Consider the following 54,825-nt stretch of genomic DNA (forward strand, 5'->3'; position numbering starts at 1 on the left):
CGGCAACCTGAACAACCACATCGGCGTGCCGTTGACCGTGCTGCGCCTGCGCGAACAGCACCGCGTGGCGGTGATCGAGCTGGGCATGAACCACCCGGGCGAGATCGCGCAGCTCGCCGCGGTGGCGCAGCCCACCGTCGCGCTGGTGAACAACGCGCAGCGCGAGCACCAGGAGTTCATGGCCAGCGTCGAGGCGGTGGCGCGCGAGAACGGCCAGGTGATCGAGGTGCTCGCGCCGGAGGGCATCGCCGTCTTCCCGGCCGACGACCCGCACGCGCCGCTGTGGCGGCAGCTCGCCGGGCGGCGCCGCGTGCTGCGCTTCGCGACCCGGGGCGAGGCCGAGATCACCGCGCTGGCGGCCTGGAGCGAGGACCACTGGTCGATGCTGCTCGACACCCCGATCGGCGCCGCGCCGGTGCGCCTGCGCGCGCCCGGCCAGCACAACCTGCACAACGCGCTGGCCGCCGCGGCCTGCGCACTCGGTGCCGGCTGCCCGCTGGAGGCGATCCGCGAGGGCCTGCAGGGCTTCGAGCCGGTCAAGGGCCGCTCGCAGCTGCGCCGCGTCGAGCGCGGCGGCCGCAGCGTCACGCTGGTGGATGACAGCTACAACGCCAACCCCGACTCGGTGCGCGCCGCCATCGACGTGCTGGCCGGCCTGCCGCGCCCGCGCTGGCTGGTGCTCGGCGACATGGGCGAGGTCGGCGAGCGCGGGCCGGAGTTCCATGCCGAGGTCGGCGCCTACGCGCAGCAGCGCGGCATCGAGAGCTTCTGGTGTGCCGGCGCGCTGATGCGCCATGCGGCCGAGGCCTTCGGCGCCGGTGCGCGCCACCACGAGGGCGTGGAGGCGCTGGTAGCCGCGCTGCCGCACGCGCCGGCCTTCGCCTCGGTGCTGGTCAAGGGCTCGCGCTTCATGAGGATGGAGCGTGTCGTCGCGGCGCTCACGCAGGGGAACGCGGATGCTCATTAGCCTCGCGCAGTACCTGCAGACGCTGTCGCCGGAGTTCGGCTTCTTCCGCGTCTTCCAGTACCTCACCTTCCGCGCGGTGATGGCGGCGATGACGGCGCTGCTGATCGGGCTGATGTTCGGCCCCTGGGTGATCCGCCGCCTCGCCGAGCTGAAGATCGGCCAGCCGATCCGCGAGTACGGCGTGCAGCAGCACCTGGCCAAGAGCGGCACGCCGACCATGGGCGGCGTGCTGATCCTGATCGGCATCGGCGTCTCGACGCTGCTGTGGTTCGACTGGAGCAACCGCTTCGTCTGGATCGTGATGCTGGTGACACTGGGCTTCGGCGCGGTCGGCTGGGTCGACGACTGGCGCAAGGTGGTGCACAAGAACCCCGAGGGCATGCGCTCGGGCGAGAAGTACTTCTGGCAGTCGGTGATCGGCCTGATCGCCGCGCTCTACCTCGCCTTCAGCGTCAGCGAGACCTCCAACGTGCGGGTGCTGGAGCTGTTCCTGCGCTGGGTGCAGAGCGGCTTCTCGAACGACCTGCCGCCCAAGGCCGACCTGATCGTGCCCTTCTTCAAGTCCGTCAGCTACCCGCTGGGCGTGTTCGGCTTCATCGCGCTGACCTACTTCGTCATCGTCGGCGCGAGCAACGCGGTCAACCTCACCGACGGCCTGGACGGGCTGGCGATCATGCCGGTGGTGATGGTCGGCTCGGCGCTGGGCGTGTTCGCCTACGTCACCGGCAACGTCAACTTCAGCCGCTACCTGCTGATCCCCTACATCCCCGGCGCCGGGGAGCTGCTCGTGTTCTGCGCCGCGATGGCCGGTGCCGGGCTCGCGTTCCTGTGGTTCAACACCCACCCGGCGCAGGTGTTCATGGGCGACGTCGGCGCGCTCGCGCTCGGCGGCGCGCTCGGCACGATCGCGGTGATCACGCGCCAGGAGATCGTGCTCGGGATCATGGGCGGCGTGTTCGTGCTGGAGGCGCTGTCGGTGATGGCGCAGGTCAGCTGGTTCAAGTACACGAAGAAGAAGTACGGCACCGGCCGGCGCATCCTGAAGATGGCGCCGCTGCACCACCACTTCGAGAAGTCCGGCTGGAAGGAGACGCAGGTCGTGGTGCGCTTCTGGATCATCACGATGCTGCTGTGCCTGGTCGGGCTCGCGAGCCTCAAGCTGCGATGAAACACCTCGCCGACCTCGACGTGCTGGTGCTGGGCCTGGGCGACTCGGGCCTGGCGATGGCGCGCTGGTGCGCCCGCCACGGCGCCCGCGTGCGGGTGTGGGACTCGCGCGAGAGCGCGCCGCACGACAGCGCGCTGGCCGAGCAGCTGCCCGCGGCGCAGCGCCTGCGCGGCGAGCTGTCCGACGCGGCCTTCGCCGGCGTGCGCCTGGTGCTCAAGAGCCCCGGCCTCGCGCCCGGCGACGCGCGCATTGCCGCGCCGCTGGCGCGCGCCGCCGAGACCGGCGTGCTGGTGCAAGGCGAGCTGGAACTGTTCGCGCGTGCGCTGGCCGACCTGAAGGCGGAGCGCGGCTACGCACCGAAGCTGCTCGCCATCACCGGCACCAACGGCAAGACCACCACCACCGCGATGACGAAGGGGCTGGTCGAGCGCGCGGGCCGCAGCGTCGCGATGGCCGGCAACATCGGCCCGACGATGCTGCAGACGCTGGCCGACCGCCTCGACGACGCCGGCAACGCGCTGCCGGAGGTGTGGGTGCTCGAACTGAGCAGCTTCCAGCTCGACGGCGCCCTGGGCTTCGAACCCGACGCCGCCACGGTGCTCAACCTCACCGAGGATCACCTCGACTGGCACGGCTCGATGGCCGCCTACGCCGCGGCCAAGGCGCGCGTGTTCGGCAAGAACGCGGTGATGGTGATCAACCGCGACGACCCGGCCGTCGAGAAGATGGTCCCCGCACCGGTGATTCCCAAGGGCCGGCACGCGAAGCCGATCGAACGCACCGTGGTGCGCTTCGGCCTCGACGCGCCGACACGCCCGGGCGACTTCGGCCTCGTCACCGAGAACGGCATGGCCTGGCTGGTGCGCGCCCACGCGGCCGACGAGACGCACAGGCGCGCCAAGGACGAGCCCGAGGAGCTCCACCTGCAGCGCCTGATGCCGGCCGACGCGCTGCGCGTGCGCGGCCGCCACAACGCCGCCAACGCGCTGGCCGCGCTGGCGCTGGCCACGGCCATCGGCTGCCCGCTCGCGCCGATGCTGCACGGCCTGCGCGAGTACGCCGGCGAGCCGCACCGGGTCGAATTCGTCGCCAGCGTCGACCAGGTCGAGGCCTACGACGACAGCAAGGGCACCAACGTCGGCGCGACGGTCGCCGCGCTGGACGGCCTGGGGGCCGACCGCGCGCCGGCCAAGTTGATCGTCATCCTCGGCGGTGACGGCAAGGGCCAGGACTTCGCGCCGCTGGCCGCGCCGATCGCGCGCCATGCGCGTGCGGTGGCCACGCTCGGGCGCGACGCCGGGCGCATCGAGCAGGCACTGGCCGCCACCGGCGTGCCGCTGCAGCGCCACGACACGCTCGAGGCCGCGGTGCGCTGGTGCTTCGCGCAGGCGCAGCCGGGCGACTCGGTGCTGCTCAGCCCGGCCTGCGCGAGCCTGGACATGTTCCGCAACTACGCGCACCGCGCCGAGGTGTTCGTCGCCGCGGTGCGCGCGCTGGCGGCCGAGCGCGGGGAGGTTGTCTGATGGCGCTGGCCTCCCGGCTCCCGATCCTCGGCTGGCGCGCCAAGCTCGCGGCCTGGCGCGCGCGCCGCGCCGACGAGCGCGGCACGACCATCCCGGTGCGCGACTGGATCCACGTCGGCAGCGCGAAGCCGGCGCGCCTGGCCGGCTTCGACCAGGCGCTGGTCTGGGTCGTGGTGGGCCTGCTCGCGCTGGGCATGGTGATGGTCTACAGCGCCTCGGTGGCGCTGCCGGACAGCCCGAAGTTCGAGAACTACCGCTCCACGCATTTCCTGCTGCGCCACGCGATCCAGATCGGCCTGGCCGTGCTGGCGGCGCTGGTGCTGGTGCAGGTGCCGGTCGCGTTCTGGGAGAAGGCCGCGCCGTACCTCTTCGTCGCCGCGCTGGTGCTGCTGGTGCTGGTGCTGCTGCCCTTCATCGGCAAGGTGGTGAACAACTCGCGGCGCTGGATCCCGCTGGGCGTGATGAACTTCCAGCCGAGCGAACTCGCCAAGCTCGCGATGGCGATGTACGCGGCCAGCTACATGACGCGCAAGATGGACGTGAAGGAGAACTTCTTCCGTGCCGTGTGGCCGATGGCGGTGGCGCTGGGCTTCACCGGCGTGCTGCTGCTGCGCGAGCCCGACATGGGCGCCTTCATGGTGGTGGCGCTCATCTCCATGGGCATCCTGTTCCTCGGCGGCGTGAACGGCAAGATGTTCTTCGCCAGCGGCCTGATGCTGGTGGGCGCCTTCGTCGCGGTGATCGCCTCGAGCCCCGAGAAGCGCATGCGCATCTTCGCCTACCTCGACCCCTGGGACCCGGAGTACGCGCTCGGCAAGGCCTACCAGCTGACCCATTCGCTGATCGCCTTCGGCCGCGGCGAGATCTTCGGCCAGGGCCTGGGCTCGAGTGTCGAGAAGCTGCACTACCTGCCCGAGGCGCACACCGACTTCCTGCTCGCGGTGATCGGCGAGGAACTGGGCTTCGTCGGCGTGGCCGCGGTGATCGTCGCGTTCTTCTGGCTGACGCGGCGCATCTTCCACATCGGCCGCCAGTCGATCGCGCTGGACCGCGTGTTCGCCGGCCTGTACGCGCAAGGCATCGGCATCTGGTTCGGCGGCCAGGCCTTCATCAACATGGGCGTGAACCTGGGTGTGCTGCCGACCAAGGGCCTGACCCTGCCGCTGATGAGCTACGGCGGCTCGGCGATCGTGATGAACCTCGTCGCGCTCGCCATCGTGGTCCGGATCGACGTCGAGAACCGCCAGATGATGCGGGGAGGGCGCCCGTGAGCCGCCATCTCGTCGTCATGGCTGCGGGCACCGGCGGGCATGTGATCCCGGGCCTCGCGGTCGCGCGCGAGATGCTCGCGCGCGGCTGGACGGTGAGCTGGCTCGGCACCACGCACGGGATGGAGAACCGGCTCGTCCCGCCCACGGGCATCCCGATGGACACCATCACCTTCAGCGGTCTGCGTGGCAAGGGACCGATGCACACCCTGACCGGCGGGTTGCGCCTGCTGGCGGCGTTCTGGTCCTGCCTGCGCATCCTGCGCGCGCGCCGCGCGAGTGCCGTGCTGGGCATGGGCGGCTACGTGTGCTTTCCTGGCGGCATGATGGCGTCGCTGCTCGGCAAGCCGCTGGTGCTGGTGAATGCCGACGCGGCGCTGCTGATGAGCAACCGCGCCTTGCTGCCGGTGGCCGACCGCGTGGCCTTCGGTTTCGAGGGCGACGCGGCGACGACGGTGAAGAACGCGGTCGTCACCGGCAACCCGGTGCGCGCCGAGATCGAGGCCCTGCCCGAGCCGGCGCAGCGATTCGCCGGCCGCGGCGGCCCGTTGCGCGTGCTGGTGGTGGGCGGCAGCCTGGGCGCGCGTGTGCTCAACGAGACCGTGCCGCAGGCCCTGGCGATGCTCGATGCCGCGCAGCGGCCGCAGGTGACGCACCAGACCGGCGCCGCGAACCTCGAAGCCGTGCAGGCGGCCTATGCGCAGCAGCAGGTACAGGCCGAGCTGCTGCCCTTCCTTGACGACATGGCGCAGCGCCTGGCCGACTGCGACCTGATGATCTGCCGCGCCGGCGCGGTGACGGTCAGCGAGCTGTGCGCCGCCGGCGTGGCCGCGGTGCTGGTGCCGCTGATCGTCAGCACGACTTCGCACCAGCGCGACAACGCGCAATGGCTGGCCGCGCATGGCGCCGGCATGCACCTGCCGCAGGGGGAGCTTTCTCCGCAGCGCCTGGCCGAGCTGCTGAAGGGCCTGACGCGGGACTCGCTGCTGGCGATGGCCACCAGGGCGCGCGCGCTCGCGAAGCCCAGGGCCGCGGCGCGTGTCGCTGATCAGATCGAAGGGCTGGTGCCGGCATGAAACACGCCGTCAAGCACATCCATTTCGTGGGCATCGGCGGCGCCGGCATGAGCGGCATCGCCGAGATCCTGCACAACCTGGGCTACACCGTGTCCGGCTCGGACCAGGCCGACGGCAGCGTCACGCGCCGCCTGGCCGCGCTGGGCATCCGCGTGGCGATCGGCCACGACGCGGCCCACATCGCCGGCGCCGAGGCCGTGGTCACCTCCACCGCGGTGAAGGGCGACAACCCCGAGGTGATCGCGGCGCGTGCGATGCGCATCCCGGTGGTGCCGCGCGCCGTGATGCTGGCCGAGCTGATGCGGCTGAGGAAGGGCATCGCGATCGCCGGCACGCACGGCAAGACCACCACCACCTCGCTGGTCACCAGCGTGCTGGCCGAGGCCGGCGTCGATCCGACCTTCGTGATCGGCGGCAAGCTGAACGCCGCCGGCGCCAACTCGCGCCTGGGATCGGGCGAGTACATCGTCGTCGAGGCCGACGAGTCGGACGCCTCGTTCCTGAACCTGATGCCCGTGATGGCCGTCGTCACCAACATCGACGCCGACCACATGGACACCTACGGCCACGACTTCGCGAAGCTGAAGCAGGCCTTCGTCGACTTCATCCACCGCATGCCGTTCTACGGCGCGGCCATCCTGTGTGCCGACGACGCCGGCGTGCGCTCGATCATGCCGATGATCTCGCGCCCGCTGGTCAGCTACGGCCTGGGCGCCGACGCGATGGTGCGCGCGGTGGACATCGAGGCGCGCGAGGGCGGCACGATGTGCTTCACCGTGCAGCGCCGCAACGGCGTGGCGATGCCGGACCTCTCGGTCACGCTGAACCTGCCGGGCACGCACAACGTGCTCAACGCGCTGGCGACGATCGCCGTGGCCACCGAGCTGGAGCTGCCCGACGCGCCGGTGGTCAAGGCGCTGGCCGAGTTCCGCGGCGTCGGCCGGCGCTTCCAGCACTACGGCGAGCAGCCCGCGGCCGACGGCGGGCGCTTCACGCTGATCGACGACTACGGCCACCACCCGGTGGAGATGGCCGCGGTGATCGCCGCCGCGCGCGGCGCCTACCCGGGCCGGCGCCTGGTGCTGGCCTTCCAGCCGCACCGCTACACCCGCACGCGCGACTGCTTCGAGGACTTCGTCAAGGTGATGGGCACGGCCGACGCGGTGCTGCTGGCCGAGGTCTACGCGGCCGGCGAGTCGCCCATCGTCGCCGCCGACGGCCGTTCGCTGGCGCGTGCCTTGCGCGTGGCCGGCAAGGTGGACCCGGTGTTCGTCGACGACATCGCCGCGATGCCGCAGACCATCGCCGAGCAGGCCAAGGGAGGCGACGTGGTGATCGCGATGGGCGCGGGGTCGATCGGCAACGTGCCGGCGCAGGTCGCCGAGCTGCTGAAGGATCGTTCATGAGCATCGATGTCAAGGCCCTGGGCAAGGTTGCCGTGCTGATGGGCGGCGATTCGGCCGAACGCGAGGTGTCGCTGATGTCCGGCGGCGGCGTGCTGGCCGCGCTGCAGTCGCAGGGCGTGGACGCACACGCCTTCGACCCGAGCCAGCGCGAACTGGTCGAGCTGAAGAAGGAGGGCTTCGCACGCTGCTTCATCGCGCTGCACGGCCGCCACGGCGAGGACGGCACGGTGCAGGGCGCGCTCGAGCTGCTGCGCATTCCCTACACCGGCTCGGGCGTGATGGCCTCGGCGATCGCCATGGACAAGGTGATGACCAAGCGTGTCTGGCTCGCCGAGGGGCTGCCGACGCCGCGTTACGTCACGCTGCGGCGCGACCAGCTGGTGCGCGAGCGCGTGGTGGCGATTCCCGACGAGCTCGGCCTGCCGCTGATCGTCAAGCCGCCGCACGAGGGCTCGTCGATCGGCGTCACCAAGGTGGCGGGTTACTCGCAGATGCAGGATGCCGTGGCGCTGGCCGCGCAGTACGACACCGAGGTGCTGTGCGAGGAGTTCATCGAAGGCGACGAGCTGACCTGCCCGGTGCTGGGCGAGGGCGACTCGGCGCGTGCGCTGCCGGTGATCAAGATCGTCGCGCCCGAGGGCGCCTACGACTACCAGAACAAGTACTTCACCGACGTCACCCAGTACCTCGTTCCCTCGGGCCTGCCGGCCGCGCTCGAGGCGCAGATCCAGGACCTGGTCGTGCGCGCCTACCGCACGCTGGGCTGCCGCGGCTGGGGCCGGGCCGACCTGATGCTGCGCGCCAGCGACGGCAAGCCCTTCCTGCTCGAGATGAACACCAGCCCCGGCATGACCGGCCACTCGCTGGTGCCGATGTCGGCCAGGGCGGCCGGCATGAGCTACGAGCAGCTGTGCCTGCACCTGCTGGCCCACGCGGCCCTCGATCATTGAGAAGCTGTGAAAGAACCCAACGCACCCGCGTGGGCCCCGGGAACGGGCCCAATGAAGGCGCAAAGCACAGACGTGCCGGGTGGCACGTCGAGCATTTGCAACGCGCAGTGGGCCCGTTCCCGGGGCTCACCCTTCGGGCCGGGGTACCCAAGGGCCTTGGGCCGCGTTGCGCCGCTGGCCCAGACGGCCAGTCTGGGCGGCGCGGCGCGCCTTGCCCAAGGCCCTTGGCCACCCCGGCGCGGGCGCGTTGGGTTCTTTCACAGCTTCTGAGCCCATGGCCGCCGACGCCCTTCAACCCACGCTGCCCGGCGACGTCCGGCTGATGAACGCGACCGCGCTGCTGCTCGCCTTCATCGGCTCGGCCGCGCTCGCTGCGGCACTGCTGCTGTGGGTGGCGAAGCAGCCGCCGTTCGCGCTCCAGTCGATCCGCATCGAGGGCGAGATCACGCGCAACAGCGTGTCGACCATCCGCGCCAACGCCGCGCCGCACCTGGCCGGCCATTTCTTCAGCCTGGACCTGGCGCGCGCGAAGCGGGCCTTCGAGGCCGTGCCCTGGGTGCGCCAGGCGGTGGTGCGGCGCGTCTGGCCGAACCGGCTGCACGTGCAGCTCGAGGAGCACCACGCCGCCGCCTTCTGGGAGACCGAGAACGGCGCCGAGAAGCTGGTCAACACCTTCGGCGAGGTGTTCCAGGCCAACCCGGGCGACGTGGAGGACGAGTCGCTGCCCACGCTGCAGGGCCCCGAGGGCAGCTCGGCGCGCCTGCTGATGCTGGTGCAGCGGCTGCAGCCGGTGGTCGCGCCGCTGGACATGCGCATCGAGCGGCTCGAGATGTCCGGGCGTGCCTCGCTGCGCGCCGAACTGGACGACGGCGCCGAGATCGAGATCGGCCGCGGCAACGACGACGAGATCGTCGAACGCGTGCGGCGTTTCGTTGCCACGCTGCCGCAGGTGATCGCGCAGCACCAGCAGCGCCCGCTGGTGTACGCCGACCTGCGCCACAACGACGGCTACGCGGTGCGCCTGAAGGGCATCTCGACGACCGTGCCGGCCGCGGCGGGAGGGAAATAAAGAATGCCCAAGGAATACAAGGATCTGGTGGTCGGCCTGGACATCGGCACGGCCAAGGTGATGGCGGTGGTGGCCGAGGTGCAGGCCGACGGCGAGCTGCGCGTCGCCGGCCTGGGCATCGCGCCCACGCATGGCCTGAAGCGCGGCGTGGTGGTCAACATCGACGCGACGGTGCAGTCCATCCAGCAGGCCTTGAAGGAGGCCGAGATGATGGCCGACTGCAAGATCACGCGCGTCTACACCGGCATCACCGGCAGCCACATCCGCGGCCAGAACTCCACCGGCATGGTGATCGTGCGCGACAAGGAGGTCACGCCGGTGGACGTGGCACGCGTCGTCGAGACCGCCAAGGCGATCAACATCCCGAACGACCAGCGCCTGCTGCTGGTGCAGGCGCAGGAGTTCGTGATCGACGGCCACGAGGTCAAGGAGCCGATCGGCATGAGCGGCGGCCGGCTCGAGGTGAAGGTGCACATCGTCACCGGCGCGGGCAGCGCGGCCGAGAACATCGTCAAGTGCGTGCGGCGCTGCGGGCTCGAGGTGGAGCAGCTGGTGCTGAACCCGAGCGCCAGCAGCCATGCGGTGCTGACCGAGGACGAGAAGGACCTCGGCGTGGCGCTGGTGGACATCGGCGCCGGCACCACCGACGTGGCGATCTTCACCGACGGCTCGATCCGCCACACGGCGGTGATCCCGATCGCCGGCGACCTGATCACGAGCGACATCGCGATGGCGCTGCGCACGCCGACCAAGGACGCCGAGGAGATCAAGGTCGAGTATGGCGTGGCCAAGCAGCTGCTGGCCGACCCGGCCGAGAACCTGGAGGTGCCGGGCCTGGGCGACCGTGCGCCGCGCATGCTCTCGCGCCAGGCGCTGGCCGGCGTGATCGAGCCGCGCGTCGAGGAGATCTACTCGCTGGTGCACCAGGTGATCCGCGAGAGCGGCTGCGAGGAGCTGCTCTCCTCCGGCATCGTGATCACCGGCGGCGCGGCGGTGATGCCCGGCATGGTCGAACTCGGCGAGGACATCTTCCTCAAGCCGGTGCGCAAGGGCATCCCCACCTACCACGGCCCGCTGTCGGACATGGTCGCCAACCCGCGTTCGGCCACCGTCATGGGCCTGCTCGAGGAGGCGCGCCTGGCGCGCACGCGCGGGCAGCGTGCCGCGCAACAGGCCGGTTCGGTGAAGACGCTGTTCGGCCGCGCCAAGGACTGGTTCCTCGGCAACTTTTGACAAGGAGGACACGATGAACAACCACGATCCTCCGCTGACCCACAAGACCCGGCTCGACCCGGGCCCGATGAAACAACGCAGCGTCTCGCGACGCTTTCAACCCATCACGGCAACTGCGACACAGGAACGGAGCACCACCATGCCCATCGAAATGATCGAAGAATTCGACCTCGGCACGAAGATCAAGGTCATCGGCGTCGGCGGCGGCGGCGGCAACGCCGTCGAGCACATGATCAACCAGGGCGTGCAGGGCGTGGAGTTCATCTGCGCGAACACCGACGCCCAGGCGCTCAACCGTTCGGCGGCCAGCCAGCTGATCCAGCTCGGCACCACCGGCCTGGGCGCCGGCGCCAAGCCCGAGGCCGGCAAGAACGCGGCCGAGGAGGCGGTCGATCGGATCCGCCAGTCGATCGACGGCGCGAACATGCTGTTCATCACCGCGGGCATGGGCGGCGGCACGGGCACCGGTGCGGCGCCGGTGATCGCGCGCGTGGCCAAGGAGATGGGCATCCTGACGGTCGGCGTGGTCACCAAGCCGTTCGACTTCGAGGGCAACCGCCGCATGAAGGCGGCCGACGCCGGCGTGGCCGAGCTGGAGGCCAACGTCGACTCGCTGATCGTGATCCTGAACGACAAGCTGCTCGAGGTGCTGGGCGACGACGTCACGCAGGACCAGGCCTTCGCGCACGCCAACGACGTGCTGAAGAACGCGGTCGGCGGCATCAGCGACATCATCCACATTCCCGGCCTCGTGAACGTCGACTTCGAGGACGTGAAGACGGTGATGAGCGAGCCCGGCAAGGCGATGATGGGTACCGCCAGCGCCACCGGCCCGGACCGCGCCCACAAGGCCGCCGAGGCCGCCGTGGCCTGCCCGCTGCTGGAGGGCATCGACCTGTCCGGTGCGCGCGGCGTGCTGGTGCTGATCGCCGCGGCGCGCAGCAGCTTCAAGCTCAGCGAGAGCCGCAACGCGATGAACTGCATCCGCCGCTACGCCGCCGACGACGCGCACGTGATCTACGGCACCGCCTACGACGACAGCCTGGGCGACCAGCTGCGCGTGACGGTGATCGCCACCGGCCTGAGCCCGGTGCGGCGCGCCCAGCAGGCGCCGATCCAGGTCGTGCACAGCCAGCCGGCGACCATGCAGCGCACCGGCACCGACAACATCCCGGTGCTGACCACGCCGGTGCAGACCACGCCGCCGGCGCACGACTACAGCGCGCTGTCCACGCCCAGCGTGTGGCGCAACGGCCGCACCGCGGCGGCCAAGGTCGACGCGCTGGCCAGCAACGGCATGGACGAGATCGAGATCCCGGCGTTCCTGCGCAAGCAGGCTGACTGAAGGGCCCACCCCCGGAGCGCCTGACGGCGCTCCCCCTCGAGGGGGCATCACCGGCGGACCGGCGGAGCCGGATCCGCGGTGATCGCTCGACTGGGCTGTCTAAGCGCGGCTGCGCGAGCGGCGCCGGATCGGGGACAATCGTGGCCATGCTCCAGCAGCGCACCCTGCAATCGATGACCCGCGCCGTCGGTGTGGGCGTGCACGGCGGGCAGCGGGTCGAGATGACGCTGCGCCCCGCGCCGCCGGACCACGGCATCGTGTTCCGGCGTGTCGACCTGCCGCAGCCGGTGGCGATCACGGTCACGCCCGAGGTGGTGAGCGACACGCGCATGGCCACCACGCTCTCGCCGGGCGGGGACCCGGGCGGCCCGAAGGTGCAGACGGTCGAGCACCTGCTGTCGGCCTGCGCCGGTCTCGGGCTCGACAACCTGATCGTCGACATCACCGCCGAGGAGGTGCCCATCCTCGACGGCTCGGCGGCCAGCTTCGTCTACCTGCTGCAGAGCGCCGGCATCGCGCTGCAGGACGCGCCCAAGCGCTTCATCCGGGTGAAGAAGCCGGTCGAGATCCGCGAGGGCGAGGGCGCGCGCCTGATGTGGGCAAAGCTCGAGCCCTTCGAGGGCTACAAGCTCGCCTTCGAGATCGACTTCGACCACCCCGCGGTCGACCAGACCGGCCAGCGCGTCGAGTTCGACATGGGCTCGGGCCAGTACAAGCGCGAGATCGCCCGCGCGCGCACCTTCGGCTTCACGAAGGACGTGGACATGATGCGCGCCCGTGGCCTGGGGCGCGGCGGCAGCATGGACAACGTGATCGTGGTCGACGAGCGCAAGGTGCTGAATGCCGAAGGCCTGCGCTACGACGACGAGTTCGTCAAGCACAAGATCCTCGACGCGATCGGCGACATGGCGATGGCCGGCCACCCGCTGCTGGCCGCCTACAGCGCCTTCCGCTCCGGCCACGCGCTGAACAACAAGCTGCTGCGCAAGCTGATGGCCGACCCGCAAGCCTGGGAACTCGTGACCTTCGACGATGCGTCGAGAGCCCCGCGCGGTCTGGCGGAACTCGCTCCCGCCTGGTGATGACCGCAAGAGATGCTGATCTTCCGACTGATCGTCCTGCTGCTGCTGGTGGCGGGGCTGCTGTGCTTCGCGATGTACGTCGGCACCGGCCAGCCGCGCTGGCGCGTGCTGGGCATCCGCATCGTCAAGTGGACCGTGATCGCCGCGCTCGGCTTCTTCGCCGTGCTACTGCTCGAGCGCGCGGCCATGCTGCTGTGAGGATGGCACCATGACCGTGTTCCGCTGGATCATGGGCGTGATCGGCGGCGTCTTCGCCGGCCTCTGGCTGCTCTCGTTCCTGCTCTACGTGCTGCGCGACGACGACCGCCTGAAGGAGCTCGGCGGCCGGATGCGCCAGTACACCATCCTGGTCGCGCTGGCCTGGTTCAACATCGAGGTCTGGGGCCGGGTGGTCTGGACCATCGTCACCTGGGGCCGGCCGGCGGACTGATCAGACGGTCATCCCGCCCGAGACCTCGATCACCGCGCCGTTCACGTAGCTGGCCTCGTCCGAGGCCAGGAAGGCGTAGACGTTGGCGATCTCCTCCGGCCGGCCCAGGCGCTTGAGCGGCACCTGGTCGCGCATCTGGTCGAGCACCTTGTCGGGGATGGTCGTCAGGATCGGCGTCTCGATGAAACCCGGCGCCACCGCGTTGACCCGCACGCCCTTGGGCCCGAGCTCGCGGCTCCAGGTCTTGGTGAAGCCGATCACGCCGAACTTGCTGGCCGCGTAGTTGGTCTGGCCGAAGTTGCCGTAGATGCCCACCACCGAGCTGGCGTTGAGGATCGCGCCGCCGCCCTGCGCCACCATGATGTCGGCCACCGCCTGCGAGGCATGGAACACGCCGCGCAGGTTGACGTCGATGACCGCGTCGAACTGCTCCAGCGTCATCTTCTGCAGCCGCGCGTCCTTCGTGATGCCGGCGTTGTTGACCAGCACGTCGATGCGGCCGAAGGCGCGGTGCACCGCCGCCACCATGGTGTCGACCGCGCCGCGGTCGGTCACGTTGACCACGTAGCCCTCGGCACGCGCGCCGCGCTCGCGGCACTGGGCCACCGCCTCGCGTACCGGGCCGTCGCGCATGTCGCACACCGCGACGGCGGCGCCCTCGCTGGCGAACTTCAGCGCAGTGGCCAGGCCGATGCCCTGTGCCGCGCCGGTGACGATGCAGACCTTGTCTTTCAGCTTCATTCGATGCACTGCGGGGTGAGTTGCAGGAAGTGGAGGATGTCGGGGAGATGCTCGTCGAAATCCGACAGCCCGTGGTCGCTGCCTTCGAGCAGCTTGACGCGGCCGCCGGCATAACGTGCGGCCATCTCGCGCCAGTCGAGCAGCTCGTCGCCCTTGGCGACGACGGCAAAGTAGCGCTGCGGCCGCGTGAGGGCCGTCGGTGTCAGCGCGCGCAGCTCGTCGACGAACTCGGGGCGGAAGAAGAAGCGCTCGGCCGGGTCGTGGAACGCCGTCTGCTCGCCGACATGGGCGCTCAGGTCGCGCGCCGGGTCCACCGCCGGGTTCAGCAGCACGGCCGGGCAGCCGTGGCGTTCGGCCAGCACGGTGGCGTAGAAGCCGCCCAGCGAGCTGCCGATCACGGCCATCGTGTCGCGCGGCCAGCCGGCGATCTCGCGCTCGGCCAGCGCGACGGCCTCGCGCGGCGAGGGCGGCAGCTGCGGGCAGCACCAGTGCAGATCGGGCCGGTGCGCGGCCACCCACTGCGCGAGGCGCTGCGCCTTGGCCGAGCGCGGCGACGAGCGGAAACCGTGCAGGTAGAGGAGGTGGGTCGGTGGCTTGCGCGGCATCAAGGACGGGAGTCTATCGGGCGACCCTACACTGGGCCTGACAACGAACGAGGAGACGAGGCATGCGTGTCGGCGTCCTGACCGGCGGGGGCGACTGCCCCGGCCTGAACGCGGTGATCCGGGCGGTGGTGAAGTCGCTCGTGCGCCAGCTCGGCGCCGAGGTGATCGGCATCGAGCAGGGTTTCCTCGGCCTGATCCAGCGCCGCGTGCGGCCGCTGGATCTGCGCGCCGTGGCCGGGCTGATCGCCACCGGCGGCACGGTGCTGGGCACGCACAACCGCGCCGACCCGTTTGCCTACTTCGGTGCCGGCGGGGCGGATGTGTCCGACGGCGTGATCGCCTATGCGCGCGAGCTCGGGCTGGACGCGCTGGTGGTGATCGGCGGCGACGGCAGCATGGACATCGCACACCGCATCAGCCTGAAGGGCCTGCCGGTGGTGGGCTGCCCGAAGACCATCGACAACGACCTCGAGCACACCGACCGCTGCTTCGGCTTCGACACCGCGGTGGCGATCGTCACCGACGCGCTCGACCGGCTGACCACCACCGGCCAGAGCCACGGCCGCGTGATGATCCTCGAGACCATGGGGCGCTACGCCGGCTGGATCGCGCTCGAGGCCGGCCTCGCCGGCGGGGCCGACGTGATCCTGATTCCCGAGATCCCGTACCGGCTCGACAAGGTGATCGAGGTCTGCCGCGAGCGCGAGCAGCGCCAGCGCTTCACCGTCATCGCGCTGGCCGAGGGGGCGACCGCCGAGGGCGGTGGCCTGACGGTGCAGGAGCGCATCGAGACCTCGCCCGACCCGATCCGGCTCGGCGGCGTCGGCAACCTGCTGCGCCATCAGCTGCAGCCGCACCTGGACTGCGAGGTGCGCACCACCATCCTCGGCCACGTGCAGCGCGGCGGCGCGCCGACGCCGTTCGACCGCGTGCTGGCCACACGCTACGGCCACGCGGCGGCGCAGCTGATCCAGCGCGGCGAGTTCAACCGCATGGTGGTGCTGCGCGGCAACGAGATGGCCAGCGTGCCGCTGGCCGAGGTGGCCGGGCGCAACCGCCACGTGCCGGCCGACCACCCGCTGCTGCAGGCGGCGCGCGACACCGGCGTGTCGCTCGGGGTCTGACCGCGGGCTAACGCGGCGCGCGTGCGAGCGCCTCCAGCAGCTTGGCGTGGATGCCGCCGAAGCCGCCGTTGCTCATGCACAGCACATGGTCGCCCGGGCGGGCCGCGGCGACGACGCGCTCGACCAGCTTGTCGATGCCGTCGCACACCACCGCGAGCCGGCCCATCGGCGCGAGCGCCTCCTCGGCGCTCCAGGTCAGCCCGCCGCTGTGGCAGAAGGCGAGGTCGGCCTCCTCGAGCGACCAGGGCAGCTGCGCCTTCATCGTGCCCAGCTTCATCGTGTTCGAGCGCGGCTCGAACACCGCCAGGATGCGCTGCGTGCCGACCTTGCGGCGCAGGCCGTTGATGGTGGTGCGCATCGCGGTGGGGTGGTGCGCGAAGTCATCGTAGACCTTCACCCCGCCCGCCTCGCCGCGCAGCTCGAGCCGGCGCCGCACGTTCTCGAAGCCCGCGAGCGCGCGCGCCGAAACCTCGGGAGCGACGCCGGCATGCTCGGCCGCGGCGATGGTCGCCAGCGCGTTGAGCTGGTTGTGCTCGCCCAGCAGCGACCAGTCCACGCGCGCCACCTTCAGGCTGCCGCGCAGCACGTCGAAGGCGTGCGGCTCGCCGCGTGCGCGCAACGCGCCCGGCTCCTCCTTGCGCGCGCCGAAGCGCACCACCTCGCTCCAGCAGCCCATCGCCAGCACGCGCTGCAGCGCCTCCTCGCGTGCGTTGACCACCAGCCGGCCCTGCCCGGGCACGGTGCGCACCAGGTGGTGGAACTGGCGCTCGATGGCCGCCAGGTTCTCGAAGATGTCGGCGTGATCGAGCTCGAGGTTGTTCAGGATCGCGGTGCGCGGCCGGTAGTGCACGAACTTGCTGCGCTTGTCGAAGAACGCGGTGTCGTACTCGTCGGCCTCGATCACGAACGTCTTGCCCGCGCCCAGCCGCGCCGAGACGCCGAAGTTCAGCGGCACGCCGCCGACCAGGAAGCCCGGCTGCAGCCCCGCCTGCTCGAGCACCCAGGCGAGCATCGAGGTGGTGGTCGTCTTGCCGTGCGTGCCCGCCACCGCCAGCACGTGGCGGCCCTGCAGCACATGCTCGGCCAGCCACTGCGGGCCGCTGGTGTAGGGCAGCCCGGCGTTCAGGATGGCCTCCATCAGCGCGTTGCCGCGGCTGACCACGTTGCCGACCACGAACAGGTCCGGCTTCAGCGCCAGCTGTGCGGCGTCCCAGCCCTCGATCAGCTCGATGTCCAGCGCGCGCAGCTGGTCGCTCATCGGCGGGTAGACGTTCGCGTCGCAGCCGGTCACCCGGTGGCCGCCCTCGCGGGCCAGCGCCGCGAGGCCGCCCATGAAGGTGCCGCAGATGCCGAGGATGTGGATGTGCATGCGGCCGATTCTAAGAACGCCCCCGCCGCCGGCGCCCTGCTAAGGTGAGGGGCATGCCGCGTGACGACTTCACCGCCTTCGCCTGGATCGCGACGCACCCCTGGCTCTACCCGGCGCTCGAGGCGGCGCACATCGTCGGCATCGCGCTGATGCTGGGCAGCCTGGTGCTGGTCGAGCTGCGGGTCTGGGGCCTGGGCGCCACGCTGGCCATGCCGGCGCTGGCGCGGCTCGGGCTCACGGTCTCGCTGGCCGGCTTCGGCCTGGCTGGCGCCACCGGGCTGATGATGTTCGTCAGCCAGGCCGGCGAACTGCTGGCCAACCGCGTGTTCGTCACCAAGATGGTGCTGCTGATGTTCGCCGGCCTGAATGCCGCGGGGTTCCACGCACGCGGCAGCCTCGACAAGCTCGACCGCACCGCGCGGGCGCAGACCTTGGTCTCGCTGGGGCTTTGGCTCGCCGTCATCATCTGCGGCCGCTGGATCGCCTACTACTGATCCGGCCCGACCTCGGAGCCCGCCATGCAGCGCAGAACCTTCCTTGCCGCCGCCTCCGCCGCGGCCTCGTCGGCCGCCTTCGCCCACCACGGCTGGAGCAGTTTCGACCAGGGGCGCCCGATCTACCTCGAGGGCCTGGCGCGCCGGGTGGCCTGGCGCAACCCGCACGTCGAGTTCGACCTCGAACTGGCGGCCGACCTCAGGCTTCCCGCCGACCTCGCTCAGCGGCCGCTGCCGGCGCAGTCGGCCCAGGTCGACGGGCCGAAGCTGCTTGCCGCAGCCCGGTTGCCGACGCGCCGCGACAAGGTCTGGCACATCGAGCTCGCGCCGCTGACGCGCATGCAGGCGTGGCAGGTGCCCGAGCTGAAGGACGGCGATCGTGTCGCGCTGCTCGGCTTCACCTTCACCGAGGAGAAGGGCGACGCGGTGCTGCGTGCCGAGTACCTGTTCGTCGGCGGCAAGACCTACGGGTTGCGTTCCTCGCCGGCCTGATCGGGCCGGATCAGGCGCGCAGCGCGCGGGCGGCGGCCTCGACCGTTGCCCCGATCTCCGCCGCGCCATGTGCGGCGCTGACGAAGCCGGCCTCGTACAGCGCCGGCGCGAAGTACACGCCGGACTCCAGCATGGCGTGGAAGAAGCGGTTGAAGCGTTCCTTGTCGGTGGCCAGCACGCTGGCGTAGTTCTGCGGCAGCTCGCCGGCGAAGAAGAAGCCGAACATGCCGCCTTCGCAGTCGCCCACCATCGGCACGCCGGCGGCCTTCGCCGCACCCACCAGACCGTCGACCAGCTCGCGGGTGCGCTGGGCGAGCGCTTCGTAGAAGCCTGGTTTCGCGATCTCCTTCAGCGTGGCCAGCCCGCAAGCCGTGGCCACCGGGTTGCCCGAGAGCGTGCCGGCCTGGTAGACCGGCCCGAGCGGCGCGAGCTGTTCCATCACTGCGCGCTTGCCGCCGAAGGCGGCCAGCGGCATGCCGCCGCCGATCACCTTGCCGAACACGCTCATGTCGGGCGCGAACCCGGGGATGAGCTTCGCGTAATGCGCCTGGGCACTGCCCAGCCCGACACGGAAGCCCGTCATCACCTCGTCGAACACCAGCAGCGCGCCGTGCTGCGTGCACAGCTCGCGCAGGCGCGTCATGAACGGCACGCTGGCGCGCACGAAGTTCATGTTGCCGGCGATCGGCTCGATCATCACGCAGGCGAGGTCACGGCCGTGCAGCGCGAAGGCCTCCTCGATCTGCGCCAGGTTGTTGTACTCGAGCACCAGGGTGTGCTGCACCACCTCGGCCGGCACGCCGGCGGAAGTGGGGTGGCCGAAGGTCGCCAGCCCCGAGCCGGCCTTGACCAGCAGCGCGTCGGCATGGCCGTGGTAGCAGCCCTCGAACTTGATGATCCTGCTGCGGCCGGTGGCGCCGCGCGCCAGGCGCAGCGCGCTCATCGCCGCCTCGGTGCCGGAGCTCACCAGGCGCAGCATCTCCATGCTCGGCACGTGCGCCAGGATGGCCTCGGCCAGCTCGACCTCGCGCTCGGTCGGCGCGCCGTACGACAGGCCCTCGCGCGCCGCCTGCTGCACCGCCTCGAGCACCGCCGGGTGGCCGTGGCCGAGGATCATCGGGCCCCAGGAGCCGATGTAGTCGATGTAGCGCCGGCCGTCGGCGTCGATCATGTAGGCGCCCTCGGCTCGGGCGATGAAGCGCGGCACGCCGCCGACGGCACGGAAGGCGCGCACCGGCGAGTTGACCCCGCCGGGGATGACCTGCTGGGCGCGGGCGAACAGGCGCGCGTTGCGGGAATCAGTGGACATGGCGCGGGCCTTTCGGGGGGTCGTCGGCAGCGGGTTCGTCGCCCGGTGTGGCGCCGCCGTCCTCGCCCTCCTCGGCGGGTGGCAGGGCCCAGAAGAAGCGGTCGGGCACGACATTGCCCATGCCGGGGCGGAAGCCCGCGTCCAGCGCCTCGTCGAGGAAGGTCAGCGCCTCGCCGACCGCGGCGTGCAGTTCGGCGCCCGAGGCCAGCAGCGCCGCCAGCGCCGCCGACAGGGTATCGCCGGCGCCGACGAAGGCGGCGTCGAAGCGCTCGAACTTCTCGCCCGTGATCGCGCCCTGTGGCGAGGCGAGCACATTGTCGAGGAACTGGTCGCTGCCCTTCTTGCCGCTGGGCAGCACCACGCTCGTCACCAGCACGAAGCGCGTGCCGTGTTCGCCGGCGGCCACCGCCAGCTCGCGCGGCGAGGCCGGGCGCTCGCTGTCCCAGTCGGGCAGCAGGAAGTCGGTCAAGGTCTGGTGGCTGCCCACCAGCACCTCGGTCTGCGGCAGCACCAGCTCGCGGAAGGCCTCCAGGTAAGCCTGCTGGGCGTCTTCCTCGAGCCAGCTGAGGTTGGGCATGTAGGCCACCAGCGGCACGTCCGGGTAGTCGGACAGGATCTCGGCCACCGCGCCGACGCCTTCGGCCGAGCCGAGGAAACCGACCTTCCAGGCGGCGATGGTCACGTCCTCCAGCACGCTGCGCGCCTGCTCGACCATCACGTCGGCGTCCAGCGCATGGTGGTCGAACACCTCGGCCGTGTCGCGCATCACGATGCTGGTGACGATCGGCAGCGCATGCGCCCCCATCGCGGCGATGGTCGACACGTCGCCGGCCAGGCCGCCGGCGCCGCTCGGGTCGCTGGCGTTGAAGCTCATCACGCACGCCGGCGCGCTCTGCTCCTGCAGGGCCTCGTCGGCACCGTCGGTGGTGGGGGTGGGAGTGCTCATGGGCGCGGGGTCGGTCGGGCCGGGAAAAGGCCTCCCGAGAGACCTTCGGCCGACCTCCAGCCGAACGTGAAGAATGTTGCGTATGTGCCTACGGATCCTTGGTTTTTTGCCAGGGTGCGTGGCTACAATCTGGCTCCATTGTAGTGAATGACCAAGTCAATCCGTGAGCGAACCGCGTACCTGGATGTGCCTCATCTGCGGATGGATCTATGACGAGGCGGCCGGGGATCCGGAGCACGGGATCGCCCCGGGCACGGCCTGGGCGGATGTACCGATGAACTGGACCTGTCCGGAGTGCGGCGCTCGCAAGGAAGACTTCGAGATGGTGCAGATCTGACCCCACGAGGGTCGGTCGCACAGCCGCCGTGCCAGGCGTCGTTGAGGAGAAAGCTCGGTGAGCAACGAAGTCCCAGCCGGAACCGCGGGCCTCAAGGTGCTGGTCATCGATGACAGCAACACGATCCGCCGCAGCGCCGAGATCTTCCTGAAGCAGGGCGGCCACAGCGTGCTGCTGGCCGAGGACGGCTTCGACGCGCTGTCCAAGGTCAACGACAACGAGCCCGACCTGATCTTCTGCGACATCCTGATGCCGCGCCTGGACGGCTACCAGACCTGCGCGATCATCAAGCGCAACGCGCGTTTCGCCGAGGTGCCGGTGATCATGCTGTCGTCCAAGGACGGACTGTTCGACAAGGCGCGCGGGCGCATGGTCGGCTCCGAGGACTACCTGACCAAGCCCTTCACCAAGGACCAGCTGCTGCAGGCCGTGGCCCAGCACCGGCGGGCCGCGTGAGGCCGGCCGTTCCCCCGATTCGAAAGCACTGAGGCGCCCTGGAGGCGCCGGTTGATGAGGACACCGTCATGGCGATCCAGAAGATCCTGCTGGTCGACGATTCGAAGACCGAGCTGCACCACCTGTCGGAGCTGCTGAGCAAGCGCGGCTACGCGGTGCGCACCGCCGAGAACGGCGAGGAGGCGATGCGCCGCCTCGGCGAGGACAAGCCCGACCTGATCCTGATGGACGTGGTGATGCCCGGCCAGAACGGCTTCCAGCTGACCCGGGCGATCACGCGCGACCCGCGCTTCGCCAACGTGCCGGTGATCATGTGCACCAGCAAGAACCAGGAGACCGACAAGGTCTGGGGCATGCGGCAGGGCGCGCGCGACTACATCGTCAAGCCGGTCGACGCCGACGAGCTGGTCTCCAAGATCAAGGCCTTCGACTGACGCGCGGGCAGCGAGCACATGGCCAGGAAGGAAGCCCTGCGTGAACTCCAGAGCCGGCTGGCCGAGCGCCTGCAGGCGGCGCGCACGCAGCAGCGCGGCAGCTCGTGGCTGGCGGTCGAATGCGCCGGCCGCGGCCTGCTGTTCCCGCTGCGCGAGGCCGGCGAGATCTTCGCGCCCGCGCCGCTGCTGGCCGTGCCGCACACGCACCGCTGGTTCCTCGGCGTGGCCAACCTGCGCGGCCACCTGCACGGCGTGGTCGACCTGGCCGGCTTCCTCGGCCTGAAGGGCGCGGACGCGCCGCCGCCGGCGCCCGGCCAGGGCCAGCTGGTCGGCTTCAACCAGTCGCTCGACCTGAACTGCGTGCTGCTCGTGGACCGCCTCGCCGGCCTGCGCAACGAAGAGCAACTCACGCGCGAGCCGGACGACGGCTCGACCCGACCCACCTTCGCCGGCGCGCGCCTGCGCGACGGCTCCGGCCGCGTCTGGCAGGAACTCAGCCCGGCGGCCCTGGCCGGCGACGAGCAGTTCCTGCGCATCGTCGGTTGAATCACATGCCCGTCGGCATCATTGACCCGGAGAAACTCGCATGAGCTTCCTGAACAAGATCAAAGGACTGGGGCGCAAGGACGGCGCCACCGACCAGGACACGCTCGAACAGGACGGCCGCTTCGACGATGCCCCCGCGCGCGGCGAGGTGCCCGACCTGCCGCTGCCGGGCCCCGACGGCAGCGCCGCGATGGACGCGGCCACGCTGCAGCAGACGGTGCAGATGGATTCGTCGATCATCACCGAGGCCGCACCCTCCGAGATGGCCGAGTTCACCGAGGCACGCGCCGCCTCGGCGGCCGCGGCCGCCGGCGCCGGCTCCGGCCTGCCGCTGATCGGGCAGCGCCCGCTGGGCGAGCAGCAGCGCATCCTCGGCGGCCTGGTGCTGCTGGGCTTCCTCGGGCTGGTGGTCGTCACCATCCTGTCGCTGCAGTCCGCCAACAAGGGCGCGGCCCAGGTGGGTGCCACCGGCCAGGCGCTGATGCAGTCGCAGCGGCTCGCGAAGTCGGTCTCGCAGGCGCTGATCGGCAGCCCGCAGGCCTTCCCGGAAGTGCGCGAGAGCGCCGACGTGCTGGTCAAGACCGTGCGCGACCTGAAGACCGGCGAAGGGGCGCTCGCCGCCGCGCCGGCGTCGGTGCAGCCGGCACTCGACCCGCTGATGCCGCTGGTGGACCGCGCCGAGAAGAACGCCAACACCGTGATCGGCCAGCAGAAGATCCTGACCCAGGTGGGCCAGGCGCTGCGCACCATCAACCGCCAGTCGTCCGACCTGCTGGAGATCGCCGAGACCATCTCCTCGCTCAAGCTGCAGCAGGAGGCCTCGCCGGCCGAGCTCTCCGCGGTCGGCCAGCTGGTGATGCTGACGCAGCGCATCGGCAAGTCGGCCAACGAATTCCTGACGATGGAAGGCGTGTCGCCCGAGGCGGTGTTCCTGCTCGGCAAGGACCTGAACTCGTTCCGCGAGATCGCCCAGGGCCTGGCCGACGGCAACCCCGAGCTGCGCCTGCCCGGCACCAAGGACCCGCAGACCAAGGAGCGCCTGGTCGCGCTGCTCAAGCAGTACGAGGACACCCGCACGCAGGCCGGCGCCATTCTGGGCAACCTGCAGGGCCTGGTGTCCGCGCGCGAGGCGCAGGCGGCGATCATCGCGGACAGCGAGCCGCTGCGCAAAGGGCTGGAGACGGTGCAGGAAGGCCTGTCCGGCCAGACCGGCTTCGGCGCCGGCAGCCTGCTGGCGCTGATCGCCTTCGCCGCGCTGATGGCGGCCGGCGGCTACGGCTTCCTGCGCCTGTACGTGCGTGACCAGGCGCAGCGCGCCCAGCTCGCCGAGGCGCAGCGCCAGGAGGCCGAGCGCCAGGAGCAGGAGGCCAAGCGCGTCAACGACGCCAACCAGGCGGCCATTCTGCGGCTGATGAACGAACTGCAGACGGTGGCCGAAGGCGACCTGACGCAGCAGGCCACCGTGACCGAGGACATCACCGGCGCCATCGCCGACTCGGTGAACTACACGGTGGAGGAGCTGCGCACCCTGGTGGCCCAGGTGCAGGGCACGGTGGGCCGGGTGACCGAGACCACGCAGCAGGTCGAGGCCACGTCCACCGAGCTGCTGGCGGCCTCGACCGAGCAGCTGCGCGAGATCCGCGACACCGGCGAGTCGGTGCTGCAGATGGCCACCCGGATCAACAACGTGTCGGCGCAGGCGCAGGAAACCGCTCAGGTGGCGCGCCAGTCGCGCGAAGCGGCCGAGTCCGGCCTGCGCGCGGTGCAGAACACCATCGGCGGCATGAACATGCTGCGCGACCAGATCCAGGAAACCTCCAAGCGGATCAAGCGCCTGGGCGAATCGTCGCAGGAGATCGGCGAAATCACCGAGCTGATCTCCGACATTACCGAGCAGACCAACGTGCTGGCGCTGAACGCCGCCATCCAGGCGGCCTCCGCCGGCGAAGCCGGTCGCGGCTTCTCGGTGGTGGCCGAGGAAGTGCAGCGCCTGGCCGAGCGCTCCGGCGACGCGACGCGCCAGATCGCGGCGCTGGTCAAGACCATTCAGACCGACACGCAGGACGCGGTGGGCGCCATGGAGCGCAGCACCCAGGGCGTGGTCGAGAACGCCCGCCTGTCGGACGCTGCCGGTGCGGCGCTGAACGACATCGACCGCGTCTCGCGCCAGCTCGCCGACCTGATCACGCAGATCTCCTCGCAGGCGCAGTCCGAAGCGCAGTCGGCCAACGTGGTGGCGGCCAACATCCAGCACATCTTCGCCGTGACCGAGCAGACCGGCGAGGGCACGCGCTCGACCGCCGCGATGGTGCGCGAGCTGTCGCGCACCGCCGAGGAGCTGAAGCAGTCGGTCGCGCGTTTCAAGATCGAGTGACGTCCCCTTTCCTCTGACCCTCCATCCAGGGCCCCGCATGGACACGCGAACCGCCACCCCGACGGCCACCCGCAGCGGGCCTGCCGACGACCTCAGCGCCCTGGCGTGGGTGCAAGACGAACTGCGCCGCTCGCTCGATGCGGCGCACAAGTCCTTGCGCCGTTACCTGAAGGAGTCGGAGGCGGTCAGCAGCTCGGACGTCGACTCGGTCGATCCCTCCGTGCTGCGCAGCGCGCGCACGCAGATCCACCAGGGCGTGGGTGCGCTCGAGCTGGTCGGCCTGCAGTCGGCGGCGCTGCTGCTGCGCGCCAGCGAGGCGGCGGTGCAGAAGATCATCGCCAAGCCGCACAAGCTGACGCCGGCGCTGGTCGAGTCCATCGAGCACGCCTCGTTCGCGCTGCTCGACTACCTGTCGCGCATGCTGGCCGGCAAGCCGGTCTCGGCGCTGGCGCTGTTCCCGCAGTACCGCGCGGTGCAGGAGGCGGCCGGGGCGGAACGCATCCACCCGGCGGATCTCTGGAACGTCGACTGGCGCTGGCGCGCGCTGCCGGCCGACACCGGCGTGCAGCCGCGTGCGATCGACGACGCGACGCACCATGCGCTCGAGGCCAACATGCTCGGCCTGATGCGCAGCCCGCAGCCGCTGGTGGCCGCGGCGCGCATGAGCGAGCTGACCGCCGGGCTCGGTGCCGCGGCCCGCGAGACCGAGGTCGCGACGCTGTGGAAGCTGGCGGCGGCGGTCTACGAGGCGAATGCGCAGAACCTGCTCGCCTTCGACGTGTTCAGCAAGCGCCTGGCCTCGCGCCTGCTGGCGCAGTACCGCGCGCTCGAGAAGGGCGAGACGCAGGTCTCCGAACGCCTCGCTCAGGACCTGCTGTTCTTCTGCGCCCAGGCCGCCTCGCCCGGCGACGGCAAGGGCGCGCCGCGCCTGGCCGCCGTGCGCCAGGCCTACGGGCTGGCGCACCACGTGCCGGTGGACTACAGCGTCAGCCCGCTGGGCCGTTTCGACCCGGCGGTGATCGTGCAGGCGCGCAAGCGCGTCGCGGCAGCCAAGGAATCCTGGTCCGGCGTGGCCGGTGGCGAACTGCATCGCCTGGCCGGACTGGCCGAGCAGTTCTCGCTGGTGGGCGATTCGCTCAAGCGGCTGTTCCCGCTCGGCGAGGCCTTCGCGGCCGAACTGCAGATGGCGGTGGCGCAGACCCAGAGCAGCGGCGAGCCGCCGGCGGCCCCGCTGGCCATGGAGGTGGCCACCAGCCTGCTGTACATCGAGGCGGCGCTGGAGGATTCCGAGTTCGACCACCCCGAGCAGGCCGAGCGCGTCAGGCGCCTCGCGGACCGGCTCGGCGCCGTGCGCGAGGGCCGCCCGCCCGAGCCGCTCGAGCCCTGGATGGAGGAGCTGTACCGCCGCGTCAGTGACCGCCAGACCATGGGCAGCGTGGTGCAGGAGCTGCGCAGCTCGCTGTCGGAGAGCGAGAAGGCGATCGACCAGTTCTTCCGCAACCCGGACGACCGCCAGGTGCTGATCCCGGTGCCGAACCAGCTTGCCGCGATGCGTGGTGTGCTGTCGGTGCTGGGCATGGACCAGGCCACCGCCGCGTTGCTGCGCATGCGCGACGAGATCGAAGGCCTGGTGCAGACCCAGCTCGACCCCCAGCGTGTCGACCAGACCGGCCTGTTCGACCGCATTGCCGGCAACCTGGGCGCGCTCGGCTTCCTGATCGACATGCTCAGCGTGCAGCCGCAGCTGGCCAAGTCGCTGTTCGTGTTCGACCCGCGCACCGGCACGCTGGACCCGGTGATGGGCCGCGGCCCCGGCGCACGCCAGCTCGGCGCGGCGCCGCCGCCGGTCGAGCCGCGCCTGATCGAGCAGGCCCAGCAGCTCGCCTTCACCGCGGCGCGCGGCGACGTGCCGGTGGCCGAGGTCGCGCGCGAACTCGAGCGCCTGTCGCACGAGGCCCAGGCCGCGGATCAGGGTGCGCTGCTGGCCACCGTCGAGCGCTCGCGCGAGGCACTCGAGAAGGCCGATGTCGAGCAGAACCCGGACTTCGTCGCCTCGTTGCGCGGCGAGCTCTCGGAGGCGCTGGTCGACTTCGTGCACACCTCGTCGCGGCCGATGGAGTTCGTGCCCGAGCCGCCGCCGCCGCCGCTCGCGGCCGCCGCGCCCGCGCCGGCGGTCGACTCCGGCCTGGCCGAAGACGACGAGATGCGCGAGATCTTCCTGGAGGAAGCGCGCGAGGTGCTGCGCGACGCCGGCACGGCGCGCGCCGACCTGGCGCAGGCGCCGTCCGACCTGCCGCTGCAGACCACCGTGCGGCGTGCCTTCCACACCCTCAAGGGCAGCTCGCGCATGGTCGGGCTGAAGGAATTCGGCGAAGCCGCCTGGGCCTGCGAGCAGCTCTACAACGCGCAGCTGGCCGAGCACCGCGGCGCCGACCAGCCGCTGCTCGAGTTCACCGAATGGGTGCTGGGCCAGCTGGCCGGCTGGGTCGAGGACATCGCGGCGCGGCGCGACGCCGCGCGCAGTGCCGCGCCGATCAAGGCCGCCGCGCAGCGCCTGATGGCCGGCGAGCCGCCGCTGCAGTCGGCCACCGCTGCGGCCGTGGCCGCCGCACCGGCCCCGGCCGCCCCGGCGCCCGTCGCGGCCGAACTGCCACCGCTGCCGCCGCTGAACATCGGCCTGCCGCCCGACCTGCCGAGCGCCGCCGACCTCGAGCTGCGCGACCTGTCCGCCCCGGCCGCCCCGCTGGCGCCGGCACTGGCCGAGCTGGCCTTCGACCTCGACCTGAAGGCGCTCGACGAACCGCTGCCCGCCGAGCCCGTGCCGGCCGCGCCAGAGGGGGCCGTGCTCGACATGCAGGCCACCGCGCTGCAGACCCCGTTCGACCCGCTGGCCACCCAGCCGCTGCCGCTGCACGAGCTGCCCGAGGCGGCGCTGCCGGTGCCCGACATGACGGTCGAGCTGATCGACCTGGACCTGGACGCTGCCGCCGCCGAGGCTCCGGTGTTCGAGGCCCTGCAGCCCACCCCTGTGGTGGAGGCCGACCTGGCGCTGGACCTCGGCGCACCGGCCGAGCCGGCCGCACCGGTGCCGGCCGCGTCGCCCGAAGAGGAGAACGTCAAGGTCGTCGGCCCGCTGCGCATCGGCATCCCGCTGTTCAACATCTACCTCAACGAGGCCGACGAGCTGTCGCGCCGTCTGACCACCGAGCTGGCCGAATGGGCCATGGAGCTGCATCGGCCGGTCGGCGAGACGCCGATCGCGCTGGCGCATTCGCTGGCCGGCAGCTCGGCGACGGTCGGCTTCAACGACCTGTCCAACCTCGCACGCCAGCTCGAGCATGCGCAGATGCGCTCACAGGCGGTCGGCTTCGGCACGCCCGACGAGGCGCGCCTGTTCGTCGAGGTGGCCGAGGAGATCCGCCGCCTGCTGCACCAGTTCGCCGCCGGCTTCCTGAAGGAGCCCGATCCGGCGCTGCTGCAACGCCTGGCCGGGCACGAGATCGATTCGGCGCGCCGCCTGGAGGCGGCCACCGCCGCGGCCGAGCTGCCCGAACCCACCGCGCCCGCGCCGCTGCCCGAGCCGGCCGTCGAAACGATCACGCTCGGGGCCGCGCACGAACCGGCCGCCGAAGCGCCCGCCGAGAGCACCGAACACATCGAGGCGACCGCGCCGGCGCCGCTCACCGGCCCGGGTTTCCTGGCCACCAGCGCCTTCGGCGCGCTGGATTCGCGCCTGGACGCACTCGGCCAGCCCGAGCTCAAGCCGCTGGCCGAGGCGCCCGAGCTGTCGCAGCGCGCGCACCACGTGGTCGAGCCGGCGATCGAGGGCACCGAAGACATCGACGCGGTCGATGCGGTCGACGCCGAGCTGTTCCCCATCTTCGAGGAAGAGGGGCAGGACCTGCTGCCCCGGCTGTCGGCGCAGCTGCGCGACTGGGCGCGCCGCCCGGGCGACGCCAGCCACGCTGCCGCCTGCATGCGCACGCTGCACACGCTCAAGGGCGGTGCCCGCCTGGCCGGCGCGATGCGCCTGGGCGAGATGGCGCACCGCCTCGAGACCCGCATCGAGCAGCTGCTCGCGCAGCAGCCGGTGCCGGCGGCCGACGTGGAGCAGCTGCAGTCGCGCGGTGACGCGCTGGCCCAGGTGTTCGAGGCGCTGCGGGCGCGTGACGCCGCGGCCTACGCCGAGGCCGGTGCGGCGCTCGCCGCCGAGCCGCTGCCCGAGCCGCCGGCGGCGCCGGCGCCGGTGGCCGTGGCCCCGGTGCTGCTCGCCGTGCCGGACGCGCCGGTCGCGCCGACCGACGTGAGCGCCGCCAACGAGCCCCCGGCCGCACCGGAGCAGGCCGCCGCGCCCGCTCCGGCTGCCGCGCCGGCCGAGGCGCTGCCGCCGATCGACTGGTCGCGCTTCGCCCTCGGCGGGCCGACCAGCCGCGTGGTGGCCGACAAGACCCAGGGGGCTGCGCAGTCGTCGGTGCGCGTGCGCGCGCCGCTGCTGGACCGCCTGGTCAACCAGGCCGGCGAGGTGTCGATCACGCGCTCGCGCATCGAGTCCGAGGTCGGCCAGATCAAGGGCTCGCTGGGCGACCTGACCGAGAACCTGGAGCGCCTGCGCCAGCAGCTGCGCGACATCGAGCTGCAGGCCGAGACGCAGATGAGCTCGCGGCTGGAGGCGGCCAAGGCGGCCTCGCAGTCCTTCGACCCGCTCGAGTTCGACCGCTTCACGCGCTTCCAGGAAATCACCCGCATGATGGCCGAGTCGGTCAACGACGTCGCCACGGTGCAGCGCACCCTGCAGCGCGCGCTGGACAGCGCCGAGGACGAGCTGGCCACCCAGGCGCGCCTGACGCGCGACCTGCAGGACGACCTGCTGCGCACCCGCATGGTGGAGTTCGAGAGCCTGTCCGACCGCCTCTACCGCGTCGTGCGGCAGGCCGCCAAGGAGACCGGCAAGCAGGTGCGGCTGGACATCGTCGGCGGCTCGATCGAAGTCGACCGCGGCGTGCTCGACCGCATGACCGGTTCGTTCGAGCACCTGCTGCGCAACAGCGTGACGCACGGCATCGAGTCGCCCGAGCAGCGCACGGGCGCCGGCAAGGAGCCGAGCGGGCTGGTGATCGTCTCGCTGACGCAGGAAGGCAACGAGGTCGGCATCGAGTTCCGCGACGACGGCCGCGGGCTGGACCTGGCGGCGATCCGCGCCAAGGGCCAGGCGAGCGGCCTGCTCGCGCCGGACGCGCAGCCGAGCGACGCCGAGCTCGCCAACCTGATCTTCACGCCCGGCTTCAGCACCGCCGAGACGGTGACCGAACTGGCCGGCCGCGGCGTCGGCATGGACGTGGTGCGTTCCGAGGTCAACGCGATGGGCGGCCGCATCGAGACCGCCACCTCGCCCGGCCAGGGCACCTCGTTCAGGCTGGTGTTACCGCTGACCACCGCGGTGACGCAGGTGGTGATGCTGCGCTGCGGCGACTCCACCGTCGCCGTGCCCTCGACGCTGATCGAGATCGTGCGCCGCGCCACGCCGGCCGAGGTCGATGCCTGCTACGCCAGCGGCGTCTACACGCTCAACGAGCGGCCGATGCCGTTCTTCTGGCTTGGCGCGCTGCTGCAGACCAGCGCGCGGCCGACCGAGGCGACCGGGCGCACCCGTGCGGTCGTGGTCGTGCGCAGCGCGCAGCAGCGCGTCGCGCTGCACGTCGACGAAGTGCTGGGCAACCAGGAAGTGGTGGTCAAGAACCTCGGCCCGCAGCTCTCGCGCCTGCCCGGCCTGGCCGGCATGACCCTGCTGGCCTCCGGCGCCGTAGCGCTGATCTACAACCCGGTGGCGCTGGCCACGCTGTACGGCGACTCGGCCCGCGCCGCGACGCTGTCCGCGCTGCAGGCCTCGGCCTCGCAGCCGGCGCAGCCGCAGCAGCCGATGGCCGCGGCGCCGGTGCAGGCCGCACCGCTGGTGCTGGTGGTCGACGATTCGCTGACGGTGCGCCGCGTCACGCAGCGCCTGCTGGTGCGCGAGGGCTACCGCGTGGTACTCGCCAAGGACGGCATCGAGGCGCTCGAGCGCCTGGCCGAGGAACTGCCGCAGATCGTGCTGTCGGACATCGAGATGCCGCGCATGGACGGCTTCGACCTGGTGCGCAACATCCGCGCCGACGCGCGCCTGCGTGCGCTGCCGGTGATCATGATCACCTCGCGCATCGCGCAGAAGCACCGCGACTACGCGGCGGAGCTGGGTGTCGACCACTACCTCGGCAAGCCGTACGCCGAAGACGACCTGCTGGCGCTGATCGCCCGCTACACGAGCGCAGCCGTGCCGGCCTGAGGCCGGGCTAGCGACCGCCGGATGCCCGATCTCGTCGACCACCTGGCCGAGCTGACGGGCTTTCGCGACCGCGAGCTGCTCGACGTCACGCTGGTCGGCGCGCTGCGCGACCTGATGCAGACGCAGGCGCGCTCGGTGGCGATCTACCGCAGCGTCGGCGAGCCCGGCCAGGAGCGCTGGCTGACGCGCGCGCTGCAGCGCGCCGGCGAGATGGCGGCCACCGCCGACCCGAGCTGGGTCGACATCGACTCGCTGCCGCGCCAGGCCGACTTCCCGTCGCGCCTGGAGGCCTTCCGGCGCCAGGCCATCGTCACGGTGGCCGGTGCGCTGCACCTGACGCTGTTCCCGGTCTCGACCGACCGCGAGAGCCTGGGCGTGCTGGAGATCGAGAGCGACGGCGCGCTCGACGAGCGCGACCGCCGCATGGTGCTGTCGATCCTGCGCATCTACCACAACTTCCAGGCCCTGCTGGACTACAGCGAGCGCGACACGCTGACCGGCCTGCTGAACCGCAAGACCTTCGACGAGAGCTTCATGAAGGTCGCCGCCGAGCCGGCGTTGCCGGGCTCCGCGCCGCTGCTGGACGGCCGGCGCGCGGTGCCCGTGAGCAGCCATTGCTGGCTGGGCGTGATCGACATCGACCATTTCAAGCAGGTCAACGACCGCTTCGGCCACCTGATCGGCGACGAGGTGCTGCTGCTGCTGTCGCGCCTGATGCGCGCGAGCTTCCGCTTCCACGACCGGCTGTATCGCTTTGGCGGCGAGGAGTTCGTGGTGCTGATGCGCTGCGCGGGCGCCGAGGCGGCGCAGCAGGCCTTCGAGCGGCTGCGCCGCAACGTCGAGCAGTTCGCCTTCCCGCAGGTGGGCCGCATCACCGTGAGCGTCGGCTTCACCGGGCTGCGCGGCGGCGACACGCCCAGCGCCGCCTTCGAGCGCGCCGATCGCGCCGTCTACCATGCCAAGACGCACGGCCGCAACCAGGTGGCGCACCACGCCGAGCTGGTGGCGCGCGGCGAGCTCGCCGAAGACGCCAAGATCGGCGACGTCGAGCTGTTCTAGTTCCTTTCCTTGACGACCGCGAAGCGCTCCAGCGTGCGCTGGCGTGCCTGCTCGTGGTCGACGATCGGTGCCGGGTAGTCGCGCCCGAGAACCAGGCCGGCGGCGGCCAGGTCCACCGGGCGCGCCTCCCAGGGGGCGTGGATCACCGCGTCGGGCAGTCCGGCCAGCTGCGGCAGGTAGCGCCGGATGAAGCGGCCCTGCGGGTCGAACCTGCGGCTCTGGCTGACCGGGTTGAAGATGCGGAACCAGGGCTGCGCGTCGCAGCCGGTCGAGGCCGCCCATTGCCAGCCGCCGTTGTTGGCGGCCAGGTCGAAGTCGTTCAGGTGGTCGGCGAAGTACTGCTCGCCGCGCTGCCAGTGAATGCCGAGATCCTTGGTCAGGAAGCTCGCCACCACCATGCGCAGGCGGTTGTGCATGTAGCCGGTCTGGTTGATCTGCGCCATCGCGGCGTCGACCAGCGGGTAGCCGGTGCGGCCCTCGCACCAGGCGGCGAACAGCTCGTCGGCGTGCCTGCCATGTTCCCAGCGCAGCGCGTCAAAGGCCGGCTTGTAGCTCGCGCCCACCACGTGCGGATGGTGGTGCAGGATCTGGTGGTAGAAGTCGCGCCAGATCAGCTCCGACAACCACACCCGCGCGCCCTCGCTGCCCGCCTCGGCGCGCTGCCAGGCCTCGCGCGCCAGCGCGCGGATCGAGACCGTGCCGAAGCGCAGGTGCACCGACAGGTAGCTCGGACCCTTGACGGCCGGGAAGTCGCGCGCGGTGGCGTAGTCGTCGATGCGCGCGAGGAAGTCGGCCAGCAATGCCGCGCCGCCCGAGGCGCCGGTCGGGATCTTCAGCGCATGCAGGTTGGTCGGCGCGAAACCGAGCGCCGGCAGCGTGGGCAGCGGCGCGGCGAAGCCTTCGGGCACGGCCGCGAGCGCGCCCGCGTGGGGCTCGACCGGGTAGGCCTTGACGTAGAAGGGGTCGAGCTTCTTCAGCCAGGCGTTCTTGTAGGGCGTGAACACGCCGTACGGCGTGCCGGCGCCGGTGAGCACCTCGCTGCGCTCGAAGACCACATGGTCCTTCGAGGTGTGCAGCGCGATGCCGGCGTGCGCCAGTTCGCCGCGGGCGTGCGTGTCGCGCGCCAGCGCGGCCGGTTCGTCGTCGTGGTTGGCGTAGACCGCCTGCACGTGCAGGCCGCGCGCCACCGAGACAACCTCGTCCACCGCCCGGCCGTGCCGGACGATCAGCCGCACGCCCGCGTGGCCGTGCGCCTGCCCGAGCGCCTGCAGCGCCGCGTCGAGCTCGACCAGCGCATCGCGGATGAACTCGACGCGTCGGTCCGCCGCGAGGCCGCGCGCGAGCAGCGGGTCCAGGATGTCGCGGTCGAACACGAACAGGCACCACACCTGCCGCGCCGAGCGCAGCGCGTGGTACAGCGCGGCGTGGTCGAAGGCGCGCAGGTCGCGCCGGAACCAGACCAGTGCGGCATCGACGGCTTTCCCGCTGCTCATCCGGCGAGTCTATAAAATCCCCCGTCATGGCCGGCTCGCCGATCAACCTCACGAACCAGTTCCTCATCGCCATGCCCGGCATGGTGGACGGCACCTTTGCCGGGACGGTCGTGTACCTGTGCGAGCACACCGAGAAGGGCGCGCTCGGCCTGGTGATCAACCGGCCGATCGACATCAAGCTGAAGAACCTGTTCGAGAAGGTCGACCTGACGCTCGACCGGGCCGACCTGGCCGAGGCGCCGGTCTACTTCGGCGGCCCGGTGCAGACCGAGCGCGGCTTCGTGCTGCACGAACGCCTGGGCGGCGATGGCGACGAGGGCGGCCACTACAACTCGACGCTGCAGATCCCCGGCGGCCTGGAGATGACCACCAGCAAGGACGTGCTCGAGGCCATGGCGCATGGCGCCGGGCCGAAGAAGGTGCTGGTCACGCTGGGTTACAGCGGCTGGGGCGCGGGCCAGCTGGAAGACGAGATCGGCCGCAACGGCTGGCTGACCGTCGACGCCGAGCCGGGCATCATCTTCGACACGCCGGTCGAGCAGCGCTACGACAAGGCGCTCTCGCTGCTGGGCATCGACCCGCGCATGCTGAGCCAGGAGGCGGGGCACGCATGAGACGGACGTGCGACCGTGCCTGCGCACGGGCGCGCGCCTTCGAATGAGCGCCACGTCTCGTGGCGCGCCTGCCGCAAGCATGAGCGGCGCCGCGCCTGCCCGCCCCGCCACTCCAGCATCTTTTCTCGCTTTCGATTTCGGCACCCGCCGCATCGGCGTGGCCTGCGGCAACAGCCTGACGCGCCGGGCCAGCCCGCTGCGCACCATCGCCGCCGAGGGCGATGCGCGCTTCGCCGCGATCGGCCGCCTGATCGACGAGTGGCAGCCCGACGCGCTGGTGGTCGGCGTGCCGTTCCACCCCGACGGCGCGGCGCACGACAATACGCGCCGGGCGCAGCGCTTCGCCCGCCAGCTGCACGGCCGCTTCGGCCTGCCGGTGCACGAGGTGGACGAACGCTACAGCACGACCGAGGCGCAATCCCACGGAGCGCGCGACCTCGATGCCGCGTCCGCCGCCATCATCCTCGACCAGTTCCTGGGTACCCTGCCATGAGCACGCTCCTCCTCGACGCCGAAGCGCTCTACGCCGACCTGGCCGCCGGCGTGCGCGGCCTGCTGCGGCCCGGCATGGCGCTGGTGGGCATCTGGTCGGGCGGTGCCTGGCTGGCCGAGCGGCTGCAGCGCGACCTCGGCCTGCCCGGCGAGCCTGGCGTGATCACCAGCGCGCTGCACCGCGACGACTTCGGCTCGCGGGGCATGAGCGCCAGCGCGGCGCAGACCCGGCTGCCGTTCGAGGTGGACGGGGCGCACATCCTGCTGGTCGACGACGTGCTCTACACCGGCCGCACGACGCGCGCCGCGCTCAACGAGCTGTTCGACTTCGGCCGGCCCGCCGGCGTGACGCTGGCGGTGCTGGTGGACCGCGGCGGCCGCGAGCTGCCGATCCAGCCGGCCTACGCCGCCGCGCGCGTCTCGCTGCCGCGCGGCCAGCGCCTGGCGCTGGCGCGCGACGAGGCGGGCCGCTTCAGCTTCCAGATCGAAGAGGAAAAGGGCGACTGATGCTCTCCCCCCGCAACCCGCAGCTCAACGCCCATGGCGAGCTGGTCCACCTGCTGAGCATCGAGGGCCTGCCGCGTGCGGTGCTGACGCAGATCCTCGACACCGCCGGCACCTTCCTGTCGGTCAACGAGCGCGAGGTCAAGAAGGTGCCGCTGCTGCGCGGCAAGAGCGTGTTCAACCTGTTCTTCGAGAACAGCACGCGCACCCGCACCACCTTCGAGATCGCCGCCAAGCGGCTGTCGGCGGACGTCATCAACCTCGACATCAACAAGAGCAGCACCGCCAAGGGCGAGAGCCTGCTGGACACGATCGCCAACCTGTCGGCGATGCACGCCGACATGTTCGTGGTGCGCCATTCGGAGAGCGGCGCGCCCTACCTGATCGCCAAGCACTGCGCGCCGCACGTGCACGTGGTCAACGCCGGCGACGGGCGCCACGCGCACCCGACGCAGGGCCTGCTGGACATGTACACGATCCGGCACTTCAAGAAGGACTTCACCGGGCTCACCGTCGCGATCGTCGGCGACATCGTGCACTCGCGCGTGGCGCGCTCGGACATCCATGCGCTGACCACGCTGGGCGTGCCCGAGATCCGCGCCGTCGGCCCGAAGACGCTGGTGCCGGGCGACCTGCGCGAGATGGGCGTGCGGGTCTGCCACGACATGACCGAGGGCATCCGCGGCGCCGACGTGATCATCATGCTGCGCCTGCAGAACGAGCGCATGAGCGGCGCGATGCTGCCCTCGGCCGGCGAGTTCTTCAAGAACTACGGGTTGACGACCGAGAAGCTTGCGCTCGCGAAGCCGGATGCGATCGTGATGCACCCGGGGCCGATCAACCGCGGCGTCGAGATCGACTCGGCCGTGGCCGACGGCGCGCACAGCGTGATCCTGCCGCAGGTGACCTTCGGCATCGCGGTGCGCATGGCGGTCATGTCCATCATCGCGGGCAACAACGCATGAAGATCCTCATCAAGGGAGGCCGGATCGTCGACCCGGCGAGCGGACGCGACGAGGTCGGCGACCTCGCTATCGCCGCCGGCCGCATCGTCGGCCTGGGGCGCGTCAACCCGGACTTCCAGCCCGGCCGCACGATCGACGCGCAGGGTCTCGTGGTGGCGCCCGGCCTGGTCGACCTCGCCGCGCGCCTGCGCGAGCCGGGCCACGAGCACGAAGGCATGCTCGAGAGCGAGATGGCCGCGGCGGTGGCCGGCGGCGTGACCAGCCTCGTGTGCCCGCCCGACACCGACCCGCCGCTGGACGAACCCGGCCTGGTCGAGATGCTCAAGTTCCGCGCCCGCAACCTGAACCTGGCGCACCTGTACCCGCTCGGCGCGCTGACCCGCGGCCTGGCCGGCGACACGCTGACCGAGATGGCCGAGCTGACCGAGGCCGGCTGCATCGGCTTCTCGCAGGCCGAGGTGCCCTGCAGGGACACGCTGGTGCTGCACCGCGCGCTGCAGTACGCGGCGACCTTCGGCTACACGGTCTGGCTGCGCCCGAACGACCCGTGGCTCGGCAACGGCGTGGCGGCCAAGGGGCCGCTGGCCACGCGCCTGGGGCTGAGCGGCGTGCCGGTGGTGGCCGAGACGATCGCGCTGAACCTGCTGTTCGACCTGGTGCGCGACACCGGCGCGCGGCTGCACCTGTGCCGGCTGTCGAGCGCCGCGGGCATCGAGCTGGTGCGCCAGGCCAAGGCGCAGGGGCTGCCGGTGACGGCCGACGTCAGCATCAACTCGCTACACCTGATCGACCTCGACATCGGCTACTTCGACTCGGCCATGCGGCTGACCCCGCCGCTGCGCCAGCAGCGCGACCGCGACGCGATCCGCGCCGCGCTGGCCGACGGCACCGTCGACGCGCTGGTCAGCGACCACACGCCGGTGGCCGCCGACGCGAAGAACCTGCCCTTCGCCGAGGCCGAGCCGGGCGCCACCGGGCTGGAGCTGCTGCTTTCCCTGGCGCTGAAGTGGGGGCAGGAGCAGGGCCTGGCGCTGCCGGCCACGCTGGCCACGGTCACGCAGCGGCCGGTGGCGCTGCTGGGCGACTCGCTCGGCTCGCTGGCCTCCAGCGTGGGCCGGCTGGTCGAGGGCGGCGTGGCCGACCTGTGCCTGTTCGACCCGGCGCAGCACTGGACGGTCCACCCCGCGCAGCTCGCCAGCCAGGGCAAGCACACGCCGTTCGCCGGGCTGGAGCTGCCCGGGCGCGTGCACACGACCATCGTCGCCGGGCACCTCGCGTTCGAGGCCGCACGCGGCGAACGGCACTGAGGTGCTGCGCCCCTGGCGCATCCTGCGCGCCGGCTGGCGCCTGCTGCGCGTGCTCGTGCACGGCCTGCACGGCGCGCTGATCTGCGCGCTGCTGTTCCCGCGGCTCGACACGGCCGCGCGCATGCAGCGCGTCGGCTGGTGGTCGGCCAAGATGCTGCGCCTGCTCGGCCTCGGGCTGCGCCAGCAGGGCCGGTTGCACCCGGGCCCGCTGCTGGTGGTGGCCAACCATGTGTCGTGGCTCGACATCCTGGCGCTCAACGCGGTGCACCCGGTGCGCTTCGTGTCCAAGGCGGACGTGCGGCACTGGCCGCTGCTGGGCTGGCTGGTGGCCTGCGGCGGCACGCTGTTCATCGAGCGCGAGCGCAAGCGCGACGCGCTGCGCGTAGTGCACCAGGTGGCCGAGGCGCTGCGCGGCGGCGAGATCGTCGCGGTGTTCCCCGAGGGCACCACCAGCGAGGGCCACGGCGTGCTGCCCTTCCACGCCAACCTGCTGCAGGCGGCCATCGCCACCGAGGCGCCGGTGCAGCCGGCGGTGCTGCGCTACCGCGATGCAGGCGCTGCACTCAGCAGTGCCGCACCCTACGTGGGCGACACCAGCCTGGCCGAATCGATCTGGTCGGTGGTGATGGCCGAGGGCCTGGAGGCACAGGTGCGCCTCGAGCCGGCGCTGGGCGCGCGCCATGCCGACCGGCGCGCACTGTCGGATCACCTGAGGGAAATCATTGCCGCGCGCCTGGCCTCGGGTGAGATCATCTCGCCCGAGTCATGAGCCACACCGTGTTCAACCCCTCGGCGCGGGCCGCGCGCCGGGCCGCTCCCAAGCCGGCCCGCATCCCCGGGGGGGATCGGCCGACGTACCCGTCGGACGAGGGGCCGACATGCTCACGCCGCTGACCGTCCGCCGCGTCGCGATCGACACCTTCCGCGAACACGTGGCCTACCTGCACCGCGACTGCACTGCGGTGCGCGCCGAGGGCTTCCAGGCGCTCGCCAAGGTCGAGGTGCGCGGCAATGGCGCGGCAGTGCAGGCGGTGCTGAACGTGGTGGACGACGCGGCGCTGGTCGGCCCCGAGGAACTCGGCCTGAGCGAGGAGGCCTTCGCGCGCCTCGGGCTGGCGGCCGGCCAGCCGGTGACGGTGCAGCAGGCCGAGCCGCCCGCCTCGATCGCCGCGCTGCACCGCAAGATCGCCGGCGAGCGCCTGGCGCGCGAGGACCTGCATGCCATCGTGCGCGACATCGCGCAGATGCGCTACACGAAGATCGAGCTGGCGGCCTTCGTCGTCGCGGCCAACCAGTTCGAGATGGACCGCGACGAGGTGCTCTACCTGACCGAGGCGATGATCGAGGCCGGCCGCCGCCTGGACTGGCACCACGAGGTGCGCGGCGGACCGGTGGTGGACAAGCACTGCATCGGCGGCATCCCGGGCAACCGCACCTCGATGCTGGTGGTGCCGATCGTCGCGGCGCACGGCATGCTGATCCCCAAGACCTCGTCGCGCGCGATCACCTCGCCGGCCGGCACGGCCGACACGATGGAGGTGCTGGCGCAGGTCGAGCTGCCGCTGGCGCGGCTGCAGGCGATCGTGCGCGAGACCGGCGCCTGCCTGGCCTGGGGCGGCACGGCCGACCTGTCTCCCGCCGACGATGTGCTGATCGCCGTCGAGCGTCCGCTGGCGATCGATTCGCCCGGCCAGATGGTGGCCTCGATCCTGTCGAAGAAGATCGCCGCCGGCTCGACGCACCTGGTGCTCGACATCCCGGTCGGCCCGAGCGCCAAGGTGCGCGGCATGCCGGAGGCGCAGCGCCTGAAGAAGCTGTTCGAGGTGGTGGCCGCGCGCCTGCAGCTGCAGCTCGACGTGGTGATCACCGACGGCCGCCAGCCGGTCGGGCGCGGCATCGGCCCGGTGCTCGAGGCGCGCGACGTGATGCAGGTGCTGCAGAACCACCCCGACGCACCGGGTGATCTGCGCCAGAAGGCGCTGCGCCTGGCCGGCCGCGTGATCGAATTCGATCCGGACGTGCGCGGCGGCGACGGTTTCGCGATCGCGCGCGACATCCTCGATTCGGGCCGCGCGCTGGCCAAGATGAACCAGATCATCGATGCCCAGGGCCGCCGGCCGTTCGACTGGGCTGCGCCGCCGGTGGCACCGCTCAGCTTCGAGGTCAGCGCGCCGCGCGACGGCGTGCTGGTCGGCGTCGACAACCTCGTGCTGGCGCGCATCGCGCAGCTGGCCGGCGCCCCCAAGGTGCCGGGGGCCGGCATCGACCTGCTGCGGCGCCTGGGCGACCCGGTGCGCGCCGGCGAGCCGCTGATGCGCGTGCATGCGCGCTTCGAGGCCGACCTGGAATTCGCGCGGCGCAAGGCGCAGGCCGAACCGGCCTGGCGCGTCGGCACGCGCGACGAGCTGCCGCGCGACTTCACCCCGACCCATGGCAACTGACGCAACTGACGACGCGCCGCTGCTGCTCGCCTTCCCCGACGAGGCCGCGCTCGCGCAGGCGCTGGCGCGCGAGCTCGGCGCAGCGCTGGCGCTGATCGACGAGCACCGCTTCCCGGACGGCGAGATCAAGCTGCGGCTGCCGCCGGCGCTGCCGGAACGCGTGACGCTGCTGCGCGGGCTGCAGGATCCGAACCACAAGCTGGTGGCGCTGCTGCTGGCGGCACGCACCGCGCGCACGCTGGGCGCGCGCCGGCTCGACCTGGTCTCGCCCTACCTGGCCTACATGCGCCAGGACATGGCCTTCCACCCCGGCGAGGCGGTCAGCCAGCGCATCGTGGCGGGCTTCCTCGGCGAGCTGTTCGACCGCGTCGTCACGATCGATCCGCACCTGCACCGCATCAACTCGCTCGACGAGGTGATGCCCGGCTCGCGCGGCATCGCGCTCGGCGCGGCGCCGCTGCTCGGCCGCTGGATCGCCGCGCAATGGCCGGGTGACACGAAGCCGCTGCTGGTGGGCCCGGACGAGGAGGCCGGCCAGTGGGTGCAGCAGGCCGGCGCGGCCGGCGGGCTCGCCGGCATCGTCTGCACCAAGACACGCCGCGGCGACCGCGACGTGACCGTGGAGCTGCCCGGGCACACGCTGCGCGGCCGGGCGGTGGTGCTGGTCGACGACCTGGCCAGCACTGGCCACACGCTGGTGCAGGCGGCGCGGGCCCTGTTCGCGCAAGGCGTCGCCTCGGTCGACGCGGCGGTCGTGCATGCGCTGTTCCGCGGTGATGCGCTGCAGCAGCTGCGAGCCGCCGGCATCGGCCGGGTGTGGAGCACCGACGCGGTGGCACACGAAACCAACGTGATCTCGGTGGCGTCCCTGCTGGCGCGGGCGCTGCGGCAGGCGTAGGCTGCGCAGCGAGGAGGGCCGCGCATGCAACTGCTCGGACTCGCGCAAGGCCAGGTGCGGCTGGGCGAACCGCTGCCCTGGAGCATCCGCGATGCGCAGGGGCGGCTGCTGCTGGCGCGCGGCCACGTTGTCGAGAACGAGGCGCAGCTGGCCGCGCTGCTCGAGCGCGGCGCGTCGGTCGACATCGAGGAGGTGCGCGCCGCCGCGGCGCAGGGCGAGACTCAGCGCACCCGGCCGCTCAGCCTGTTCGGCCTGTGGGAGCGTGCGCTGTGGCAGTTGGACCGCGTGCTGCGCTCGGCCGAGACCGAGCCGGGCTTCGTGGCGCGGCTCGACGAACTGGTGCGCCACATCGAGGCCCTGACCCTGCGCGACCCGGACATCGCGATCTGGCTGACGGTGCGCCAGGACCGCAAGCGCCTGACCATCTATGCACTGGCGCACGCGGTGCACTGCGCGCTGGTGGGTCTGCTGATGGCACGCCGGCTCGGCTGGGACGAACCGCGCACCACCACGCTGATGCGCGCCGCGCTGACGATGAACATCGCGATCCTCGAGCTGCAGGGCCGCATGGCGGCGCAGGGCGTGCCGCCGACGCCGGGGCAGCTCGACCAGATCCGGGTTCACCCGGCACGCGGCGTCGAGCTGCTGCGTGCGGCCGGCGTCGACGATGCGGTCTGGCTCGAGGCGGTGGCGCAGCACCACGAGCGGCCGGACGGGGGCGGCTACCCGGACGGGCTGCGCCAGGTGGCCGAGCTGCCGACCGTGCTGCGCTGGATCGACGTGTTCATGGCCAAGATGGCGCCGCGGGCGCTGCGTGCGCCCTTGTCGCCCCAGGTGGCGGCGCGCCAGCTGTTCCAGGAGACCGGCGGCCATGCGGCGGCGGCGGCCATCATCAAGGAGTTCGGCATCTACCCGCCGGGCGAGTTCGTGCAGCTCAAGTCCGGCGAGCTGGCGGTGGTGGTGCGGCGCGGCGCCAATGCCTCGACGCCGCTGGCCGCCAGCATCACCGACCGTCAGGGCATGCCCTCGACCAGCACCGTCGTGCGCGACACGGCGCGGCCCGAGTTTGCGATCACCGGCCTGCCCGCGGTGCAGGCGGTGGTGCTGCGCATGCCGCCGGAGCGGCTGTTCGGCATCCCCGAGTGAGCGAAGCTCAGGCCTTGCCTTGGTTCGCCACCGCCGCGGCGGCCTTCGCCGCCGCCTCGGCATCGCCGAGGTAGTAGTGGCGGATCGGCTGGAGCGCCGAATCCAGCTCGTAGACCAGCGGGATGCCGTTCGGGATGTTCAGCCCGACGATGTCGTCGTCCGAGATGCCGTCCAGGTACTTCACCAGCGCGCGGATGCTGTTGCCGTGCGCCGAAACCAGCACACGCTGACCGGCGCGGATCGCCGGGGCGATGGTGTCGTTCCAGTACGGCAGCACACGCGCCACGGTGTCCTTCAGGCATTCCGTCAGCGGCACCTCGCCGGCGGAGAGCTTCTCGTAGCGCCGGTCGCCGCGCTCGCAGCGCGGGTCGTCCGCCTCCAGCGCCGGCGGCGGGGTGTCGTAGCTGCGGCGCCAGACCAGCACCTGCTGGTCGCCGAACTTCTTCGCCGTCTCGGCCTTGTTCAGGCCCTGCAGCGCGCCGTAGTGGCGCTCGTTCAGGCGCCAGTGGTTGACCACCGGGAGCCAGTGCCGGTCCATCTGGTCGAGCGCGTGCCAGGTGGTCCAGATCGCACGCTTGAGCACCGAGGTGAACACCAGGTCGAACTCGTAGCCCTCGGCCTTCAGCAGCCGGCCGGCCTCCTGTGCCTGGGCCACGCCGGTGGGGGTGAGGTCCACGTCGGTCCAGCCCGTGAAGCGGTTCTCCAGGTTCCAGGTGGATTCGCCGTGGCGGATCAGCACGAGCTTGTACATGGCCTTGGTCCGTGGTCTCGAGGGGGCCGAATTCTATAATTCGCGACTTTGTCCGGCCGACCGGGCCGCCTCGCAGAAAGGCCAAGTGAAGTTCTTCATCGACAACTGGTTCCTGTTCGTCACCGCGATCGTCTCGGGCGGCCTGCTGCTGTGGCCGAGCCTGACGCGCGGCGGCGGATCGAAGGTCAACGCCGCGCAGGCGGTGCAGCTGATCAACCGCGAGAAGGCGGTGCTGATCGACGTCTGCGAGCCCGACGAATACGCCGCCGGGCATGCGGCCGGCGCGAAGAACGTGCCGCTGGGCAAGCTCGAGGGCTCCACGGAGCTGCCCAAGAACAAGGCCCTGCCGCTGGTCATCCTGTGCCAGACCGGCGCCCGCTCGGCGCGCGCGGCCGGCATCCTGAAGAAGCTCGGCTTCGAGAGGCCCGTGGTGCTGGCCGGTGGCCTGGCGGCGTGGCGCGAGGCCAACCTGCCGGTCGAGAAGGCTTCCTCCTGAGTCGCGTGCCATGCAGCCCGTCAAGATGTACACCACCCTGGTCTGCCCGTACTGCCAGCGCGCCAAGGCGCTGCTGAAGCAGCGCGGTGTCGATCAGATCGAGGAGATCCGGGTCGACCTCGATCCGGACCAGCGCCACACCATGATGGAGATCACCGGCCGGCGCACCGTGCCGCAGATCTTCATCGGCGACACCCACGTGGGCGGCTGCGACGACCTGGTCGCCCTCGACCAGCGCGGCGGCCTGCTGCCGCTGCTGGCCGGGCAGCGATAATCGCCGCCCCATCCATAGAGACCACCATGGCCGACGACAACCAGAACCCGGTGTTCAACATCCAGCGCATGTACCTGAAGGACCTGTCGCTGGAGCAGCCGAACTCGCCGCAGATCCTGCTCGAGCAGGCGCAGCCGCAGGTCGACATCCAGCTCGGCCTGGGCGCCGAGGGCATCGCCGACGGCATCTTCGAGGTCACCGTCACCGCGACCGTCACCACCAAGGTGGGCGACAAGACGCTGTTCCTGGTCGAGGCCAAGCAGGCCGGCATCTTCGAACTGCGCAACATCCCGCAGGAGCAGATCTCGCCGATCCTGGGCATCGCATGCCCGAGCATGGTCTACCCCTACCTGCGTGCGATCGTCTCCGACATCTGCACCCGTGCCGGCTTCCCGCCGGTGATGCTGGCCGAGGTCAACTTCCAGGCCATGTTCGAGGCGCAGCAGGCCCAGCAGGCCGGGCAGGGCGGCGGCAACGGCTCGGGCATCATCCTGCCGAACTGATCCGATCGGCGGCCTGCCGATGAACCTCACGGTGCTCGGCGCCGGCGCCTGGGGCACGGCCCTGGCGATCCACGCCTGCCGACACGCGCCCACGCGGCTGTGGCTGCGCGACGCGGCCCAGGCGGCGCAGATGCGCTCGCTGCGCCGCAATGCGCGCTACCTGCCGGAAGTGGCGCTGCCGCCGGCGCTGCAGGTCAGCACCGATTTCGACGCCTGTGTCGCGCATGCCCGCGACGGGCTGGTGATCATCGCGACGCCGATGGCGGCACTCGAGCCCATGCTGCGGGCCCTGCCGGGCGACGCGCCGGGCGTGCTGTGGCTGTGCAAGGGCTTCCAGGAAGGCACCGGCTGGCTCGGCCACGAGATCGCGCGCGTGGTGGCCCCGGCGCTGCGCGTGGGCGTGCTGTCGGGCCCGAGCTTCGCGCTCGAGGTGGCGCGCGGCCAGCCGACCGCGCTGGTGGCCGCCAGCAGCGATGCCGCGCTGGCCGAGCAGGCGGTCGAGGCGCTGCACGACGAGCAGTTGCGCCTGTACACCTCGAACGACCCGGTCGGCGTCGAGGTCGGCGGGGCGGTCAAGAACGTGATGGCGATCGCCACCGGCATCGCCGACGGGATGGGCCTGGGGCTGAACGCCCGCGCTGCGCTGATCACCCGTGGCCTGGCCGAGATGACACGCATGGGCCTGGCGCTCGGGGCGCGCGCGGAGACCTTCATGGGCCTGTCGGGCCTCGGCGACCTGGTGCTCACCACCACCGGCGACCTGTCGCGCAACCGGCGCGTCGGGCTGCGCCTGGCCGAGGGCGTGCCGCTGGCGCGGATCCTGGCCGAGCTGGGCCACGTGGCCGAAGGCGTGCTCAGTGCACCGACGGTGCTGCGGCGCGCGCATGGCCGTGGCGTGGCGATGCCGATCACCGAGGCGGTGGTCGGCGTGCTCGAGGGGCGGCTCACGCCGCCGCAGGCGCTCGAGCAGCTGATGGGCCGCGAGGCGCGCCCCGAGGCCTGATCAGAGCCCGCCGGCGTAGCCGCATTGCCGCCAGGCTTCGAACACCGCCACGGCCACGGCGTTGCTCAGGTTCAGGCTGCGCTGGCCCGCTCGCATCGGCAGGCGCAGCCGCTGCCCGGCCGGGAAGCGCTCGCGCAGCGCCGGTTCCAGGCCGGCGGTCTCGGAGCCGAACACCAGCCAGTCGCCGGCGCGCCAGTCGACCGCGTCGAAACGCCGCGTGGCGCGGGTCGTGAAGGCGAACATTCGCTGCGGATCGGGTTGGGCATCGCGCAGGAAGGCGTCCCAGCCGGCGTGCCGCCGCACCTCGGCGTACTCGTGGTAGTCGAGCCCGGCGCGGCGCAGCAGGCGGTCCTCCATCGCGAAGCCGAGCGGTTCGATCAGGTGCAGCGAGCAGCCGGTGTTGGCCGCCAGGCGGATCACGTTGCCCGTGTTGGGCGGGATCTCCGGCTGCACCAGGACGATGTTGAACATCGCCGGATGCTAAGCGTCCGGGCCGCCGATGTCGGGCCGTGGCGTGCGGGCCAGCACCCAGACCTGCACCTGCGCCGCGCCGGCCTGCAGCAGCGCCCGCGCCATCGCGGCGGCGGTCTCGCCGGTGGTCAGCACGTCGTCGACCAGCGCGATGCGGCGGCCGGCGAGCTCGCCGCGCCGGCGCGGCTCGGGCGCGAACGCGTCGCGCACGTTGGCGGCGCGCTGCGCCAGCGGCAGCGCCAGCTGGTGCGGTGTGTCCCGCAGTCGCAGCAGCAGCGACGCGTCGGCGTGCAGGCCGAGTTGCCGGCCGACGCGCCGCGCCAGCTCCCAGGCCTGGTTGTAGCCGCGCTCGCGCAGCCGCGCGGTGGCCAGCGGGGCAGGCAGCAGCAGCTCGGGCGCGGGCGCCTCGGCGCGCCGCACGGCCTGCACCAGCAACTCGGCGAAGACCGGTGCGAGCTCGAGCCCGGCGTGGAACTTGAACTGCGCGATCAGTTCACGCCAGGGCGGCAGGTAGTCGACCGCCGCAACGGCACGCTCGAAGGGCGGCGGCCGGCGCAGGCAGTCGCCGCATTCGGGGGCCCCACCGGGCAATTCGATCGCGCAGCGCCGGCAGCGCGCGCGGACCACGGCGAAGCGCGCCAGGCAGTCGCTGCACAGGCGGCCGCGGGCCCAGCCGCGGCAGATCGCGCAGCTGCCGCCGAGGCCGGGCCAGGCTGTCATCTCCCTATACTGCCCGAATGAGCGACGCCGCACCGACCGCCGCCGCGCGCGGGCTCGATGCCACGGCCGTCGCGCACGTCGTGCGCCGCCTGGCGCGCGCGGACGAAGCGCCCTGGCTGCACCGCGAGGTGGCCAGGCGCATGGCCGAACGGCTGGCGCTGATCCGCCTGACGCCGCAGCGCGTGATCGACTGGTCGAGCTGGCTCGGCGCCGGCGCCGGCCTGCTGCAGCAGGCCTACCCGGAGGCGCAGCGCATCCTCGTCGAGCCGCACGAGGCGCTGCGCGAGCGAAGCGCCGCGGCGGTGCGTGCGCCGTGGTGGTCGGCGCAACGCTGGCAGGGCCGCGCGCCGCAGGTGCTGGGCGAGAACGATGCGCTGCCCGGCGGCGCCCAGCTGGTCTGGGCGAACATGCTGCTGCACGGCGTCGTCGATCCGCCGCGCCTGTTCGAGCGCTGGCACGAGCTGCTGCTGCCCGACGGCTTCGTGATGTTCTCCTGCCTCGGCCCCGGCACGCTGCAGGGCTTGCGCACCCTGTATGCACGGCTCGGCTGGCCGGCACCGACGCCGGGCTTCGTCGACATGCACGACCTGGGCGACATGCTGGTGCAGGCCGGCTTTGCCGATCCGGTGATGGACCAGGAGCTGATCACGCTGAGCTGGCCCGATGCCGATGCCCTGCTGGCCGAATTGCGCTCGCTCGGCGGCAATGCGGCACCGATGCGGGCCGCCGGGCTGCGCACGCCGCGCTGGAAGGAGCGCCTGCGTCGCGAACTCGCCACGCTGGCCGGGCCCGACGGGCGGCCCTCGCTTGCCTTCGAGGTGGCCTATGGGCACGCCTTCCGCGGGGCGCCAAGGGCCCGCGACGGGGAACCCACTAGGGTATCCATCGAGGAAATGAGGCAGCTGATCCGGCGCAAAGGCGGTGGGCCGGTACGCTAAACTCCACTGATTCGGGAAGAGATCGGTCGTCAGGCACGCGCGCCAGGGCAGTCGGCGCGTCGGGGGCAGCATGACAGTCGGGGCGTCAACCGTGCAGTACAGCGCCGAGGAGCCGCAAGGCACCGAGGCTCCTGTGGAGTGGCGATTGCGCCGCAACTGCTCGATGGCGCCGCGCCAGGTGCTGTGGTCCTACGCGCTGCTGAGCACGGTGAGCCTGGGTATCGGCGCGCTGTGCTGGTGGCAGGGCGCGACGCTGGTCATGCCGTTCGCCTGGCTGGAGGTGGCGGCACTCGGGGCGGCGCTGCTCGTGTACGCACGGCACGCGGCCGACAGCGAGTGCATCCGGCTGGAACGCGGCATGCTCAGCGTGCTGCGCGAATGCGCGGGCCGCGTCGAGCGTGTCGAGTTCAGGCTCGACGGCGTGCGCATCGATTCCGGACACGACGACCGCTCGTTGATCGAGCTGTCGGGGCAGGGCAGGAGCGTGTCGGTCGGTCGCCTGGTGCGGCCGGAGGCGCGGCGGCAACTGGTGAACGATCTGCGTCGCGAGATGCGCAGAGTGTGCCAGGGGCCGCAGACGGCAGGTTGGGTTGAATCAAGAACTGACGACGTGACGAGACGATGAAGACGACCAAAGCACTCTGGGCTGCAACCGCGCGCTGGGGGCTCGCCCTGTCGGCCGCCCTGGCCAGCCACGCCGCGATGGCGGTGAACAGCCTGCCGGGCGGCCCCGCCGTCAACCAGCTCGACCTGCACCCGCCGGTCACGCAGATCGCCGCCGACCAGCGCTGGCTGCACTACTTCATGCTGGTGATCTGCACGCTCATCTTCGTCGCCGTGTTCGGGGTGATGTTCTACTCGATCATCAAGCACCGCAAGAGCAAGGGCGCCAAGGCGGCCAACTTCCACGAGAGCACCACGGTCGAGATCGTCTGGACCGTCGTGCCCTTCATCATCGTCATCCTGATGGCGCTGCCGGCCACCAAGACGGTGGTCGCGATGAAGGACACCAGCTCCGCCGACCTCACCATCAAGGCCACCGGCGTGCAGTGGAAGTGGGCCTACGACTACCTGAAGGGCGAGGGCGAGGGCATCAACTTCGTCTCCACGCTGGACGTCGCGCACCGCGAGATGTCCAACAGCGGCAAGCCGGCACCGACCGACGACTACCTGCTCAAGGTCGACAACCCGCTGGTGGTGCCGGTGGACCGCAAGGTGCGCATCATCACGACGGCCAACGACGTGATCCACGCCTGGATGGTGCCGGCCTTCGGCGTCAAGCAGGACGCCATCCCCGGCTTCGTGCGCGACACCTGGTTCCGCGCCGAGAAGACCGGCGACTACTACGGCCAGTGCGCCGAGCTGTGCGGCAAGGAACACGCCTACATGCCGATCCACGTGAAGGTGCTGTCGCAGACCGACTATGCCGCCTGGGTCGAGGGCAAGAAGAAGGAGATGGCCGCGGCCGCCGACGATCCGGCCAAGGTCTGGAAGCTCGAGGACCTGGTCGCGCGCGGCGAGAAGGTCTACGCGGCCAACTGCGCGGCCTGCCACCAGGCCAACGGCAAGGGTGCCGGCCCGATCAAGCCGGTGGACGGCTCGCCGGTCGTGCTCGACGCCGACAAGGGCAAGCAGATCGCGGTGCTGCTGAACGGCCAGAACAACGGCGCGATGCCGGCCTGGAAGCAGCTGTCCGACACGGAGATCGCCGCGGTGATCACCTACACGAAGAACTCCTGGTCGAACAAGACCGGCCAGCTGGTGCAGCCGGCCGAGGTCCTGGCCGCCCGCAAGTAAATCGAGCCCGCACGAGGAATCGCCATGAGCGCAGTTCTGCCCCAACACGGTGACCACGCCCACGAGCACGGGCACGGGCACGACGACCACCACGACCACGCGCCCACCGGCTGGCGGCGCTGGGTGTTCGCCACCAACCACAAGGACATCGGCACGCTGTACCTGCTGTTCAGCTTCGCGATGCTGATGGTCGGCGGCGTGCTCGCGCTGCTGATCCGCGCCGAGCTGTTCCAGCCGGGCCTGCAGATCGTCAACCCGCAGCTGTTCAACCAGCTGACGACGATGCACGGCCTGATCATGGTGTTCGGCGCGATCATGCCGGCGTTCGTGGGCTTCGCGAACTGGATGATCCCGCTGCAGATCGGCGCGCCGGACATGGCCTTCGCGCGCATGAACAACCTGAGCTTCTGGCTGCTGATCCCCGCGGGCATCATGCTGGTCGGCTCGTTCTTCATGCCCGGCGGCGCGCCCGCCGCGGGCTGGACGCTCTACGCGCCGCTGACGCTGCAGATGGGCCCGAGCATGGACGCCGGCATCTTCGCGATGCACATCATGGGCGCCAGCTCGATCATGGGCTCGATCAACATCATCGTCACGATCCTGAACATGCGCGCCCCGCGCATGACGCTGATGAAGATGCCGCTGTTCGTGTGGACCTGGCTGATCACCGCGTACCTGCTGATCGCGGTGATGCCGGTGCTGGCCGGCGCGATCACGATGACGCTGACCGACCGCCACTTCGGCACGCACTTCTTCAACCCGGCCGGCGGCGGCGACCCGGTGATGTACCAGCACATCTTCTGGTTCTTCGGTCACCCCGAGGTCTACATCATGATCCTGCCGGCGTTCGGGATCATCAGCCAGATCATCCCGGCGTTCTCGCGCAAGAAGCTGTTCGGCTACACCTCGATGGTGTACGCCACCTCGTCGATCGCGATCCTGTCGTTCATCGTGTGGGCGCACCACATGTTCACGACCGGCATGCCGGTGACCGGCCAGCTGTTCTTCATGTACGCGACGATGCTGATCGCGATCCCGACGGGCGTGAAGGTGTTCAACTGGATCGCCACGATGTGGCGCGGCTCGATGACCTTCGAGACGCCGATGCTGTTCGCGGTCGGCTTCCTGTTCGTGTTCACGATGGGCGGCTTCACCGGCCTGATCTGCGCGATGGCGCCGATCGACATCCAGATCCAGGACACCTACTACGTCGTGGCGCACTTCCACTACGTGCTGGTGGCCGGCTCGCTGTACGCCCTCTTCGCCGGCGTCTACTACTGGGGCCCGAAGTGGACCGGCGTCATGTACAACGAGGCGCGCGGCAAGATCCACTTCTGGGGCTCGCTGATCTTCTTCAACGTCACCTTCTTCCCGATGCACTTCCTCGGGCTGGCCGGCATGCCGCGTCGTTATGCCGATTACCCGATGCAGTTCGCCGACTTCAACGCGATCGCCTCGGTCGGCGCGTTCGGCTTCGGCCTGATGCAGGTGTACTTCTTCTTCTTCATCGTGCTGCCGATGATGCGCGGCCAGGGCGAGAAGGCGCCGCAGAAGCCGTGGGACGGCGCCGAAGGGCTGGAGTGGGAAGTGCCGTCGCCGGCGCCGTTCCACACCTTCGAGACCCCGCCGCTGCTGAACCCGTCGGCCACCAAGGTGCTGGGCTGAGGCCATGGCGATGACCCCGGAGCAACGCCGCAGCAACGTTCGCCTCGCGCTGATCCTCGCATCGGTGGCGGTGGCGCTGTTCGTCGGCTTCATGGTCAAGAGCGCCCTGTTCGGCATCTGATTCCTTCCGTCCGATGGATCGTCACGAGGCTCCCCGCGACGACGGCCTGCGCCGGGACAACCTGCGCATGGTCGGCAAGCTCGCGGTCGTCGCGGCGCTGATGTTCGGCTTCGGCTACGCACTGGTGCCGATGTACCGCGCGATCTGCACCGCGCTGGGCATCAACGTGCTGTCGGTGGCCGAGTTGCGCGGGGCCGAGAACGCGCCGGCCGTGGCCCGCAACACGCAGGTCGACCGCAGCCGCACCGTGACGGTGGAGTTCGACGCCAATGCACGCGGCCCGTGGGAGTTCCAGCCCGAACGGCGCTCGATCGACGTGCACCCGGGCGAACTCGCCACCGTGGTCTACGAGTTCCGCAACGTGCAGGACCGCACCATGGCCGCGCAGGCCATCCCGAGCTACGCGCCGCGCCAGGCGATGTCGTACTTCGACAAGCTGCAGTGCTTCTGCTTCAGCGAGCACGTGCTCAAGCCGGGCGAGAGGAAGCAGTGGCCGGTGGCCTTCGTGATCGACCCGAAGCTGCCGCGCGACATCAAGACGATCACCCTCTCGTACACCTTCTTCGAGGTGGGCGGGAAGGTTCCGCAGGAGCCGCAGCCGTGAGCGAGGGCCTGCGCGAGGCGGTGCAGCGCAAGGGGTCGTTCGGCCAGACCCTGCGTGCGGTGGCCTGGTCGTTCTTCGGCGTGCGCAAGGGCGCCGACTACCAGCGCGACGTCGAGAAGCTCAACCCGGTGCACGTGGTCGTGGCCGGCGTGCTGGCGGCGCTGCTGTTCATCCTGGCCCTGGTGCTGCTGGTCAACTGGGTGATCGGCAGCGGCGTGGCGACGTAGCCAGCAATCAATCGAGAAAGAGCGAGAACCTCAGGAGCAACCATGTCGGCAGCGACACCTCACGGGCAGACGCCCTACTACTTCGTCCCGGCACCGTCGCAGTTCCCGGTGCTCACCGCGATCGCGATGCTGTTGGTCATCTTCGGCGCCGGCCAGTGGGTCAACGGCCACGGCTGGGGTGCCTGGGTGACGCTGGCGGGCTTCCTGTTCTGGGCCTGGGTGCTCCAGGGCTGGTTCCGCCAGGCGATCAGCGAGAGCGAGGGCGGCCTGTACGGCAAGCGCATCGACATCTCGTTCCGCTGGAGCATGAGCTGGTTCATCTTCTCGGAGGTGATGTTCTTCGGTGCCTTCTTCGGCGCGCTGTACTGGACGCGTCTGCACGCGCTGCCCAACCTGGGCAGCCTGGACAATGCCATCCTGTGGCCCGACTTCAAGGCCGTCTGGCCGAGCGCCGCGCCGGGCGCCACCGGCTCGCCGGCCGGCATCGTCGAGCCGTTCACCACGATGGGCCCGTGGCCGCTGCCGACCGTCAACACCGCGCTGCTGCTGACCTCCGGCGTGACACTGACGATCGCGCACCACGCGCTGCTCGCGAACAACCGCGGCAAGACGATCCTGTGGATGTGGATCACCGTGCTGCTGGGCGCCACCTTCCTGTGCGTGCAGGGCTACGAGTACATGCACGCCTACCGCGACCTGAACCTCAAGCTCAGCTCCGGCGCCTACGGCTCCACCTTCTTCATGCTGACCGGCTTCCACGGCTTCCACGTGTTCGTCGGCATGCTGATGCTGCTGTTCATCACGATCCGCCTGATGAAGGGCCACTTCACACCGGAGCGCCACTTCGGATTCGAAGGCGCCGCCTGGTACTGGCACTTCGTCGACGTGGTGTGGCTCGGCCTGTACATCGTGGTGTACTGGGCGTGAGCGGGACGTGAGTGCGCGCCTGCGCGCGCACTTGCGCCTGCGAGCGAGCTGACGCCTGCAGGCGTCGGCGCGGCCTGCAAGGCCTGACGCGGGGCCGGCCGCGCACGAAAACGCCGCGCCAGCGGCGTTTTTGTTTGGCGGCCGCTCAGCGCCCGAGCGGGATGCCGCTGGGCTGGATCCAGCCCAGCGCCCAGGCCAGCAGCACCAGCAGGAACAGCGTGACCGACAGCGCCACGCGCACCGCGAGCGCGCGCATCATGTGACCCGACTTCGGCTTGTCCTCGCCGCCGCGCAGCATGAATACGCCGGCGGCCGCCAGGGCCGCCAGGATGCCCACGAACGCGAGGCCGAGCAGGATGGACTTCATGGCTAGCGATTATCCGCGCCGCCGGCGCCTGGCCGTCCTCGTCGCCGCCGTGCTGGGCCTGCTGCTGACCGCACGCCTGGGCCTCTGGCAGCTCTCCCGCGCGGCCGAGAAGGAGGCGCTGCAGGCGCTGCTCGAGCAGCGTGGCCGCGACCCGGTGCTGCCCGCCGCCGCGCTGGCCGACAATGCCGACGCCGCCGCCGCGCAGCACTACCGCCGCATCACGCTGCGCGGGCGCTGGATCGCCGGCCCCACGGTGTTCCTCGACAACCGGCCGATGGACGGCCGCACCGGCTTCGTCGTCGTCACGCCGCTGCAGCCCGCCGGCGGCGGCGCCGCGCTGCTGGTGCAGCGCGGCTGGGTGCCGCGCGACATGGCCGAACGCACCCGGCTGCCCTCGCTGCCGCTGCCCGAGGGCGAGGTCGAACTGAGTGGCCTGATCGCCCCGCCGCCGACCCGGTGGGTGGCCCTGGGTTCCGAGGCGGCCGGCCCGATCCGGCAGAATCTCGACCTGGAGAGCTTCTCCCGCGAGACCGGCCTGCGTCTGCGCCCGCTCTCGCTGCTGCAGCTGGACGTTCCGGGGGCCGCGCCGGACGGGTTGCTGCGGCAGTGGCCGAAGCCGGCCGTCGACGTGCACAAGCACTACGGCTATGCCTTCCAATGGTTTGCCCTCGCGGGCCTGATCACGATCCTGTATGTCTGGTTCCAACTCGTCCGACCGCGGCTCCGGCGCTGAGCTCGAGGCGCCGTCGCCGCTGGCGCTGACGGTGCACTCGCTGCCCGCGCCGACGCTGGACGACGCTGCGCGCCGCACGGCGCTGGGCCGGCTGAAGATGTTCCTGATCCTGGTGGTCTGCGCGGCACCGGTGATCGCCTCCTACCTGGCCTACTACGTGGTCCGGCCCGAGGGCCGCACCAACTACGGCAGCCTGATCGAACCCGCACGGGCGATGCCGGCGGCGCTGCCGCTGGCCGACCTGGACGGCCGGCCGGTGGCGCCGGCGTCGCTGCAGGGCCAGTGGCTGTTCGTCGTCGTCGGCGGCGGCGCCTGCGATGCCGGCTGCGAGCAGCGCCTGTGGCTGCAGCGCCAGGTGCGCGAGGCGCTCGGCCGCGAGAAGGGCCGCATCGACAAGCTGTGGCTGGTCGACGATGCCGCCATGCCGCGCGCCGAGACGCTCGCTGCGCTGCAGCGCGGCGACGCCGTCACCGTGCTGCGCACCGAGCGTGCAGCGCTCGCCGCCTGGCTGGCGCCCGAGCCGGGGCATCGCCTGGAGGAGCACTTCTACCTGGTCGATCCGCAGGGCCTCTGGATGATGCGCATGCCGGCGCAGCCGGACCCGTCGCGCCTGAAGCGCGACCTCGAGCGCCTGTTGCGCGCCTCCGCCGGGTGGGACCGGCCCGGCCGGCCCTGAGGATCGCGACATCGCCATGGACGCGACCTCGCTCGTCGACCTCGACCCGCTGCTGCGCATCGTGCTGCTTGGCGCGGTGGTCGCCGCCGGTCCGCTGGCCTGGTGGTGGCTGCGCCACCGCAGCACCGCACCGGCGGCGCGGCTGCGTGCGCTGACGCTGCTGACGCTGTTTCTGACCTTCGACCTGGTGCTGTTCGGCGCCTTCACGCGCCTGACCGACTCCGGCCTCGGCTGCCCCGACTGGCCCGGCTGCTACGGCAGTGCCAGCCCGTTCGGCGCGCGCGAGGAGATCCACGCCGAGCAGACGCTGCGCCCGGGTGGGCCGGTCACCCACGGCAAGGCCTGGGTCGAGATGGTGCACCGCTACCTCGCCACCGGGGTCGGCGCGCTGATCACGGTGCTGATGCTGGCCGCCTGGGCCCTGCGCCGGCGCGACCCGCACGCGCCCTCGCCCTGGTGGCCGACGGTTTCGTTCGTCTGGGTCTGCGCCCAGGGCGCGTTCGGCGCGCTGACCGTCACGCTCAAGCTCGCGCCGGCCATCGTCACGCTGCACCTGCTGGGCGGCATCGG

57 protein-coding genes (2 of these 57 cut by a window edge) are annotated in these 54,825 nt (G+C 71.3%); 47 read left to right on the top strand and 10 right to left on the bottom strand.

The window, feature by feature from the left end; all coding sequences use genetic code 11:
* The 13 genes from D9C15_RS08030 to D9C15_RS08090 form a co-directional block, all read left to right on the top strand.
* Positions 1-967, top strand: partial view of a UDP-N-acetylmuramoyl-tripeptide--D-alanyl-D-alanine ligase gene (locus D9C15_RS08030; protein ID WP_375138761.1) — the 3' portion only. The gene continues 407 nt to the left of window position 1, outside the view; only the last 967 of its 1,374 coding nucleotides appear in the window; the start codon falls outside the window, past its left edge; its stop codon occupies positions 965-967.
* Positions 957-2,135 carry a phospho-N-acetylmuramoyl-pentapeptide-transferase gene (gene mraY / locus D9C15_RS08035; RefSeq protein WP_127996919.1) on the top strand — a complete coding sequence of 393 codons (1,179 nt, stop codon included), beginning with the start codon at positions 957-959 and terminating at the stop codon, positions 2,133-2,135. The genes D9C15_RS08030 and mraY overlap by 11 nt, the downstream gene beginning before the upstream one ends.
* A complete protein-coding gene (gene murD / locus D9C15_RS08040; RefSeq protein ID WP_127996920.1) occupies positions 2,132-3,658 on the top strand; it encodes a UDP-N-acetylmuramoyl-L-alanine--D-glutamate ligase in 1,527 nt (508 codons plus the stop codon). Before mraY ends, murD begins: the two co-directional genes overlap by 4 nt.
* A complete protein-coding gene (gene ftsW, locus D9C15_RS08045; protein ID WP_127996921.1) occupies positions 3,658-4,929 on the top strand; it encodes a putative lipid II flippase FtsW in 1,272 nt (423 codons plus the stop codon). The genes murD and ftsW overlap by 1 nt, the downstream gene beginning before the upstream one ends.
* Positions 4,926-6,002: an undecaprenyldiphospho-muramoylpentapeptide beta-N-acetylglucosaminyltransferase gene (gene murG, locus D9C15_RS08050; RefSeq protein WP_259372594.1), complete on the top strand. Its 1,077-nt coding sequence runs from the start codon at positions 4,926-4,928 to the stop codon at positions 6,000-6,002. Before ftsW ends, murG begins: the two co-directional genes overlap by 4 nt.
* The gene (murC, locus tag D9C15_RS08055; RefSeq protein ID WP_127996922.1) at positions 5,999-7,408 is read left to right on the top strand and encodes a UDP-N-acetylmuramate--L-alanine ligase; all 1,410 of its coding nucleotides are present in this window, start codon (positions 5,999-6,001) and stop codon (positions 7,406-7,408) included. Before murG ends, murC begins: the two co-directional genes overlap by 4 nt.
* Positions 7,405-8,358 carry a D-alanine--D-alanine ligase gene (locus tag D9C15_RS08060; protein ID WP_127996923.1) on the top strand — a complete coding sequence of 318 codons (954 nt, stop codon included), beginning with the start codon at positions 7,405-7,407 and terminating at the stop codon, positions 8,356-8,358. The genes murC and D9C15_RS08060 overlap by 4 nt, the downstream gene beginning before the upstream one ends.
* A gap of 274 nt (positions 8,359-8,632) precedes the next feature.
* Positions 8,633-9,427, top strand: coding sequence for a cell division protein FtsQ/DivIB (locus tag D9C15_RS08065; protein WP_127996924.1), 795 nt, complete (start codon positions 8,633-8,635; stop codon positions 9,425-9,427).
* Between the two features lie 3 nt (positions 9,428-9,430).
* On the top strand, positions 9,431-10,660 hold the full coding sequence (gene ftsA / locus D9C15_RS08070; protein ID WP_127996925.1) for a cell division protein FtsA: 1,230 nt from the start codon (positions 9,431-9,433) through the stop codon (positions 10,658-10,660).
* A gap of 139 nt (positions 10,661-10,799) precedes the next feature.
* Positions 10,800-12,005 carry a cell division protein FtsZ gene (gene ftsZ, locus D9C15_RS08075; RefSeq protein ID WP_127996926.1) on the top strand — a complete coding sequence of 402 codons (1,206 nt, stop codon included), beginning with the start codon at positions 10,800-10,802 and terminating at the stop codon, positions 12,003-12,005.
* Positions 12,006-12,151: 146 nt separating this feature from the next.
* Positions 12,152-13,087: a UDP-3-O-acyl-N-acetylglucosamine deacetylase gene (lpxC, locus tag D9C15_RS08080; RefSeq protein ID WP_127996927.1), complete on the top strand. Its 936-nt coding sequence runs from the start codon at positions 12,152-12,154 to the stop codon at positions 13,085-13,087.
* Positions 13,088-13,099: 12 nt separating this feature from the next.
* Entirely contained in the window at positions 13,100-13,285 is a 186-nt protein-coding gene (locus tag D9C15_RS08085; protein WP_127996928.1) for a hypothetical protein, read from the top strand.
* Positions 13,286-13,295: 10 nt separating this feature from the next.
* Positions 13,296-13,517 carry a hypothetical protein gene (locus tag D9C15_RS08090; protein WP_127996929.1) on the top strand — a complete coding sequence of 74 codons (222 nt, stop codon included), beginning with the start codon at positions 13,296-13,298 and terminating at the stop codon, positions 13,515-13,517.
* Here D9C15_RS08090 and fabG read toward each other — a convergent pair whose 3' ends face one another.
* On the bottom strand, positions 13,518-14,258 hold the full coding sequence (gene fabG / locus D9C15_RS08095) for a 3-oxoacyl-ACP reductase FabG (protein WP_127996930.1): 741 nt from the start codon (positions 14,256-14,258) through the stop codon (positions 13,518-13,520). It lies immediately after the preceding gene.
* A complete protein-coding gene (locus D9C15_RS08100; RefSeq protein ID WP_127996931.1) occupies positions 14,255-14,863 on the bottom strand; it encodes a YqiA/YcfP family alpha/beta fold hydrolase in 609 nt (202 codons plus the stop codon). The genes fabG and D9C15_RS08100 overlap by 4 nt, the downstream gene beginning before the upstream one ends.
* A 62-nt stretch (positions 14,864-14,925) precedes the next feature.
* Here D9C15_RS08100 and D9C15_RS08105 point away from each other — a divergent pair, with 62 nt between their 5' ends.
* Positions 14,926-15,987: a 6-phosphofructokinase gene (locus D9C15_RS08105; protein WP_127996932.1), complete on the top strand. Its 1,062-nt coding sequence runs from the start codon at positions 14,926-14,928 to the stop codon at positions 15,985-15,987.
* A 7-nt stretch (positions 15,988-15,994) separates the two neighbouring features.
* Here D9C15_RS08105 and mpl read toward each other — a convergent pair whose 3' ends face one another.
* Positions 15,995-17,356, bottom strand: coding sequence for a UDP-N-acetylmuramate:L-alanyl-gamma-D-glutamyl-meso-diaminopimelate ligase (gene mpl, locus D9C15_RS08110; RefSeq protein WP_127996933.1), 1,362 nt, complete (start codon positions 17,354-17,356; stop codon positions 15,995-15,997).
* 53 nt (positions 17,357-17,409) lie between these two features.
* On the opposite strand from mpl, the gene D9C15_RS08115 reads away from it, so the two are divergent.
* Both D9C15_RS08115 and D9C15_RS08120 read left to right on the top strand, forming a co-directional pair.
* The gene (locus tag D9C15_RS08115) at positions 17,410-17,850 is read left to right on the top strand and encodes a hypothetical protein (RefSeq protein ID WP_127996934.1); all 441 of its coding nucleotides are present in this window, start codon (positions 17,410-17,412) and stop codon (positions 17,848-17,850) included.
* Positions 17,851-17,874: 24 nt separating this feature from the next.
* Positions 17,875-18,342, top strand: a complete 468-nt coding sequence (locus tag D9C15_RS08120) for a DUF6152 family protein (protein ID WP_127996935.1) — start codon at positions 17,875-17,877, stop codon at positions 18,340-18,342.
* Positions 18,343-18,352: 10 nt separating this feature from the next.
* On the opposite strand, the gene hemL is transcribed toward D9C15_RS08120, so the two are convergent.
* Together hemL and thiD are read right to left on the bottom strand one after the other, a co-directional pair.
* Positions 18,353-19,651, bottom strand: coding sequence for a glutamate-1-semialdehyde 2,1-aminomutase (gene hemL, locus D9C15_RS08125; RefSeq protein ID WP_127996936.1), 1,299 nt, complete (start codon positions 19,649-19,651; stop codon positions 18,353-18,355).
* Positions 19,641-20,597: a bifunctional hydroxymethylpyrimidine kinase/phosphomethylpyrimidine kinase gene (thiD, locus tag D9C15_RS08130; protein ID WP_127996937.1), complete on the bottom strand. Its 957-nt coding sequence runs from the start codon at positions 20,595-20,597 to the stop codon at positions 19,641-19,643. The genes hemL and thiD overlap by 11 nt, the downstream gene beginning before the upstream one ends.
* A 184-nt stretch (positions 20,598-20,781) precedes the next feature.
* Here thiD and D9C15_RS08135 point away from each other — a divergent pair, with 184 nt between their 5' ends.
* From D9C15_RS08135 to D9C15_RS08165, 7 genes are all read left to right on the top strand, one after another.
* Positions 20,782-20,934 (top strand): rubredoxin, encoded by a 153-nt coding sequence (locus D9C15_RS08135; RefSeq protein WP_047193774.1) that lies wholly within the window; start codon positions 20,782-20,784, stop codon positions 20,932-20,934.
* Positions 20,935-20,991: 57 nt separating this feature from the next.
* Complete coding sequence (locus tag D9C15_RS08140) at positions 20,992-21,390, top strand: response regulator (protein ID WP_127996938.1); 399 nt, start codon at positions 20,992-20,994, stop codon at positions 21,388-21,390.
* Positions 21,391-21,458: 68 nt separating this feature from the next.
* Complete coding sequence (locus D9C15_RS08145; protein WP_112190536.1) at positions 21,459-21,824, top strand: response regulator; 366 nt, start codon at positions 21,459-21,461, stop codon at positions 21,822-21,824.
* An 18-nt stretch (positions 21,825-21,842) separates the two neighbouring features.
* Entirely contained in the window at positions 21,843-22,370 is a 528-nt protein-coding gene (locus D9C15_RS08150; RefSeq protein WP_127996939.1) for a chemotaxis protein CheW, read from the top strand.
* Positions 22,371-22,410: 40 nt separating this feature from the next.
* A complete protein-coding gene (locus D9C15_RS08155) occupies positions 22,411-24,744 on the top strand; it encodes a methyl-accepting chemotaxis protein (protein WP_127996940.1) in 2,334 nt (777 codons plus the stop codon).
* Between the two features lie 37 nt (positions 24,745-24,781).
* Complete coding sequence (locus D9C15_RS08160; protein ID WP_127996941.1) at positions 24,782-31,063, top strand: hybrid sensor histidine kinase/response regulator; 6,282 nt, start codon at positions 24,782-24,784, stop codon at positions 31,061-31,063.
* A 21-nt stretch (positions 31,064-31,084) separates the two neighbouring features.
* The gene (locus D9C15_RS08165; RefSeq protein WP_127996942.1) at positions 31,085-32,122 is read left to right on the top strand and encodes a GGDEF domain-containing protein; all 1,038 of its coding nucleotides are present in this window, start codon (positions 31,085-31,087) and stop codon (positions 32,120-32,122) included.
* Here D9C15_RS08165 and D9C15_RS08170 read toward each other — a convergent pair.
* Positions 32,119-33,615, bottom strand: a complete 1,497-nt coding sequence (locus tag D9C15_RS08170; protein ID WP_127996943.1) for a cryptochrome/photolyase family protein — start codon at positions 33,613-33,615, stop codon at positions 32,119-32,121. The two genes, D9C15_RS08165 and D9C15_RS08170, sit on opposite strands and share 4 nt — an antisense overlap.
* Before the next feature lie 26 nt (positions 33,616-33,641).
* On the opposite strand from D9C15_RS08170, the gene D9C15_RS08175 reads away from it, so the two are divergent.
* The 9 genes from D9C15_RS08175 (at position 33,642) to D9C15_RS08215 (ending at position 41,982) form a co-directional block, all read left to right on the top strand.
* Positions 33,642-34,229 carry a YqgE/AlgH family protein gene (locus D9C15_RS08175; RefSeq protein WP_127996944.1) on the top strand — a complete coding sequence of 196 codons (588 nt, stop codon included), beginning with the start codon at positions 33,642-33,644 and terminating at the stop codon, positions 34,227-34,229.
* A gap of 79 nt (positions 34,230-34,308) precedes the next feature.
* Complete coding sequence (gene ruvX / locus D9C15_RS08180) at positions 34,309-34,722, top strand: Holliday junction resolvase RuvX (RefSeq protein ID WP_127996945.1); 414 nt, start codon at positions 34,309-34,311, stop codon at positions 34,720-34,722.
* A complete protein-coding gene (pyrR, locus tag D9C15_RS08185) occupies positions 34,719-35,228 on the top strand; it encodes a bifunctional pyr operon transcriptional regulator/uracil phosphoribosyltransferase PyrR (protein ID WP_127996946.1) in 510 nt (169 codons plus the stop codon). The genes ruvX and pyrR overlap by 4 nt, the downstream gene beginning before the upstream one ends.
* On the top strand, positions 35,228-36,190 hold the full coding sequence (locus D9C15_RS08190) for an aspartate carbamoyltransferase catalytic subunit (RefSeq protein WP_127996947.1): 963 nt from the start codon (positions 35,228-35,230) through the stop codon (positions 36,188-36,190). The genes pyrR and D9C15_RS08190 overlap by 1 nt, the downstream gene beginning before the upstream one ends.
* Complete coding sequence (locus D9C15_RS08195; RefSeq protein WP_127996948.1) at positions 36,187-37,497, top strand: dihydroorotase; 1,311 nt, start codon at positions 36,187-36,189, stop codon at positions 37,495-37,497. The genes D9C15_RS08190 and D9C15_RS08195 overlap by 4 nt, the downstream gene beginning before the upstream one ends.
* A gap of 1 nt (position 37,498) precedes the next feature.
* On the top strand, positions 37,499-38,266 hold the full coding sequence (locus D9C15_RS08200; RefSeq protein WP_240668328.1) for a lysophospholipid acyltransferase family protein: 768 nt from the start codon (positions 37,499-37,501) through the stop codon (positions 38,264-38,266).
* 109 nt (positions 38,267-38,375) lie between these two features.
* Positions 38,376-39,938 carry a thymidine phosphorylase family protein gene (locus tag D9C15_RS08205; protein ID WP_127996949.1) on the top strand — a complete coding sequence of 521 codons (1,563 nt, stop codon included), beginning with the start codon at positions 38,376-38,378 and terminating at the stop codon, positions 39,936-39,938.
* Entirely contained in the window at positions 39,928-40,836 is a 909-nt protein-coding gene (locus D9C15_RS08210; protein WP_127996950.1) for a ribose-phosphate diphosphokinase, read from the top strand. The genes D9C15_RS08205 and D9C15_RS08210 overlap by 11 nt, the downstream gene beginning before the upstream one ends.
* A gap of 24 nt (positions 40,837-40,860) precedes the next feature.
* Positions 40,861-41,982, top strand: coding sequence for an HD-GYP domain-containing protein (locus D9C15_RS08215; RefSeq protein ID WP_127996951.1), 1,122 nt, complete (start codon positions 40,861-40,863; stop codon positions 41,980-41,982).
* Positions 41,983-41,989: 7 nt separating this feature from the next.
* Here D9C15_RS08215 and gpmA read toward each other — a convergent pair whose 3' ends face one another.
* On the bottom strand, positions 41,990-42,733 hold the full coding sequence (gene gpmA, locus D9C15_RS08220; protein ID WP_127996952.1) for a 2,3-diphosphoglycerate-dependent phosphoglycerate mutase: 744 nt from the start codon (positions 42,731-42,733) through the stop codon (positions 41,990-41,992).
* A gap of 85 nt (positions 42,734-42,818) precedes the next feature.
* Here gpmA and D9C15_RS08225 point away from each other — a divergent pair, with 85 nt between their 5' ends.
* Genes D9C15_RS08225 through D9C15_RS08240 form a run of 4 tightly spaced genes read left to right on the top strand, consistent with a single transcriptional unit; the run spans position 42,819 to position 45,009 of the window.
* Complete coding sequence (locus tag D9C15_RS08225) at positions 42,819-43,229, top strand: rhodanese-like domain-containing protein (RefSeq protein ID WP_127996953.1); 411 nt, start codon at positions 42,819-42,821, stop codon at positions 43,227-43,229.
* Between the two features lie 10 nt (positions 43,230-43,239).
* Positions 43,240-43,503: a glutaredoxin 3 gene (grxC, locus tag D9C15_RS08230; protein WP_127996954.1), complete on the top strand. Its 264-nt coding sequence runs from the start codon at positions 43,240-43,242 to the stop codon at positions 43,501-43,503.
* A gap of 26 nt (positions 43,504-43,529) precedes the next feature.
* Positions 43,530-44,006 (top strand): protein-export chaperone SecB, encoded by a 477-nt coding sequence (gene secB / locus D9C15_RS08235; protein WP_127996955.1) that lies wholly within the window; start codon positions 43,530-43,532, stop codon positions 44,004-44,006.
* A gap of 19 nt (positions 44,007-44,025) precedes the next feature.
* Positions 44,026-45,009, top strand: coding sequence for an NAD(P)H-dependent glycerol-3-phosphate dehydrogenase (locus tag D9C15_RS08240; RefSeq protein WP_127996956.1), 984 nt, complete (start codon positions 44,026-44,028; stop codon positions 45,007-45,009).
* Here D9C15_RS08240 and D9C15_RS08245 read toward each other — a convergent pair whose 3' ends face one another.
* On the bottom strand, positions 45,010-45,480 hold the full coding sequence (locus tag D9C15_RS08245; protein ID WP_127996957.1) for a tRNA (cytidine(34)-2'-O)-methyltransferase: 471 nt from the start codon (positions 45,478-45,480) through the stop codon (positions 45,010-45,012). It abuts the gene before it with no gap.
* Between the two features lie 9 nt (positions 45,481-45,489).
* Positions 45,490-46,200 carry a ComF family protein gene (locus D9C15_RS08250; RefSeq protein ID WP_127996958.1) on the bottom strand — a complete coding sequence of 237 codons (711 nt, stop codon included), beginning with the start codon at positions 46,198-46,200 and terminating at the stop codon, positions 45,490-45,492.
* Positions 46,201-46,217: 17 nt separating this feature from the next.
* Between D9C15_RS08250 and D9C15_RS08255 the strand changes: the two genes are divergently transcribed.
* The 8 genes from D9C15_RS08255 to D9C15_RS08285 all read left to right on the top strand — a co-directional run bounded on the left by D9C15_RS08255 (position 46,218) and on the right by D9C15_RS08285 (position 52,479).
* Positions 46,218-47,138: a class I SAM-dependent methyltransferase gene (locus D9C15_RS08255; RefSeq protein WP_127996959.1), complete on the top strand. Its 921-nt coding sequence runs from the start codon at positions 46,218-46,220 to the stop codon at positions 47,136-47,138.
* Positions 47,139-47,229: 91 nt separating this feature from the next.
* Entirely contained in the window at positions 47,230-47,763 is a 534-nt protein-coding gene (locus D9C15_RS08260; RefSeq protein ID WP_240668329.1) for a DUF2244 domain-containing protein, read from the top strand.
* The gene (gene coxB, locus D9C15_RS08265; protein WP_127996961.1) at positions 47,760-48,935 is read left to right on the top strand and encodes a cytochrome c oxidase subunit II; all 1,176 of its coding nucleotides are present in this window, start codon (positions 47,760-47,762) and stop codon (positions 48,933-48,935) included. Before D9C15_RS08260 ends, coxB begins: the two co-directional genes overlap by 4 nt.
* A gap of 24 nt (positions 48,936-48,959) precedes the next feature.
* A complete protein-coding gene (gene ctaD / locus D9C15_RS08270; protein ID WP_127996962.1) occupies positions 48,960-50,600 on the top strand; it encodes a cytochrome c oxidase subunit I in 1,641 nt (546 codons plus the stop codon).
* A 10-nt stretch (positions 50,601-50,610) separates the two neighbouring features.
* Positions 50,611-50,721 carry a cytochrome oxidase small assembly protein gene (locus D9C15_RS33945; protein ID WP_240668333.1) on the top strand — a complete coding sequence of 37 codons (111 nt, stop codon included), beginning with the start codon at positions 50,611-50,613 and terminating at the stop codon, positions 50,719-50,721.
* A gap of 13 nt (positions 50,722-50,734) precedes the next feature.
* Positions 50,735-51,325 (top strand): cytochrome c oxidase assembly protein, encoded by a 591-nt coding sequence (locus D9C15_RS08275; RefSeq protein ID WP_127996963.1) that lies wholly within the window; start codon positions 50,735-50,737, stop codon positions 51,323-51,325.
* Positions 51,322-51,552, top strand: coding sequence for a DUF2970 domain-containing protein (locus tag D9C15_RS08280; RefSeq protein ID WP_127996964.1), 231 nt, complete (start codon positions 51,322-51,324; stop codon positions 51,550-51,552). Before D9C15_RS08275 ends, D9C15_RS08280 begins: the two co-directional genes overlap by 4 nt.
* 42 nt (positions 51,553-51,594) lie before the next feature.
* Positions 51,595-52,479 (top strand): cytochrome c oxidase subunit 3, encoded by an 885-nt coding sequence (locus D9C15_RS08285; protein ID WP_127996965.1) that lies wholly within the window; start codon positions 51,595-51,597, stop codon positions 52,477-52,479.
* 145 nt (positions 52,480-52,624) lie between these two features.
* On the opposite strand, the gene D9C15_RS08290 is transcribed toward D9C15_RS08285, so the two are convergent.
* Positions 52,625-52,846, bottom strand: coding sequence for a DUF2909 domain-containing protein (locus D9C15_RS08290; RefSeq protein WP_127996966.1), 222 nt, complete (start codon positions 52,844-52,846; stop codon positions 52,625-52,627).
* Here D9C15_RS08290 and D9C15_RS08295 point away from each other — a divergent pair.
* The 3 genes in view from D9C15_RS08295 to D9C15_RS08305 are tightly spaced (at most 16 nt apart) and all read left to right on the top strand, a layout consistent with a single transcriptional unit that may run on beyond the window.
* Positions 52,845-53,579, top strand: coding sequence for an SURF1 family protein (locus tag D9C15_RS08295; RefSeq protein ID WP_127996967.1), 735 nt, complete (start codon positions 52,845-52,847; stop codon positions 53,577-53,579). The genes D9C15_RS08290 and D9C15_RS08295 overlap by 2 nt on opposite strands.
* A complete protein-coding gene (locus tag D9C15_RS08300) occupies positions 53,539-54,255 on the top strand; it encodes an SCO family protein (protein WP_127996968.1) in 717 nt (238 codons plus the stop codon). Before D9C15_RS08295 ends, D9C15_RS08300 begins: the two co-directional genes overlap by 41 nt.
* Positions 54,256-54,271: 16 nt before the next feature.
* A protein-coding gene (locus D9C15_RS08305) for a COX15/CtaA family protein (RefSeq protein ID WP_127996969.1) crosses the window boundary here: on the top strand, positions 54,272-54,825 show its start. The gene runs 598 nt beyond the window's last position; the window shows 554 of its 1,152 coding nt (coding positions 1-554); the start codon lies at positions 54,272-54,274; the stop codon falls past the right edge of the window.

It is taken from the genome of Piscinibacter defluvii (genome assembly GCF_004011805.1).
GTDB classification, from domain to species: domain Bacteria; phylum Pseudomonadota; class Gammaproteobacteria; order Burkholderiales; family Burkholderiaceae_C; genus Piscinibacter; species Piscinibacter defluvii.

Excerpts from the sequence above, each read along its gene's own strand:
- mraY (WP_127996919.1), top strand. The coding sequence starts at position 957 with ATGCTCATTAGCCTCGCGCAGTACCTGCAGACGCTGTCGCCGGAGTTC.
- murD (WP_127996920.1), top strand. The coding sequence starts at position 2,132 with ATGAAACACCTCGCCGACCTCGACGTGCTGGTGCTGGGCCTGGGCGAC.
- ftsW (WP_127996921.1), top strand. The coding sequence starts at position 3,658 with ATGGCGCTGGCCTCCCGGCTCCCGATCCTCGGCTGGCGCGCCAAGCTC.
- murC (WP_127996922.1), top strand. The coding sequence starts at position 5,999 with ATGAAACACGCCGTCAAGCACATCCATTTCGTGGGCATCGGCGGCGCC.
- D9C15_RS08060 (WP_127996923.1), top strand. The coding sequence starts at position 7,405 with ATGAGCATCGATGTCAAGGCCCTGGGCAAGGTTGCCGTGCTGATGGGC.
- D9C15_RS08065 (WP_127996924.1), top strand. The coding sequence starts at position 8,633 with ATGGCCGCCGACGCCCTTCAACCCACGCTGCCCGGCGACGTCCGGCTG.
- ftsA (WP_127996925.1), top strand. The coding sequence starts at position 9,431 with ATGCCCAAGGAATACAAGGATCTGGTGGTCGGCCTGGACATCGGCACG.
- ftsZ (WP_127996926.1), top strand. The coding sequence starts at position 10,800 with ATGCCCATCGAAATGATCGAAGAATTCGACCTCGGCACGAAGATCAAG.
- lpxC (WP_127996927.1), top strand. The coding sequence starts at position 12,152 with ATGCTCCAGCAGCGCACCCTGCAATCGATGACCCGCGCCGTCGGTGTG.
- D9C15_RS08085 (WP_127996928.1), top strand. The coding sequence starts at position 13,100 with ATGCTGATCTTCCGACTGATCGTCCTGCTGCTGCTGGTGGCGGGGCTG.
- D9C15_RS08090 (WP_127996929.1), top strand. The coding sequence starts at position 13,296 with ATGACCGTGTTCCGCTGGATCATGGGCGTGATCGGCGGCGTCTTCGCC.
- fabG (WP_127996930.1), bottom strand. The coding sequence starts at position 14,258 with ATGAAGCTGAAAGACAAGGTCTGCATCGTCACCGGCGCGGCACAGGGC.
- D9C15_RS08100 (WP_127996931.1), bottom strand. The coding sequence starts at position 14,863 with ATGCCGCGCAAGCCACCGACCCACCTCCTCTACCTGCACGGTTTCCGC.
- D9C15_RS08105 (WP_127996932.1), top strand. The coding sequence starts at position 14,926 with ATGCGTGTCGGCGTCCTGACCGGCGGGGGCGACTGCCCCGGCCTGAAC.
- mpl (WP_127996933.1), bottom strand. The coding sequence starts at position 17,356 with ATGCACATCCACATCCTCGGCATCTGCGGCACCTTCATGGGCGGCCTC.
- D9C15_RS08115 (WP_127996934.1), top strand. The coding sequence starts at position 17,410 with ATGCCGCGTGACGACTTCACCGCCTTCGCCTGGATCGCGACGCACCCC.
- D9C15_RS08120 (WP_127996935.1), top strand. The coding sequence starts at position 17,875 with ATGCAGCGCAGAACCTTCCTTGCCGCCGCCTCCGCCGCGGCCTCGTCG.
- hemL (WP_127996936.1), bottom strand. The coding sequence starts at position 19,651 with ATGTCCACTGATTCCCGCAACGCGCGCCTGTTCGCCCGCGCCCAGCAG.
- thiD (WP_127996937.1), bottom strand. The coding sequence starts at position 20,597 with ATGAGCACTCCCACCCCCACCACCGACGGTGCCGACGAGGCCCTGCAG.
- D9C15_RS08135 (WP_047193774.1), top strand. The coding sequence starts at position 20,782 with ATGTGCCTCATCTGCGGATGGATCTATGACGAGGCGGCCGGGGATCCG.
- D9C15_RS08145 (WP_112190536.1), top strand. The coding sequence starts at position 21,459 with ATGGCGATCCAGAAGATCCTGCTGGTCGACGATTCGAAGACCGAGCTG.
- D9C15_RS08150 (WP_127996939.1), top strand. The coding sequence starts at position 21,843 with ATGGCCAGGAAGGAAGCCCTGCGTGAACTCCAGAGCCGGCTGGCCGAG.
- D9C15_RS08155 (WP_127996940.1), top strand. The coding sequence starts at position 22,411 with ATGAGCTTCCTGAACAAGATCAAAGGACTGGGGCGCAAGGACGGCGCC.
- D9C15_RS08160 (WP_127996941.1), top strand. The coding sequence starts at position 24,782 with ATGGACACGCGAACCGCCACCCCGACGGCCACCCGCAGCGGGCCTGCC.
- D9C15_RS08165 (WP_127996942.1), top strand. The coding sequence starts at position 31,085 with ATGCCCGATCTCGTCGACCACCTGGCCGAGCTGACGGGCTTTCGCGAC.
- D9C15_RS08170 (WP_127996943.1), bottom strand. The coding sequence starts at position 33,615 with ATGAGCAGCGGGAAAGCCGTCGATGCCGCACTGGTCTGGTTCCGGCGC.
- D9C15_RS08175 (WP_127996944.1), top strand. The coding sequence starts at position 33,642 with ATGGCCGGCTCGCCGATCAACCTCACGAACCAGTTCCTCATCGCCATG.
- ruvX (WP_127996945.1), top strand. The coding sequence starts at position 34,309 with ATGAGCGGCGCCGCGCCTGCCCGCCCCGCCACTCCAGCATCTTTTCTC.
- pyrR (WP_127996946.1), top strand. The coding sequence starts at position 34,719 with ATGAGCACGCTCCTCCTCGACGCCGAAGCGCTCTACGCCGACCTGGCC.
- D9C15_RS08190 (WP_127996947.1), top strand. The coding sequence starts at position 35,228 with ATGCTCTCCCCCCGCAACCCGCAGCTCAACGCCCATGGCGAGCTGGTC.
- D9C15_RS08195 (WP_127996948.1), top strand. The coding sequence starts at position 36,187 with ATGAAGATCCTCATCAAGGGAGGCCGGATCGTCGACCCGGCGAGCGGA.
- D9C15_RS08205 (WP_127996949.1), top strand. The coding sequence starts at position 38,376 with ATGCTCACGCCGCTGACCGTCCGCCGCGTCGCGATCGACACCTTCCGC.
- D9C15_RS08210 (WP_127996950.1), top strand. The coding sequence starts at position 39,928 with ATGGCAACTGACGCAACTGACGACGCGCCGCTGCTGCTCGCCTTCCCC.
- D9C15_RS08215 (WP_127996951.1), top strand. The coding sequence starts at position 40,861 with ATGCAACTGCTCGGACTCGCGCAAGGCCAGGTGCGGCTGGGCGAACCG.
- gpmA (WP_127996952.1), bottom strand. The coding sequence starts at position 42,733 with ATGTACAAGCTCGTGCTGATCCGCCACGGCGAATCCACCTGGAACCTG.
- grxC (WP_127996954.1), top strand. The coding sequence starts at position 43,240 with ATGCAGCCCGTCAAGATGTACACCACCCTGGTCTGCCCGTACTGCCAG.
- secB (WP_127996955.1), top strand. The coding sequence starts at position 43,530 with ATGGCCGACGACAACCAGAACCCGGTGTTCAACATCCAGCGCATGTAC.
- D9C15_RS08240 (WP_127996956.1), top strand. The coding sequence starts at position 44,026 with ATGAACCTCACGGTGCTCGGCGCCGGCGCCTGGGGCACGGCCCTGGCG.
- D9C15_RS08245 (WP_127996957.1), bottom strand. The coding sequence starts at position 45,480 with ATGTTCAACATCGTCCTGGTGCAGCCGGAGATCCCGCCCAACACGGGC.
- D9C15_RS08250 (WP_127996958.1), bottom strand. The coding sequence starts at position 46,200 with ATGACAGCCTGGCCCGGCCTCGGCGGCAGCTGCGCGATCTGCCGCGGC.
- D9C15_RS08255 (WP_127996959.1), top strand. The coding sequence starts at position 46,218 with ATGAGCGACGCCGCACCGACCGCCGCCGCGCGCGGGCTCGATGCCACG.
- coxB (WP_127996961.1), top strand. The coding sequence starts at position 47,760 with ATGAAGACGACCAAAGCACTCTGGGCTGCAACCGCGCGCTGGGGGCTC.
- ctaD (WP_127996962.1), top strand. The coding sequence starts at position 48,960 with ATGAGCGCAGTTCTGCCCCAACACGGTGACCACGCCCACGAGCACGGG.
- D9C15_RS33945 (WP_240668333.1), top strand. The coding sequence starts at position 50,611 with ATGACCCCGGAGCAACGCCGCAGCAACGTTCGCCTCGCGCTGATCCTC.
- D9C15_RS08275 (WP_127996963.1), top strand. The coding sequence starts at position 50,735 with ATGGATCGTCACGAGGCTCCCCGCGACGACGGCCTGCGCCGGGACAAC.
- D9C15_RS08285 (WP_127996965.1), top strand. The coding sequence starts at position 51,595 with ATGTCGGCAGCGACACCTCACGGGCAGACGCCCTACTACTTCGTCCCG.
- D9C15_RS08295 (WP_127996967.1), top strand. The coding sequence starts at position 52,845 with ATGGCTAGCGATTATCCGCGCCGCCGGCGCCTGGCCGTCCTCGTCGCC.
- D9C15_RS08290 (WP_127996966.1), bottom strand. The coding sequence starts at position 52,846 with ATGAAGTCCATCCTGCTCGGCCTCGCGTTCGTGGGCATCCTGGCGGCC.
- D9C15_RS08300 (WP_127996968.1), top strand. The coding sequence starts at position 53,539 with ATGTCTGGTTCCAACTCGTCCGACCGCGGCTCCGGCGCTGAGCTCGAG.